Origin of the sequence: Streptomyces sp. NPDC101151 (genome assembly GCF_044768335.1) — a bacterium.
In the GTDB taxonomy this organism is placed as follows: domain Bacteria; phylum Actinomycetota; class Actinomycetes; order Streptomycetales; family Streptomycetaceae; genus Streptomyces.
The window spans coordinates 210,593-268,263 of sequence record NZ_JBIWPP010000009.1 but is presented as its reverse complement, the minus strand read 5'-3'; the positions used below and the strand labels follow the sequence as shown (position 1 = coordinate 268,263).

The window sequence follows — 57,671 nt, the reverse complement described above, 5'->3', positions numbered from 1 at the left end:
CTACGATCCCGTCACCACAAGCCGTCTGCGGTCTTTGGGCGCAGGGCCGGGCACCCGGTGTCTGGAAGTGGGTGCCGGGACCGGGACGGTGGCGCGCTGGCTGCTGGAGGAGGCAGGTGTCGAGGAGGTGGTCGCCCTCGATCGGGACACCGCCGACCTGGACGACCTTGCCGAACCGCGGCTGCAGGTGGTCACCGCCGATCTCACGGACGAGAGCCTGCGGCCCGGCAGCTTCGACCTGATCCATGCCAGGGTCGTCCTCATGCACCTGCCCGAGCGCCGCCGGCTCGTCTCCCGGCTCGCGAACTGGCTGAATCCCGGGGGTTGGCTGGTGCTGGGGGACGCCGTGGAGGTGCCGGACGCCCTGGACACCTCGTCTGCCTACCGGCGGGTCATGGACGCCATGTGGCTGGCGCTGAGGCCGACGATCGGCACCGACACATCCTCCGTGCCGGCGTACCCGCACTTCCTGAGAGAGGAAGGCCTGCGGAACGTGGCCGCGGAGCTGGTCTGCCCGCCGCTGGTCGCAGGCAGCCCCCTGGCCCGTTTCTGGTCCGAGACCTGGAGCCGGATGCGCCCCGCGCTGGAGGCGACCGGCCAGGTGGACGCCGTGGTCATCGACGAAGCGCTCGCCTACCTGGCCTCGCCCCGACTCGCCGAGCTCGGCCCAGGCATGGTGATGACCTGGGGGCAGCGGCGCTGAGGCGCTGCCGGCCCGCCTCCGACACGCTCGTCACGCCGGCCCGTTGCGGTCGTTGTCGCACGTGTGTCGATCCTGCTCACTTCAGGCTGGGGGCACGCGTCAGTGCGGTGTCGGCCGCGTCCAGGATGTTGCGGAAGGTGCCGGCGATGACGGGCCGCACGAGGAGCCTGGTGAGGGAGGCGGCGAACAAGGGAATGCGGACCTCGGCGCGGGTCGTCCAGCACACCCGGGTTCCGCCGTCCACCTCGGTGAACGTCATCCGGCCGAGTTCGTGCCTGGACGGCGGCAGGCTGCGCTCGACGACGTACTCGGTGCAGTGCGGCGCCTCGTAGTGGGTGACGCGCTCCCGGAACCAGCCGATCAGCCACAGGTGACGGCGCACTGCGCCGACGCCGTAGGGCGCGGCCAGGCCCCGCCGGGTCAGGCTGCAGCGCAGCACCAGGGGCGAACTGGTGTAGTTGGTGGTCGTGGTGAGCCACGCGAACACGTCCTCGATCGGGGCGTCGATGACCCGTTCAACAGTCACGGTTTCCACCGTCACGGTCCCTTTCTGTCGAGCTGAAGCACCGTGTCGGCGCTGCGGAGCTTGTCGGGGTTGCGAACCCCGTAGAGGCCGGTGATCCGTCCCTGGTGGATCTCGAACGCGAGCAGCCAGTCGAGTTCAGCGCCGATGAGGAAGCGTGCTGCGGGCATGCCGTTGTAGGTGGCGTGCTCGACGGGGGCGCTCGTTGCGCCGGTGCGTGCCACGCCGAGGGCGAAGCGGGCGACATCCTCGCGACCGGTGATCGGGCGGCGGGCAGCGACGGCTTTCCCGCCGCCGTCGGAGATCGACACCACATCGGGTGCCAGGAGGTCCATCAGGGCCTGGATGTCACCGGTCGCCGCAGCGAGCAGGAATCGCTGGATGATCTCGCGCGCCGCATCGGATCCGGGCTCGAAACGGCGGCGCCGTGCGTGCACATGACGGCGCGCGCGGTGTGCTGTCTGACGGACGGCCACCTCTGTCCTGCCGATCGCGGCGGCGATCTCGCCATGGGCGTAGCCGAACACCTCGTGCAGGACGAACACGGCACGCTCGGTCGGATTCAGTGTCTCCAGGACGAGCAGCATGGCCATCGACACCGACTCGGCCAGCGTCGCGTCGTCGCTCACCTCGGGTGCGGTGCGGATCGGCTCGGGCAGCCAGGCGCCGATGTATTCCTCGCGCCGCGCCCTGACCGCACGCAGGTGGTTGAGACCCTGCCGGGTCACCAGACGTACCAGGTAGGGGCGCGGATGCTCGATGGTGGCGGGATCGATCCGGCTCCAGCGCAGGTAGCTCTCCTGCAGCACGTCCTCGGCGTCCGTGGCGCTGCCCAGCATCTCGTAGGCGATGGTGAACAGCAGTGGTCGGTGCTCGGTGAAGGCGTCCTCAGCCACGGCCTGTCTCCCCCACGGTGGTGCACGGTAAGCCCGGCCTCACGGTCGGCTCCCTTCGTCGGCTGCCCATGGAGACACCTCGCATCGGGCATGTGTGACATCCCGCGGCTGTGATCCGCTTCACAGCGCAGATTCGGCAAGTCCTTCGATCGGCGCCCGGCTCAGTGCGCGGCGGGCACGTCGGCGTGGTCGGGTTCGGGCCCACCGCGCGCGATCCGTCCCAGATCGGTCATCAGCGAGCCCAGCCACGACACGGCGGCGAAGTAGCGCCGCGGTGCGCCGGGCGGCTCCGTGGCGAAGTCCGGCAGGGCCGGGGCGATCAGCGGCACCGGACCGGTCGGGGTGTCACCCCCGGGATCGAGGGCCGCGGAGACGAGCAGCATCCGCCCGGCCACCCGGTCCCCCAGCCCGCTGACCGACTCGGCTGCCGTCTGCCCCAGGGCGGTGAGCGGCGGCTCCAGCAGTCGCTCGGACCCCCACAGGGTGTGGTGACCGGCCATCAGCGTCGCCTGCCAGTCCACTTCGGGCAGCGGTACCCCGCGCCTTCGCCCGCCGAACGGCGTCGGCTCGCTCAGGAACTGCGCATAGGCGGACTCCGCGAGGATGACCGCGTGCTGCAGTGATCCGTGGACGGGTACCCCGGGCCGTGTGGTCGTGGCCCTGCCTCCCGCCACCGAGGCGCCGGTCGCCACCACGATCTCGGCTGCACGGCGCAGCAGCTCGGCCGTCGCACGGCGCAGCTCCTCGTGGGCGCCGCGGGGCCAGGCCAGCAGGCCGAAGACCGCGCCGATCGCACTCCCGACCAGGACATCCAGCAGCCGGACCTCCGCCAACCGCCACGTCGGCGGCGACAGCTGGGCGAAGACCAGGGCCACCAGCACGGTGAACAGGCCCTGCGCCCAGCCGACGCCCTTGACCGGTCCCACCGTGAAGGCGAGCAGCATCCACGCCGGCAGGACGGCGGCGTACACCGCGGTGTCGGTCCCCACCAGCGCCAGGGCCCCGGCGGTCACCAGGGCGCCGCACAGCGTGCCGGCGAGAGCCCGGCGGATGGTGCTCCAGGTCTCGTCCATGGTGGTCCGGGTGAGGGTGAGCGTCGCCAGCATGGCCCAGAACCCATGGGGCAGCGTGTCCACCCCGGCGACGAGCCGGGCGGCCGTCAGGGCCAGGGCGATGCGCACCGCGTTCTGGAAGAACACCGACCGGCGCTCGGCATGGCCGTGCAGCCGGTGCCACCACAGGCACGGGGCCCAGGTCGTGGCGTACCAGAACCGCCCCGGCGGCACCTCCACCGAGGCCTGCCGGCCCTGTACGGCGAGATCGGCCGCCGCGCCCACGGCCAGCGCAGCGTCGGCGATCTCCAGCACGGCGGCGTGCCGGCGCAGTACGGCGGGCGGGAAGTCCGGCGCGGGAGCCGTCTCGTCGGCCGAGGCCCCGGTGGGTGCGGGGCCCGCGGACGAGGCCGACAGGTGTGCGCGTGCCGTGACCAGCTCCTTGTACGCCGCCACGGGGGACGGCCCCGCTCGCAGGCAGGTCGCGGTCGCCGTGGCCAGTCGCGCCACTGCGTGCAGTACGGCGGTCACGGCAGGTCCCGGCGGGTCGCTCGGCGGGGCGGCCAGTTGCGCGAGCCGGCTGAGGAGGGTGCGGGCGGCCAGACCGGTGTGGGCGAGGGCGCGGTCGCGCAGTGCCGGTCCCGCCGGACGTTCCGCCTCCGGCACGGTCACGGGCCGCAGTGCACGGCCGGCCTCGCGGGCAGCCCGGATGTCCGCATCGGTCAGGGCGTACGGAGGAGCGGCGAGGAGCGACGCGCAGTGCGAGGTCGTGTGTGCGGCGCGGGCGGCACGCTCCCGGTACGACGGCGGCGCGCGCCCGGGAAGGATCAGCGCCTCGGCTGCGACGAACAGGGCCAGCCCGGTCGTCGTCCCGATCAGCCGCTGGCCGAGCGAGCCGGGGTCGTACGGAGGGAAGGACGGCAGAATGTAGAGCAGTTGCAGGCCCGGCGCCGCCCCCGCGAGGCGCGGCCCGCCGACTGCGGAGAAGGCCAGCGCGAAGCCGACGCCGAACATGCCGACGACCGCGCACCAGGTCCGCACCGACAGATAGGTGCCGATCACCACCAGTAGCCAGCACACCGGCAGCAGGCGCAGCACCACCGCGGCTCGCTGCCGCCCGGTCCCGGGGATCTTGGAGAGTCCGCCCAGCGCCACGGTGCCGAAGAGGGCGTAGGTGGCCGCGACGGGGCTGTCGAGGCCGTACCGAAAGAGGTAGAAGCCGGCCGAGGCGACCAGGGTCACGCGTACGGCGCATTGGCCCGAGGCGGCGTAGGCCGTCGGGATCCGACGGGCTGGGACACCACACACTCCTACAGGATCACGCACCACCAGGCGCCCGGCACCTTGCCGCCACGCCCGGCGCCTTCCAGGTGCATGTCCCCACCTGGCGCCTGCCGTCCCGACCCGGGCCCCGATGAGGCTCACGGTGCGTCCGGGTGCCGATGCCGACGACGCTCCGGCAGGTGGCCGGCAGGTGCTGATGCCAATGCCGGGCAGGTCCGTCCGGAGCCTCGCCACCAGGTCGTGTGCCCTCCCCGTCGGCGTCGCGCGCGCCCGGCGACGGAGCGGCCGCGGTGCTCGCCCCAGCATGAGTCTTGACGTCGAAAGCGGTACTGGCGATCCTCTAGGGCGATACTTTGCGCAGGACATGACAATCAAGCCGGAATCCGGCAGGCTCCACGGGCCCCGGACGTCGGTCACCGTCTTCTGCGCGATCCCGCCGACCGAGGGACGTGGCTTGTGAGAATCAGCAGGAACCCGTACCGCCGGCGCAGAGAGGTCGCCGTCGTCTCGTTGCTGCTCCTCGTGCTGGCCATCGTCCAGGGCCCCACGCGGAGTTCGGCGGCGGACGGCAACTGGTGGCTTCCGACGTCACGGCCCGCTCCGGACTCCCAGATCAATGTCACCGGCGAACCGTTCACGGGCACCAACGCCCAGGGCGAGGTGCGGGGATTCGTCGACGCGCACGACCACATGTTCGCCAACGAGGGTTTCGGCGGGCGCCTCATCTGCGGCAAGACGTTCTCCGAGGCCGGGATCGCCGACGCGCTCAAGGACTGCCCCGAGCACTACCCCGACGGCTCGCTGGCCATCTTCGACTTCATCACCAAGGGCGGTGACGGCCGCCACGACCCGGTCGGCTGGCCCACGTTCAAGGACTGGCCCGCCCACGACTCGCTGACCCACCAGCAGAACTACTACGCGTGGGTCGAACGGGCCTGGCGCGGTGGCCAGCGGGTGCTCGTCAACGACCTCGTCACCAACGGTGTGATCTGCTCGGTGTACTTCTTCAAGGACCGCAGCTGCGACGAGATGACATCGATCCGACTGCAGGCGAAGCTGACGTACGACCTCCAGGCCTACATCGACAAGATGTACGGCGGCACCGGCAAGGGCTGGTTCCGGATCGTCACCGACAGTGCACAGGCCCGTGAGGTCATCAAGCAGGGCAAGCTGGCCGTCATCCTGGGGGTGGAGACCTCCGAGCCCTTCGGCTGCAAGCAGATCCTGGACATCGCGCAGTGCGACAAGAAGGACATCGACGCCGGCCTCGACGAGCTGTACGCGCTGGGCGTGCGCAGCATGTTCTTGTGCCACAAGTTCGACAACGCGCTGTGCGGAGTCCGCTTCGACTCGGGCGGCCTCGGCACGGCCATCAACGTCGGGCAGTTCCTGTCGACCGGCACCTTCTGGAAGACGGAGAAGTGCACGGGCCCGCAGCACGACAACCCCATCGGCTCGGCCGCGGCGCCCGGGGCCGAGGCGAAACTCCCGGCCGGCGTGAAGGTCCCCTCGTACGACTCGGACGCGCAGTGCAACACCCGTGGCCTCACGGACCTGGGTGAGTACGCCGTGCACGGCATGATGAAACGCAAGATGATGCTGGAGATCGACCACATGAGCGTCAAGGCCGTCGGCCGCGTGCTCGACATCTTCGAGGCCGACTCCTACCCCGGCGTGATCTCCTCGCACAGCTGGATGGACCTCAACTGGACCGAGCGCGTCTACGGCCTCGGCGGCTTCATCGCCCAGTACATGCACGGCTCGGAGGGATTCACGGCCGAGGCGAACCGCACCAAGGCACTGCGCGACAAGTACGACGTCGGCTACGGCTACGGCACGGACATGAACGGTGTCGGCGGCTGGCCGGGCCCCCGCGGCGCGGACGCCCCCAACAAGGTCACGTACCCCTTCCGCAGCGTCGACGGCGGCTCCGTCATCGACCGGCAGACCACCGGTGAGCGCACCTGGGACCTGAACACCGACGGAGCCGCGCACTACGGCCTCGTCCCGGACTGGATCGAGGACATCCGGCTGGTCGGCGGCCAGGGCGTGGTGAACGACCTCTTCCGGGGCGCCGAGTCCTACCTCGACACCTGGGGAGCGGCCGAGCACCATCAGGCGGGAGTCAACCTCGCCAAGGACGCCCCCGCCACGGCCAGTTCGGCCGAGTGGAACCCGTTCACCAGCTATGCGCCGAACCGCGCGGTGGACGGCACACGGGACACCCGGTGGGCCAGCGACTGGAGCGACGGCCAGTGGCTGCGGATCGACCTGGGCTCGACCCACCTGGTCGGGCGGGTCACGCTCGACTGGGAGCGCGCGTACGGGAAGTCGTACCGCATCGAGCTCTCGACGGACGGCACGGACTGGAAGACCGTCTGGTCGACCACCAGCGGTGACGGAGGCCTCGACACCGCACGGTTCACCGGCACACCCGCCCGCTACCTCCGCGTGACGGGCACGGAACGCGGGACCCAGTGGGGCTACTCCCTGCACGAGGTCGGTGTCCACAGCAGCTGACAGCGGCTCAGCGGGATGCCGGCCGCCGCACCGCGACTCCGGGCACATCTCCATACGAGTAACTCGGTCGGCGTAAGGAGGAAACGATGCGGCGGGTGAATCGGGAGGTACCCGGCGGATCGCGCGTCCACAGCGCGTGATCATGAAATGGTCCCGGGCCGAGCGCGCGACACCGCTCTGTCCGGCTCGTTTCCTCCTCCCTCCGCACCCGTGCAAGGAGTCAGTCGTGCGTGTCTGTCGTCTGCTGAGCAGCACCTTCGCTTCCGGCGCCCTGGCGCTCGCCTTCCTGGGCGCCGGCACCGCCACCGCGACCCCCGCGGCCGCCGATCCGTGCGGCTTCTACGAGACCGGCTCCGACGCGTTCTACAACCACTGCACATCCGACGGTTCCCACGTGGTGATCAAGGTCGAGGTGGCCATGGCGCCCGACTACGAGCGCTGTGTGGGACCGGGCAGGTCGTGGCTGGGCTCCGCCGACAAGATCCAGGGCGCTCACTACGTGGGCCGCACCTGCTGACGAACGAACGCCGCACAGCCCCGACTGCGTGACCGAGTCGGGCCCCCTCCACGGGGGCCCGGTCCATGTACGGGGCGGCTGGGCCGTGCGACGGCTGCGGCCGGCTCCCTCACCAGTCGTGGACGGTCCCGTCCCGCAGTCGATTGACCGGCAGGTACGCCGGCTCGTAAGGGAAGCGACGGGCCGCCTCGATGTCCAGGTCGACGCCCAGCCCCGGGGTGTCCGACGGATGCAGCAGTCCGTCCTCGAAACGGTAGGAGGTACGGAAGACCTCCAGTGTCCGCTCGGAGTGGCGCATGTACTCCTGAATGCCGAAGTTGTGGACGGCCAGGTCCAGATGGAGCGCGGCCGCCATGCCCACCGGGGAGATGTCGGTCGGGCCGTGCATCCCGGACCTGACGCCGTAGACATCCGCGAGGTCGAGCAGCTTCTTCATCGCGGTGACGCCACCTGTGTGGGTCACCGCGGAGCGCACGTAGTCGATCAGCCGCTCGCTCAGCAACGTGGTGTAGTCGTAGACGGAGTTGAAGACCTCGCCGATCGCCAGCGGTGTCGTCGTGTGCTGCCTGATCAGGCGCAGGGCCGCCTGATCCTCCGCCGGCGTGGCGTCCTCCAGCCAGAACAGGTCGTACGGTTCCAGCGCCTTGCCCAGGTGTGCTGCCTGGATCGGCGTCATCCGGTGGTGTCCGTCGTGCAGCAGCGGCACCTCGGGACCGAACTCTGCCCGGACGGCCTCGAAGACGGTGGGAAGGTGCCGTAGGTACGCCCGTGTGTCCCACGTTTCCACTGCCGGCAGGGGCCGCCCGCGCCCCGCGGCGCGGCGCGCGGGTTCGTAGTCGTAGCGGTCTCCGCCGCCCGCGCTGGAGGCAGCCACGCCGTACACCGAGTCCAGGCCGGGGATCCCCGTCTGGATGCGGATGGCACGGTAGCCCAGCGCCATGTGCGCGCGCACGGAGTCGAGCAGTTCGGGCACATCGCGGCCGGAGGCGTGACCGTAGGCCAGGGCGCCGGTACGGGACGCGCCACCGAGGAGCTGGTACAGGGGCATTCCGGCGCACTTCGCTTTGATGTCCCACAGCGCCGTGTCGACGGCCGCGATGGCCGCCATGGTGACGGGACCGCGCCGCCAGTACGCGCCCCGGTAGAGGTACTGCCAGGTGTCTTCGATGCGGGAGGCGTCACCTCCGATGAGCAGGGGCACGACATGACTGTCCAGATAGGCCTGAACGGCCAGTTCACGGCCGTTGAGCGTGGCGTCGCCGAGGCCGACCACGCCGTCCTCGGTGGTGATGCGCAGGGTGACGAAGTTTCGTCCCGGGCTGGTGACGATCACCTCGGCAGACACGATTCGCATGGCGAAGTCCCCCCTCTTTTCGGTCGATTCAGTCGATCGGTGCGACGGCCCATGGCGCCGTGCGGCGGAAGGGTGCCGTCAGCGTGCGTGGACGGGGCGACTCAGCGCAGCCGGCTACGGCGGGCCAGCTCGGTCTGGACCTCGGCGACGATGCGTTCGACCGGCAGGGTCGCGTCGACCGTCATCCCGGCCTCGTCGTCCTCCAGCGGTTCCAGATCCTCGAACTGCGAGGACACCAGGGAGGCGGGCATGAAGTGCGACTCCCTGCTCGTCACGCGGGCGGTGGCCTCGTCCTGGTCGAGTGCCAGATGCACGAAGAACGTGTCGGGGCGGGCCACACGCAGCATCTCGCGGTAGATGCGTCTGAGCGCCGAGCAGGTGATCACCAGCCCTTCCTCCGACCCTGCCACGCGGATACGGCCCGCGATGGCGGCCAGCCACGGACTACGGCTGCGGTCGTCGAGGCGCGTTCCGTTCTCCAAGGACTCCACGTTGCGCCTGGGATGAAAGCGGTCCCCCTCCTCGAAAGGCACCCTGAGCGACTCTGCGAGGTACTGACCCACGGTGGTCTTGCCGCATCCGCTGACCCCCATGACGACAACGGGAGCGCGCCGGGCGTTGACCAAGGCCGCCATGGCGTCCTGAAAGCCGGCGCGATGAGCGGTCGGCAGGCCGTTGGCGTTGAACTGGTCCAGCCCCGCCCGAAGACGGTCACGTACCACGGGATCCTGCAGCCGTCCGCTTCGGATCTCGGCCAGGATGGCCTCCGCGAACGCCTCCGCGGCCGTCGCCAGTCCCTGGTCGACCGCGTAGGCCAGTCCCATGTGCAGCCACATGGCGACCGGTTGCGGCCGGGTGGGATAGCTCCGCACGGTATCGGCACCGACGACGGCCCGCGTCGGCGTGATCGTCGGATCCTGGTGACTGCCCGCCCAGTCGCGGTCGATCCGGTGGTTCAACGCCATGACGACCGGATGGGAAAGGCGCAGGAACAGTTCGTTGCGCGAGCCGGCGAGGAGGGTGCGGTGGAAGGCCGCGTCCACGTCCCGGAAGCGCTGCCGGATCGCCGCCCCTGCCCGGACCCGGGCGAAGTCCGGGTCCTCGCTGAGGGCGAGCAGGGTGCGCGCGTGGCTGGTCAGGTCGTGGCAGATCCCGGCGGACCGGCTGAGTGCGGCCAGTTTGGCCGCACGGGGCTCGATCACCTCCCGCAGTTCGGTCAGTGAGCGCATCTGACTGTCGGGGGCCACCTCCAGGCGCCAGGCGATCACGTCGGGGTCCAGCAGGTCCCACCGCTCCAGCGCCTGAACGGTTGCCCCGATCCGCGGCTGCAGATTGATCAGGCCCTTTTGATGCAGCGCCTGCAGGGCCTCGCGGGCCATGGGCCGGGTGATCCCGAACTCGTGCATGACGGCGTCCACCGTGAGGTGTTGATCGCGGGGCTTGCCGCCTTCCACGATCTGACAGCCCAGTTGTTCCACCACCTGTGCGGTGGAGCCCCGTAACGCGTCCTCGGACCCTTCGGGCAGGTCGACTTTGGGACCAGTCATGACAGCGATGCTAGGTCACAGGGCTCGTCTGGTCACCCATCCGGCAGCGCGCAAAAGGAGTGGAGGCGGCTCTACAGGCGCACTCGGGGGCGCACTCGTCGGATCGACTGCGTCACGCGGCCCATATGCGGCCGATGAGGCATCAGAGCCCTTCTCTGATCTCGCTCAGATGGCTACCGTGGTCACTCATTCGAGAAGTTCCGGTGGTTCCGAGGCACTGGCCAGGGTGAGTTGACGTATGAGGTCACCGGGCCGGTGTGGTGCGCGGCAGCTGCAGAAGGGCTGCCTCTTTCCGTCCTGACACAGCTGCAGGAGAGCCGTATGCCCGAACCGACCTCGCCCACGCCCCCTCCCACGCCGCCGGAGCGGTTGTCGCTGCGCTGGGCTCTGATTCTCTTATCCGCCGTCGTGGTGGGGCTGTTGGCAGGACTGCTGACGTACGCCCAGTCGGGCAACTGGCCGGCATCTCTGCTGGCAGCGCTCGGTGCCGGCGGCGCAGCACTCGTGAGTCTCCCCCCGCTGCTGTGACCTCTGCCCGGGGCATCCGCATCACGACTTCGGCCGGCCGGCCGCTCACCGGAGGGGGCTGCCACCAGGAAGGTGGTGGTGCGCCCGGGGGAAAACCCCCGGAGACCACGGGGGGCAGACCTCGCATACAGAGGGTGGCTGGCAGGCTTCTTCAGGTCGGCCGGTCGTCCCCAGAATTCTCGTCATGACGACTTCCCCCGATGCCCCAGTGGCAACCCGGCCCTCCGCCGACGGTACGGGCACGCCCGGCACCGGCAGCGACTTCGCGAGACTGTCCCGGCGCATCTCCGAGGCGGGCCTGTTGAAGAGGCGACCCGGCTACTACGCGATACGGCTCGGTCTGGTGACCACGCTGTTCGCGGCGGGCTGGGGGGCCTTCTTCGCTCTCGGCGACACCTGGTGGCAACTGGCCGTGGCCGCTTTCCTGGCCGTGGTGTACGGGCAGGTCGCGCTGGTGGCGCACGACCTGGCCCACCGGCAGGTCTTCCGGCGGCGCCGGCACAGCGAGATCGGAGGACGGCTGTTCGGCAACCTCGGTATCGGCATGAGCTACGGCTGGTGGATGAACAAGCACACCCGCCACCATGCCAATCCCAATCACGAAGAACTCGACCCCGATGTCGCCCCGGACATCCTGGTGTGGTCCACCGGACAAGCCCGCGCCAGCAGTGGCGTGGCCCGCCTCATCGGCGGTCATCAGGCGCTGCTGTTCTTTCCGCTGCTGACCTTGGAAGGCTTCAACCTGCACGTCGCAAGCCTGCGGGCGCTGCGCTCGCCGTTCATGCGGAACCGGCTGCTCGAGGGCGGCCTGCTCCTGCTGCACATCGCGGGTCTCCTGTCCGCTCTGTTCCTGGTGCTCTCGCCCGGCAAGGCGGTGGCGTTCCTCGCCGTGAATCAGTGCTTGTTCGGCGTCTACCTGGGCTGCACCTTCGCTCCCAACCACAAGGGCATGCCCACGATCACCGGCGAGCAGCGGCTCGACTTCCTGCGGCGCCAGGTCATGACGTCCCGCAATGTGCGCGGCGGCTGGTTCACCGACGTGATGCTCGGCGGGCTCAACTACCAGATCGAGCACCACCTGTTCCCGAGCATGCCCACTGTCCACCTGCGCCGGGCCCAGGTGATCGTGCGGGAGTACTGCGCGGAGATCGGGGTGCCCTACCACGAGACCGGCCTGATCCAGTCCTACCGCGAGGCACTGACACACATGCACCGGGTGGGAGAGCCGATCAGGCGCCAGCGCAGGTCGACCCGCTCGTGATTGCCGCTGGAGGACGCCGGCCTGCTTGCCGGCGTCCTCCAGCGGACCTCACACCTAGTGCCGCGGCACTAGGATGCCGGTCATGGCGATGTTCGTGCACCTGACGTCGGCGGCGAACGTGCCGCGGATCCGCCGGGCCGGCATCCGTGCCGCCAGTGGCGGCCAGGGCGGTGCGCGCGGGGTGTACTGCTTCCCGGTGCTGCCGTCGTACACCCTCACCCATCAATGGCTGCGCGAGCTGGCCCGGTTCGGCAGCAGGGGCGGTCTGGTGGCCGTCCACGTGCGACTGGACGACGGCCAGGATGTCCTGGTCGGGCGGTACGCGGACCGCAGGCTGGGTGCGCAGGACACCGTTCCCGCCGCGGAAGCGGTGCGGAGGGTCGCGGAACTGGAGGACCCGCGCGGGTGGGAGGTGTTCGTGCCCCGGGCGATCGGGCCGCGCGAAGTGCACCGGATCCGTACCGCGCCCCAGGTCGTGGGATGGCGGTACCAGCCGAACGCCCATGGTGTGCGCCCGTGCACCTGCTTCGGGTGCCAGGTGCGCGGCGGTTACGGGGCGCGTCGCCTGCGTGAGCGGTTGCCGCATCCCCTGGACGGCCCGCCGCCCCCGGTCCGGGTGCTGCTCGCGAGGGTCGCGGCAGCCGGTGACCCCGGTGATCCCGCTGTGCTGCGGGAGGCCCTGCACTGGTTCGGCAAGCGGCGGCGAGGCCCGCTCGCCGAGCTGGCGGGCCTCGCCGCCCATCCCGACCCCGGGGTGCGCGAGGAACTCGTGTGGGCGGTCGCCCGCTGGTCCACCCCCGGGGTCACCGAGCTGCTGGACAGCTTGGCCGCCGACGAGGACCCGGACGTCCGGGAGGCGGTGGAAGCAGTCCGTACGCCGTGATGACGGGTGTCTTTCCGGAGCCGACCGGTCACTCCGTCCCCAAGCACCACCGGCACCTGTCGCCGGGACGATCCGACTGCTCAGGAATTGCCGGAGGTCGGCTCGCCGCAGGACCGGAGCCGCCTCCGGAGCGTCCCCTCGTACCGGGCGGTCACGGGGCGGGCGGCCGGGCGCAGGTGACATCCGTGGCCGGCAGACGCCCGCTCGCGAGGTAGGCATTGACCGTCGTATCCACGCAGGAGCTGCCGAATACGCCGTAGAGCGCATGCTGGTCCGCCCCGCGCAGGGTCACCAGACGGGAGCCGGGCCACATGTCACGTACCGTTTCCGCACCGCGGTAGGTGGTGCGCGGGTCGCCGGTGGAGTTGACGAGGAGAGCCGGCAGATCGTTTCGGATCGTGGTCGGGCCTTCGCGCGGCGGGTCCCAGAACGCGCACGGGCCGATGTTGTTCGAGACGGGGCTGAACAGCGTGTCCCGGGTTCCGGCGCGGCGCAGATCCCGCCAGTAGGTCTCCGGGTCCCGGGGTGCGGTCACGTCGCCGCACAGAATCGACGTCTGAGCGCTGCCGTAGGCGGAGTCGGACCCGGTCAGCAGGAAGTCCAGCGAGCCTGCCAGCCACGGCGTCGGTGTCACCCCCTGGCCCTCGGCGGCGCGCCGCAGGTCGCCCACGGCCTGGGCCAGGTCGGCGTACGCGCCGGGGTTGTCCTGCGAGAGACCGTTGAGGACGACGACGGGCAGCACGTGCTCGTCCACCCGGTGGCCTCCCAGCCGCAGGGGCGTGCGGGCGGCGGCTGCCTGGACCTGGTTCACGCTCGTCAGCACCGCGTTCCGGGTGCGGCCCAGGCCGTATGTGGCGTGGTGCGCGGCGGCCCATGCGGCCCAGTCCCGCAGGGCGTGCCGATTGGCCTCCTCCGTGCCGCGCAACAGCCTCGGACCGTACCGGCCCGGGTCCACCACGCCGTCCAGGACGACCCGGTCGGTGCGACCGGGAAACATCGTGGCGTACACCTCGCCCAGGTAACTGCCGTACGAGTAACCGAGGTAGGAGATCCGGTGCTCGCCGAGGGCGGCGCGGATCACGTCCATGTCGCGCGCGGTGTTCCGGGTGCTGGAGTACGGCAGCAGCCCGCCCGCGTGGGTGCGGCAGCGGTGGGCGAGGTCCGCTGCGAAGGCCGCCGTGTGCTCGAAGCCTGTGCGGCCGGTGCCCGCCCCGCGGAACGCGCTGCCGGTCGGCCAGTGGCAGTCCAGCGTGGTGCTCCGGCCGACGAAACGCGGATCCACACCGACCACGTCGTACCGTGCGCCGACCTCCTTCATCGCCTTGCGCACCCACGGCGGATCACCGATGGTCTGCCCGCCGGGGCCGCCGCTGTTGAGGAGCAGCGCGCCGATGCGGTGGGTGGGGTCGGTGGCCCGGATCCGGGAGATCGCGACGGTGATCGTGCGGCCGTCGGGCCGGGCGTAGTCCAACGGGACGGTGACATCGGCACATCGGGCGCCGGCCTGCTCGAGTTCCTTGCCGGTGGCGTCGTCTGGGCCGAGCAGGCAGCTCTTCCAGGCGAGCGGCTGGTGGTGGTAGCGGGCGAGGGGGTCGGCGGCCGCGCGGGCCGCGGCGGTCGGGTCAGGGGCGGCGCCCAGGGCGAGCGCGCCCGTCAGGCAGAGGGCGGCAGTCCTGGCGCCCCGCGGCGTCGGCCGACGTAAGCGCTCGTTGCGCGGGCGGCCCCCGCCACCGGGAAGGGTGAAGCCGGTCATTCGGGTGTCCTTTCGGAAGGCCTTCCCTCGCAGAGGGCCTTGTCGACGATGTCGAGGAAGTCCAGTTCGGCCTGGAGCGTGCGAGGTACCTCGTTCAGCGCGACGGCCACGCTCCTGCCACCGGGGCTGGCGGCGACCAGTGCCCGATGGCCGCCGGGCACGGTCCCCGCGTGGCCCCACCAGGTGCCGCCGCAGGTCAGAGGCGAGGAGATCAGGCCGAGCCCGTAGCGGGCGCCGGGCCAGAGCCGGTCGGGGTCGGCGGCCACCGTCCGCCGCATCTCGGTGAGTCGGGCCGCAGGCAGCAGGCGGCCGCCGAACAGCGCGACGGCGAACCGGGTCAGGTCGGCCGGCGTGGACACCAGGGCGCCACCGGTACCGCCGAAGGTCATGTTCCAGGCGGTGCCGTCGACACGGCGGCCGTCGTCCGCGGTGAAGTAGCTGCGGGAGTGCGGTCCGCGGATCCGGGGGTCGTCACCGGGCCAGTACGTGTCGTGCAGTCCGAGCGGCGCGATGATGCGGCGGGTGATCTCCGCCTCGGGAGTGCGGCCGGTGACCTCGCGGACGATCAGCCCGGCGACGAGGTAGTTGGTGGTCGCGTAGTGCCAGCGGCTCTGCGGGTGCGGCAACCGCAGGGCGCGGGTGATGAGAGCGCGCGGCTCGAAGTGGCGGTGGCGCAGGCGTTCGGGGTGATCCCATTCGGGTGCGTCGAGGTGATCGGGCAGCCCGCTGGTGTGCTGCAGGAGCTGCCGTACGGTGATCCGGCGGCCGTCGTACCCGTTCACGCGGATCAGGCCGGGCAGATAGCGCTCCACCGGAGCGTCGAGCGACAGACGCCGCTCGGCTGCGAGTTGGAGGACGACGGTCGCCGTGAACATCTTGGTGACACTGCCGGCACGCAGCCGGTCGGTGGTGTTCATCCGACGGCCGATGCGCAGATCGGCGATGCCGTCCGTCACGGTCCAGCGGCCGCAAGGTGCGTCCGTGGCGGCGCCGTTGACCAGGACCGCCGCGCCGGCGATCCGGTCGCGGGCGACCAGCCGGTGCACGGACCGGCTCAACTCGGTGTGGCTGCCGCAGGGGCTGGGCGCATCGTCTGGCGACCGGGCGGCCGCGGGCGGCGCGGCAACCAGTACGACGGCCGCGGCCAAGGCCGCGAGCCCGGTACGTCGGCGGAGTGCAGAACTCGGAGAGGAGATCGCCATGTGACATGACGCTAGGTACTCCCCGCGACACGATCACTCCGGCAGGCGGGCGGTTCTGTGGTGGGGGCAGCACCAGCGGAGAAGGGGAGCACGCCCCCTTGCCACCCGCGTGCCTCGTGCACGGTATCGGGCGCGGGTTCGGGGCCGTGCCAGCCCCAGATGTTGGCGGGACTGGGAGCAGTGCGGAACCCCGGAGTTGGCCCCTGCACCAATGAAGTTGCAGGTGGGACGGCGGGGGCAGGACGACGAGGGCGCAAGGCACGCGTCCCGCGACCGGCCGGCCGATCCACCGGTGAGGGCGTCGGCCCCGTCGGGGGAGAATGCAGGCAAGGTGAGGAGCAGGAATGGCAACAGGACACGAGCACGCACCCGTCGCCCCGGCGGCGGACAGGGCGACGGCCGCACTGGTGACACGCCGCGTCCCGCCTTCGCCCCGCGCCGCCGTGCTGTTCCTGCACGGTGGCAAGGAGGACAGCCGAGCACGGTCGCGGCCCTGGCAGCCGGCCGCCCTACGGATGAAGCCCTTCATCCGGGCCGTCGCCGCGGCGACGCGCGACGACGGCATCCTGCTGGCAGAGGTCCGTTACCGGGTGCAGGGGTGGAACGGCCACGACGCCGATCCCGTGCAGGACGCACAGCGGGCGCTGGCGGAGCTCGGACACCGGTTCGGGCGCATCCCCACCGTCCTGGTGGGCCATTCGATGGGCGGCCGCGCAGCCCTGCGCGCTGCCGCCGCGCCGCAGGTCTGCGCCGTGCTGGCGCTGGCGCCCTGGTGCCCGGACGGTGAGCCGGTGGCCCACCTTCGGGGCAAGAGCGTCATCGTCCTGCACGGAGAGCGCGACCGGGTCACCGATCCGCACGCATCGGTCTCCTTCGCTCAGCGAGCCGGCGCAGCGGGCGCGCGGACCGAGACCCGACTGCTGGCAGGTGGCGACCACGCCATGCTCCGTCACATCGGCGCCTGGCACCGCACCGCCAGCTCGACCGTGGTCGGACTCCTGGCGGCCCGGCCCGGCGCACGGTCGGGCGTACGTCCACCTTCATCCTGATCTCAGGACGGGTGGGCGGAGCGTCCCGGGCCTGCCTCTCGGGTCCTGTGGTGTGCGTGGTGTGCGTGGTGCCGGATGCCTGATCGACATCCGGTGTCGGCGCCTGCCGACAGGGTGCGAAAAGCGGGCCATGACCTCACCCGAGCTCACTGAACCGCCCGCGCCCGGGACCGTGCGCTGAGCGGTGTTCGGGTCGAATGCGCGACGCCGCACGCCGGACGACGTTCTGCACGGCGCTCTGTCACGCACTGATGCAGCCCCAACCCAGCCAGCGACACGGACCGTCGCTACCAGGGCATGGACCATGCCGTCCACCGTCTGGCGCGCGGCCGGCGAGCGCAGTACAGCGACTTCGCCGACTGGGATCAGTACCGGGCTCAGACCCAGTTGCTCGCCCTGCTGGAATCGACCGTCGCGGGCTACTTCGCCCAGTCTCCGTATGACTTCGCCCAGCAGAACGGCGGGTTTCACTGAGCGTGCCGCCTACGGGCACAACGTCTTTCCGAAACCCTCGACCGGCGACACCTTGGGACCTGCAGGCCCGCACGACCACTGGGATTCGAATCGGCCCTGTACGGCCGGGGAACACGGCCCCTGGCGCTCAAGATCTGCCTGTCAACCCACCCTAAGGGGCAGAACAAGTGGGCGCCGATGCATCAGGATCGCGTAGCGGCCGGGCTCCGTGCCTCACGGTCGATCAGCGGCTGTCCGCTGAACTGATGTTGGTGTCCATGCACATAAACGCTCTGAAAGGCTGAGCCATGTCCGCCCCCCGCTGCGTCCTCATCACCGGAACCTCCTCCGGTATCGGCCTCGCCACCGCCATCGCCGCCGCCCGGTCCGGTTGGCGCACGGTCGCCACCCTGCGCGACACCGCCCGCGCCGACGGGCTGCGCAAGGCCGCCGCCGACGTCGGCATCGAGCTCGACATCCGGCAGCTCGACGTGACCGACGAAACCTCCGTCGCCGCCGCCGTCGACGGCGTGATTGCCGACTACGGCCGCCTGGACGCCGTCGTCAACAACGCGGGCGCAGGGCATTTGGGTACGTTGGAGAACGATTCCGTCGCAGACGTTCGACAAGTGATGGAGGTCAACTTCTTCGGCGTGCTGAACGTCTCCAGGGCCGCGCTCCCGCACCTGCGCGCCACCTGCGGCCGCTTGGTCACCGTCACCAGTGTAGGTGGCGTCATCGGCCAGCCCTTCAACGAGGCCTACTGTGCCGCCAAGTTCGCCGTTGAGGGCTATATGGAGAGCCTGGCCCCAGTCGCTCTGACGTTGGGCGTCAGCGTGTCCGTCGTGGAACCTGGCGCCGTGGCCAGCGAGTTCGTGAACAACGTCGGCTTCGACCTCGAAACCGGCATCACTGCCGACCCGTACTCCGACGCACTGCGCCGCTACATCGACCGCACGGTCGAGCAGTTCATGGACGGCAGTGCGCAGTCCCCGGCCGAAGCGGCGGAGGCGGTCATGGAGGCTCTCAGCGCCGACCGGCCCGCATTCCGGATTCAGACCTCCGACTGGGCCCGCGCCTTCATCGGCACCAAGTTGGCCGACGCCGACGGCTCTGCGGTCCAGGGCGTCACCGCTGCCTGGGTCGATTGATCGGCCCTGCGGGCGCTTGCTCCAGGTTTCTCGACGGGAGCCACGATCAGATGGCGCTGAGTACTGGCGAAACGGCATAGCTCCTCGGCTGTCGGACGGCACGGAAGAACGGCCGGCAGCTCGCGGACCGGGCGGGACACCGCGGGACAGCACCCAGGTCTTCGGCGTCATCGACAGCCGGCCCCAGATCGGTCGAAGGCAGGCAAGCCCCGTGACTTGCACATGACCCAAGAGGCGTGATGGCGCCGGCGCTGAGCTCGCCCCCATGACGCCGCTGACCCTCGGCCGTGAACCACAGAGCCGACCGTGCATCCCCGCTGTAGCGGACGGGGGTGCACGGTCTCATGGCCCTGCTCCGTGCGCGCATCGCGAGTTGCCCGAATTGAACGGCGTGTTGGCCGGCTCCCCAACCAGCGGGATGCCCCGTACGTCATGCCACGGTCAACACACTGCCGCCACGTCACTCCCATCCCCTACAGACTTCCGCCTCGCCGCAGCGCCCGACACTCGCTGGGTCACGGACGAGAGCGACCTGTGCGACGGCCGACACGCCGCTCTTCGCCGGCACGCCGATGACCGTGTGATCCCGCCGCCGGCCGACGCTCCCTGCGCGCACGGGCCGCCCTGCACGGAGGTGCGAGGCCGTCCGGAACAAGCCGGCGGACCTATTGACGGCACTCGGCAACTCTCATAAGTTGCGACCGCATTGACGTTTTGAATCGTTTCAATACACTCCACGCGACACCGCCCCCAACCGTGTCCCGTGCTTGAACCGACGATCGTCTGCTCTGCCACCGCCTGCGCCAGGACCGGCTGCTCCCGCCCGCGTCCACCGCTCAGCCGAACCGTCCTGCTTCGCCCAACCTGTGTGAAGGAGAACTCCGTTGGCCAGTCAGACCCCTCCCCCCACCCCCGACTCCCCCACCCCTCACGACCGATCCTCGTTCAGCCGACGCCACTTCCTCAACACGGCATCGGCGCTGGCCGTCGGTACGCTCGCCGCGGGAACCGCCGGCGCGCTCTCCGGCCGCGCGCAGGCGGCCACCGGCACACCTCACGCGGAGCCCGTCGAGCTGTCCCCGGCCCACTGGATCTGGTACCCGGAAGGGAGTCCGGGCACCGACGCCCCTGCCGGATACAGATACTTCCGCACGAGTTTCACCGTCGCCGAAGGCGAGGTGAGCGACGCGCAGCTCGTCGTCACGGGCGACGACACGGTCGATGTGTGGCTCAACGGGAAGCCTCTGGCAGGCTCCCCCCGAGTCGCCCACTCCTGGCGCAACGCCCTGTACGTCGACCTGCGGCCCGCCCTGACGGCGGGTACCAACACCCTCGCACTGGCGACCCGGAACCAGGGCGGCCCGGCAGGCGTGATCGGACGCGTGCGAGTCCAGACCGCGGGCGGCACGACCGGCGTGGTCACCGACAGCGGGTGGTCAGCCGGCAAGGACGCGCCCGAGGGATGGGAACAGCCCGGCTTCGCCGACGGCAGCTGGCCCGCCGCCCGCGACCTCGGCGCCTACGGGACCGCTCCCTGGAACACCGGCGTCGCCGCTCCCGACCTCACTGCCCCGTCTCCGCTGAGCGTGGCCGCCTGCACCGTGGAGCACCACACCCGCCCGCTGGGGATCGACGCCGCTCACCCGCGGTTCGGCTGGACGCTCGACTCGACGGCGCAGCAGCAGCGGCAGGCCGGCTACCAGATCCAGGTCTCGTCCACGGCCGGCGGCACCGGCGACCTGTGGGACAGCGGCCGCATCCCGTCCGACCGGCAGATCGACATCGCCTACGCCGGGCGCCGCCTGGCGAGCCTGACCCGCTTCTTCTGGCGCGTTCGCGTCTGGGACACCCAGGGCCGGGCGGGCGCGTGGAGCGAGCCGCAGTGGTTCGAAACGGGGTTGCTGGCCCCGGCCGACGAGTGGCGCGCCGCGTTCATCGGCCGGCTGCCGGGCCCGGACCTGTCGGGCGCCGCCTGGATCTGGTATCCCGAGGGCGATCCCGCGGCAGGGGTTCCCGCCGCGACCCGCTACTTCCGGCGCACCTTCACACTGACGGGTGCGCCCGCCGGCGCCACCCTGGTCGTCACCGGGGACGACACCGCGGATGTCTGGGTCAACGGAACCCTGGTGAGCGCCTCACCACGAGTGACCGACTCATGGAAGAGCGCAGCCCTGGTCGATGTCACCCCACACCTCACGAGCGGTGGCAACACGATCGCGATCGCGGGCCGCAACACCAGCCAGTCCCCGGCCTCGCTCATCGCCAAGCTGACGGTGACCGGCGGCCCGACCGTCGTCACCGACGCGTCGTGGAAGTCGCACCAGGACGCTCCGTCCGGCTGGCAGGCTCCCGGCTACGACGACGGAGACTGGCCCGCGGCACGCGCAGTCGCCTCGTACGGCACTGGCCCGTGGGGTTCCGACGTGCGAGTCGTCCGGCCCGCGCCCCTCCTGCGCAAAGCCTTCACCGTGGGCAAGCGGGTCGCGTCCGCCCGGCTCCTGACCACCGCGCTGGGGCTCCACAAGAGCCGGCTCAACGGTGCGAAGGTCGGCGACGACGTGCTGGCTCCCGGGTGGACCGACTACACCGAACGCGTGCAGTACAAGGTCTTCGATGTCACCGCACGCATCCGGCAGGGAGCCAACGTGCTCGGCGCCTGGCTGGGCAACGGCTGGTTCTCCGGCAGCCTGGGCTTCGCCGGCAGCCAGCGGTACGGCACCCAGCCGTGGTACGCCGCGCAGCTGCTCATCACCTTCACCGACGGCACCACCCAGCTGGTGACGACGGACGGCAGCTGGAAGGCCGGCACGGGCGCGATCACAGCGGACGATCTGTACAACGGCGAGACCTACGACGCCCGTCTGCACGTCAGCGGCTGGGACGGCGTGGACTTCGACGACAGCAGCTGGGCCGCCGCGGCCGTCCGCGACGAGAGCGCACCTCACTTGGTCGCCCAGGTCGACAACGGTGTGACCGTCCAGCACGAGTTCGCCTCCGTGTCGGCCACCCAGCCGCGATCGGGGGTGTGGATCTTCGACATGGGGCAGAACTTCACCGGCTGGAACCGCATAGCGCTCAGCGGCGACGCGGGCACCACGGTCACCGTCCGGCACGGCGAGGTTCTCCATCGCGACGGCACGCTGTACACCACGAACCTGCGTGCCGCCCAGGCCACCGACCGGTTCACCCTTGCCGGCACCGGAGGCATCGAGACCTACGAGCCCCGGTTCACCGTCCACGGCTACCGCTACGTCGAACTCACCGGCCTGCCGGCCGACTTCAAGCCCGACGACGGCACCGTCACCGGTCGGGCGGTGTGGACCGACGCCGGGCAGCCGGGCACCTTCAGCAGCTCCGACGCACTGATCAACCGGCTCCAGCACAACATCCTGTGGGGCGAACGCAGCAACATGCTCTCGATCCCCACCGACTGCCCCCAGCGGGACGAACGCCTGGGCTGGACCGGCGACATCGCCGCCTTCTGCGCGACGTCGACCTTCAACCTGGACACACACGCCTTCCTCGCCAAGTTCGTCGACGACCTGACAGACGCCCAGCAGGCCAACGGCGCCTTCACCGATGTCGCACCCGCGGTGATCAACGGTTCCGGCACAGCCGGCTGGGGGGACGCGGGCACGATCATCCCGTACACGCTGTGGCAGCGGTTCGGCGACCTCACGGTCGTCGACCAGCACTTTCCGGCCATGGCGAAATGGGTCGACTATCTGCGCAACACCGCCGGGAGCGATCTGATCCGCAATCAGCAGACCTACGGCGACTGGCTCAACGTCAACGACAACACGGCACAGGACCTCATCTGCACGGCCTACTTCGCCAGGTCGGCCCGCCTGGTCTCGCGCATGGCGGCGGCCACGGGCCGTACGGCCGAGGCCACGTCCTACGGGCGGCTCGCCGACCAGGTGGCGGCGGCCTTCGCCGCGCGCTTCGTGACGGGTGACGGCACCGTCCGCGGCAACACCCAGACCGGCTATGTGCTCGCCCTGGCCTTCGAGTTGCTGCCCGCGTCCCTGGTCCGGGCGGCCGCGGACAAGCTGGCCGCCAAGGTCGCCGCAACGAGCGGGCACCTCAGTGTGGGCTTCCTCGGCGTGGAGAACCTGCTGCCCGCGCTGGCGGACCACGGGCACGTCGACACCGCGTACCAGATCCTGCTGCAGCGTGGCTTCCCCGGCTGGGGCTACATGATCGACCACGGTGCCACCACGATCTGGGAGCGCTGGGACGGCATCCGTACCGACGGCTCGTTCAACGACCCGGGCATGAACTCGTTCAACCACTACGGTCTCGGCTCGGTCGGCGACTTCCTCTACCGCCACATCGGCGGGCTCGCTCCCGCGAGTCCCGGCTACGCCTCCCTGCGTATCGCACCGCGACCCGGCGGCGGCCTGACCTCCGCCGCCAGCATGTACGACACCCCGTTCGGCAGCGCGGCGAGCAGCTGGTCGATCTCCGACGGGCAGCTGCAACTCCGAGTCACCGTGCCCGTCAACACCTTCGCGGCCGTCACCGTCCCCACCTCACGGCCGGAGTCGATCGTGGCCCCCGCCCAGGCGGTCCCGGCAGGTCCGGCGGGCTACCACCTGCCGGCCGGGACCTACACCTTCACCGCGGCGAGCTGAGGGGCGAGCTGACAGCGGCCGGGGAGATGCGAGGACGACGTCTCTGTGCCGTCCCCGCATCTCCCACGACGATCCGTGCGCGGCGGCCCCGCCGTCCGGACACCGGCGACGCCTTCGCACGAGCGGCACGTCCGGCGCGCGAGGGCGCGGGACTCAGCCGCTTCGAGCGGATGGCGACGGCCGACGCCGAGCAGCAACTGCTTGACTCAGGGCCACTGATCGAACGCGGCCAGAACAGTCGTGATCCCGTCTTCCCACGTCGGGAAATGCCCCCGGACCTGCGAGAGCGATACCGCCTGCCGGCGGTCGCGGCCGTCCATCGCGTAGACGACGTGGTTGAACCCCGTCTCTGTGGACACGTGCCCCACCCGGGTGAAGCCGCAGTCGCCCGGGTCCGGGTCGGTGCATACGAAGACGAACTTGGTTGCCGCCAGCATGCCGGGCTCCGGGTCGGGTGAGACGAGGAACAGTCCCCTCCGTTGCACCTCGCCCCGCACGCGACGATCGATCCTCGACACATCCACTGCCGCCATTGCACCACCAGGCTCACCGGGACAACCCATTGGGGACCGACCTCAGTCTGGGCAGCACGTGAGACCGATTGCAAGGAGGCAGGGCTCAAGTCTGTTTCGCAGAAGGCAAGTTGGACACTCCCGACCCGCCACACAGCATGAAGCTTTCCCCGGGTACACACTCGCGACTGCTTCGGACCGTGATGACAACCACGTACCTGGGCGCTGCCGGCCGCCCAGGATGCGGGCTGGAACGACGCGGCCCGGCGGTGCCGCTGCTGTACGCGCTGACGGCACCACCGGGCTGCAGTGTTCTCGTGCCGCGCACGAGGTGGGAGCAAGGGCTACTCGGTCACCTTCAGCAGCTTGTTGGGCGTTCCGCTGCTCGGGTTGGTGATCTTGTCACTGGTTGCCCCGCCGGTCAGCGCGGTGGCGACCTGAGCCGGGGTGGCGTCCGGGTGTCCGGCCAGGTAGACGGCTGCGGCTCCGGTGACGTGGGGGGTCGCCATGGAGGTGCCGGAGATCGTCTTGGTCCCCTGGTCGCTGTCGTTCCAGTCGGAGGTGATGTCCGAGCCCGGCGCGTACAGGTCCACCAGCTTGCCGAAGTTGGAGAAGTCCGACTGGGCGTCTTCCTTGGTGCTGGACGCGACCGTGATGGCCTCGGGGACTCGGGCCGGTGAACTCTGCCCTGCGTCCGCCGACTCGTTGCCGGCGGCGACCGCGAACGTGACACCGGAGGCGATGGCCTTGCTGACCGCCTCGTCGAGCGCGGGGTCGGCGCCTCCACCGAGGCTCATGTTGGCCACCGAGGGCCCCTGATGGTTCTTGGTCACCCAGTCGATGCCGGCAACGACCTGCTCGGTGGTTCCGGAGCCGTTGTTGTCGAGCACCCTGACCGCGACGATCTTGGCCTTCTTGGCCACACCGTGGGCCGTTCCGGCGATGGTTCCGGCCACGTGGGTGCCGTGGCCGTTGCCGTCGTCGGCGCTGTTGTCATTGTCGACGGCGTCGAATCCGTAACTGGCTCGGCCGCCGAAGTCCTTGTGGCTGATGCGGACGCCGGTGTCGATGACGTACGCGGTCACCCCCTCGCCGGCCTTGTCCGGATAGGTGTACTTCTTGTCGCCGGCCGTGTCCTTCTGGTCGATGCGGTCCAGGCCCCAGGACGGCGGGTTGTCCTGGGTGGCATCGATGTGGAACTTCTTGTTCTGTACGACCGTGGCGACCGAGGGGTCGGCGGCCAGGCGCTTGGCCTCGGTCTCGCTGAGGCTGTCGGCGGAGAAGCCGTTGACCGCCGAGCCGAAGGTCCGGCTGATCTTGCCGCCGTACTCCGTGGCCAGGTCCTGCTTCTCGTCCTGGGAAGCCTTCTGGTCCATGAGGACGATGTAGCTGCCGGCCACGGCACCTTCGGCGTTGAGGCCGTAGACCTTGCCTTCCGCGGGCTGATCCGCTTGGGCGGCAGGGGAGACGTACAGGGCCGTACCGACGACGGTTGCGGCGGCCGCGATCGCGGTGACGGTCTTGGCCTTGCCCATGCGTTTGTGATGCGCCGTCAAGAGGGGTCTCCTCGTTATGTGGGGGGATTCGCGTTCAAGCGGCAGAGTCCTGCTCGCGCTCTGGAGCGTGCCGACTTGTCGCGGCCAGATCAATCCCCTGGCCCTGGTCATGACGGCCCACCTGGGGGCGATCTCCACAGGACTTACGCACGTTCGGAGCAACCCGAAAGCAAACGTGCAGCCCTTTGCACTGGTTGAATCACCAAGGAATGATCAAGAATTATCCGTGCCGATTCCTTCACCGGCCGTTCACGCGTGCTGGTGTCAGGCGGCACTGGTGCGCATGGGAAGAGGCCGGGGCGATGGACATCGGCCATCGCCCCGGCCTGCTGCATTGCGTGCGGTCCCGCCGTCAGCCGGACCTGGCGTCCCCCTCCGTCGGGCCCCTCTGTCGGGCCACTCGGTCAGGCTCCTCGGTCAGGCCTGTTCAGGCAGCGCGAAGACCGCGCAGGTGGTGGTGGCGTGCGCGTAGAGCTTCCCGTCCCCAGTACCGGTGACCCTCGCCTCGGCGGTCGCGGTGGTGCGGCCCGCATGGATCACGGTGCCCTCGCAACGCAGGGTCGGGGTGTCGGCGAAGACGGGGCGCACCATGTGCACGCCGAGCTGGATCGTGGTGTAGGCGCGCCCCACGGGGAGCGTGGACATCACGGCGCTGCCGAGGGCCGAGTCGAGGAGTGTGGCGAGGAAGCCGCCGTGCACGGTGCCCATGGGGTTGAGCAGGTGCTCGGCGGGCTCGCCCTCGAAGACGGCCCGGCCGTGCTCCGCCCCCACGAGGCGGAATCCGAGCGTGCCGCAGATCGGCGCCTGCGGAAAGCGGCCCTCGACACACATCTGGAGCACCTCCAGACCCGAGCGGCCGACACCGTCGGCGTAGCCGGTGGGCGGCGCCCACGTGTGGGTGCGTGAGCGTACGGCGGGGCCCGTGCCGTGCGAGGCTCCGGTGTCCGTCGCCGGGGCCGGGGGCATCGATGTCATGGTCGGTGGGTCTCCTGTGGTTCGGTGTCTCGTGGGTGCGCTGCGCGGCGTAGGGATCCGCTCAGGGGAGCTTGACCGCGAGCAGGTCGACGGGCCGGATGTCGGGCGCCGAGGCGAGCATGGTCTCCGCGGCCCCCATGAGCGCGGCGGCGATCCGTCCGCGCAGGTGCGCGGTGCGGTCCTCGTCGTTCTCGAAGGTGTCGAAGACGCCGAAGGTGGTGGCGTCCTCACGGAAGGCGAACCACGTCACGGTCCGCTTCTCCTCCTCGGCGAGCTGCAGGGCCCCGGTCAGCAACCGGGCGATCTCGTCTGCGTACTCCGGCTTGGCCTCGATGCGGGCCAGCAGACCGATGTTGTTCATGACAGTGGATTCCTCGTCTCGATTCGGCACCCCGCCATCGGGGCGCCCGGGCGCGATCGCCCGGCACGCGGGTCCGTGCGGTCGCGTCTCCCCTCTCTGGGGACACCACTCACGCTAGGTCGGCGATCCGCCCCTCTCCAGTGTCGGAAACGACACTCCTGATAGCGTTTCCGACATGGATGTGTCGGTACTGGCATACGAAGGCGTATTCGATTCGGGGCTCTCCGCTGCCCTGGACGTCCTGGCGGCGGCCAACGCGATGCGCGGCGAACTCCCCCAGCCGCCACCGGCCTGGAACGTCACGACGATCGGTTTCAGCCGGCAGGTGCGCACCGGTGCCGGGCACCTCGTCCCGGCCGAGCCCGCGAGCGCCGCCGACACCGCGGATCTGCTGATCGTCCCGGCACTCGCCGAACGCCGGCCCGATGCCCTTCTGGACCGCGTCGCGGGCACCGACCTGGCCAGGGTGCGGAAACTGGTGGCCGAGCGGCGCGACCGGGAGGCACCCGTCGCCTCGGCCTGCACGGGCACCTTCCTGCTGGCCGAGTCGGGCGTCCTCGACGGCATCCGGGCGACGACCACGTGGTGGCTGGCGCCCGTCTTCCGCCGCCGCTATCCGGCCGTCGCACTCGACGAGACCAGCATGGTGATCTCATCGCGGGGGGTGACCACGGCGGGGGCCGCCTTCGGGCATGTCGATCTCGCCCTTGCCGTCGTACGGATGGCCAGCCCGGCCCTGGCCGACCTCGTCGCCCGTTACCTCGTCGTCGACGAGCGCCCGTCGCAGTCCGCGTACACCATCCCGAGTGCCCTCGCGCAGAGCGACCCCCTGATCGCAGCGTTCGAACAGTGGGCGCGCCGCCACCTCGACACGCCGAACAGCCTGGCCGAGGCGGCACACGCCCTCGGTGTCAGCGAGCGCACCCTCCAGCGCACCGTCCGCCGGGTCCTGAACACCACCCCGGTGCGGTTCGTCCAGGACCTGCGCGTCGAACAGGCCACGCATCTGCTGCGCACCACGGATCTGTCGCTGGAGACCATCGCCCGCAAAGTCGGTTACGAGCACGCCACCACCCTGCGTGCACTGCTGCGCGATCGCACCGGCGCGACGACGACGGGGCTGCGCACCCGCTGAACAGCACCCGGCGGCATGGCGTGATCACCATCGGCCGGCCGGCAGTGTACGTACCCGCATGGACGACCTCGCCCGCGGGATCGCCTGCGCAAGCTGCCACCGGCAGGCACGCAGCCTCGGCTTCGATGGGAGAAGCCGCTGATGGACTAGGGCTGCATCGCATCGCTGAGGCCCCGGCCCGGTTCCCGCGACCACGTAGTTTCCAGTCTGCTGATCGCTGTTGACGGCCTTCGGGTGGCAGGGGTGTGACGCGGACCTCAGCCGTGGCCGGTCGAGTTGGTCGAGCACGTCGACGAGAGCGCGGTTCGGCTCACGTACGAGGGGCGACTGACCGCTACCGACATCGATCCCTCTGTCTGGCCGGATGCCGCCCTCGCGCTGCTCGACCAGGGTGTCGGCCACCCAGAGAGGGCGCGTCCCCTCGGCGGCGGACGAGCAGTTCGCGCGCCTTCTCCAGGGTCGGCAACCGCAGCCGCTCGACTACCGCCTCTGCCGACGCGAAGTCGATCTCGTCCAGGTCCAGGTGCTCGTAGCCGTCCGCGACCGGGCAACACCTTCCGCCCTCTCCCGGTCACCGTCACTTCACGCCTCCACGAACGTGCTCCGGCTGCCCGACCGCACCTGCTGTGACGGATCATTCCAGTTGGTTGTGACAGTGCTTCCGTGATGGCTACGGCGGACACACTGTCGGCCGTACCTCATTGAGACGATCATTCAGGGAAACGGCGGGCACGCCTCCTCCTCCCCCCGGCACGACCGCGTAACGGTCCTCCGCTACGTCCATCGTGGAGCAGTCAACCCAGCATTCCGTCGGCGGCTGGGGCACACGTCCGCAGAGATCGCGATGCGCCCCCACCCCCATCGTTCGATTGCGCTCACGCGCGGCCCCCCGAGCCATAGCCGTATCTGTCCTGCCACCACCACAATTGAAGCGAGAAGCCACCCTGCAGAGCCGGAGTGCCGATGCTCAACTCCTTAAATGTCGCGGTGTCACTCTTGATCGCCGTAGGTGCGCTGGCGGTGGCAGTGCATCAAGTCCGACGAGCCACACGGATTGCCACGGACACGAACGGGCTCAGCGTTTTCTCGGCCCTCTATCGCGAGTTGCGGTCGGTAGACTTCCGGCGTGACCTGGACCTGGTCATCCGCCATCCGCCCCGGACGGGGCTGGTGGAGGGCTGGGGCGGCGACGGGACTCCAGAGGAGGAACGGCGCATCGACGCCGCCTTCAACGTCTGTGCGACGCTCGAGTGGCTTGGCATCCTGGTCGCGTTCAGGCTCATCGACGAGAAGCTCGTCGTCTCGGCGAATGCCACGATGATCATCCGGGCATGGATCGCGCTACAGCCTTTCATCGAGCGGGAGCGTTCCCGTCGTCGCGACACCGGGATCGCAGGTGTCCCACCAGGTTTCATGCCCTTCTTCGAGCATCTGGCCGCTCGCACCGTCCAACGCAGGTCGGGCGCCCGAGGCCAGCAGCTGATCACGAGCCTGAGGTTGGAAACAATGCCCGATACCCTCCACGTCCTCGACGTGGCCCCGCCACTTCATCCGACCGATCCACTGCCAGCCCCGCGTGGCCACGATACGGATACCGGAGCACCGCGTGGCTGACCTCGCAGCGGTTCTCCGAATCCGCCGCGGTGCGCTGCGTCGCGCATCCATCACACATGGAGTGACGTTGTTGATGCAGCCCGCCGTGGCGGCGCTGAAACGGGTGCAGGATCAGGCGGCCGCCCTGGCCAACGCGGAGATCCGACGGCTGCGCAAAGCGGACCTACGCCACGTCATCCGGGAAGCCGTCCTGGGGTCCCGTCCACGACGGCGGTATCGGGTGGTCGTGGTGGACGGAGTCCCGGCCGGCGCATTGCGACGATACTGACGGGGGCGTCGCAGCAGCATGAAAGGCCTGGCGTGGGCCGACTTCGAACCTGCCGGAGGTGCGAAGCCGGCCGCTGCGCAGGCGGCTCAGCCGATGGCGATGCGGGTCTGCCAGTAGTCCTTGGGGGAAATGGCCTCCGTTCCGGAACCGGTGACGGTGCTCTTGCCGCCTGCGTAAAAGCGGACGGATCCGTCGGCGCGGATGGCCCAGATGTCAGGAACGGTGTCCGCGTTGGCGCTCGGTGTGCCGATCAGGAGCGGGAAGCTGCTGCTGGCCCAGCCCGATGCGGCGTATTCGAGGTCGGCTCCTCCGGAGGAGTTCGCCGCGAGGGCGAGGGAGTTGAGGTCCGCTCCGCCACTGTCGGCGGGGATGCCCTTGCGGAGCAGGAGGCGTCCGGAGACGTCACTGCGGAAGAGCAGATCGGTGGTGCCGTCGCCGCTGATGTCCTGGGCGGTGACGAGGTCACGGTCCTTCCATCCGGAGCCGGCGAGGCGGATGGCCTGGTCGATGGTCGCGCCGTGGTAGCCGGTCAGAGCCCACAGTTCGTCGTCGGCGCCATTCTTGACGGTGGCGAAGAAGTCGGTGCGGCCGTCTCCGGTGGCGTCGCCGGCGCTGATGATCTGGGTGAAGTCCGCAGGGTTGGGTGCTGCTGCGGGCAACAGGATTTCGCGGCGCTGGTCGATGTTGACGGCGCCGTAGCCGTCTCCGGGGTAGACCCAGAGTCTGCCGTCGACCCGTGCGACGAGGTCCTGCAGGCCGTCTCCGCCGTAGATGTCTCCGTTGTGGGTGATCAGGGCGTTCTTGAAGTGGCCGGAGGGCGGACCGGCGAATGGTGGCAGGTCATCGCCGTTGGGGTCCTTCCTGGGGTTGGCGCGGTAGGCGCCGGGCATGGAGTAGTCGAGGTCGCCGGTGGGCTTGGTGAGGTCGGTCTTGTCGGCCTCGGAGGGGTACAGGGCGAGGTTGCCGGCCTCGGTGACGGCAAAGAGGTCAGGCATGCCGTCGCCGGTGAAGTCACCAGCCTTGTCGGCCTGATCTCTTGGAGTCACGTAGAAGAAGTACTTCGTGGGCTCCGAGGGGTTACCGGCACTGTCGACGGTGCGGACGTACAGCACGTTGGGGCCTGCGGCCGGGGGTTTGGCGTCGGTGATCGTGGCGCTGACGGAGGGGTCGGTGCCGGCCTTCCGTGTAACAGTGAAGGGGTAGTTGGGAGAGTTGAAGCCGTATTCATAGCGCGCGGCGTCGGTATTGAGGGCGCGGAAGGTGAAGGAGCCGGGGGTGCCGAACTTCTTGGTGCTCCAGCTGGCATCCTCTGTGTCGTTGCCGAATCCGTTGTCTTTGCCGTCGGCGTCCGGGAAGTCGGTGGAGCTGACCTTGGGCGGTCTGGGAGCGGCGGTGTCGAGGACGAACCGGCACGGTGTCGTGGCCGGGGCGTAGCTCGATGAACTGCCGTCGTCGTCCCAGGCCTGTGCGCGCCAGGAGTAGACGGTGCCGTTGGTCAGGCCGCCGGTCGAGAAGGTAGCGGTGCGCAGTGCGGTGTCGGTGTCGCCGCCCACGGTCTTTTTGCCGGCGGAGCGGAGCAGGTCACCCGTGGTGGTCCACTTCCCCGTGGGCCACAGGTCGAAGTCGATGTAGTCGAGGTTCTTGTCTTTGTCGGTGGCCTTGACGGTGAAGGTCAGGTTCCCTGAGCCCATGCGCACATAGGGCTTGGTGGTGGTGCACCTGGCGTCCGGTCCCAGGTCGAGGGAGCCGGGGACGATGGTGGGTTTGCGGTTGTAGACAATCTCCAGGACGGGCGCGTAGTCGCCGTCGGCCTGGAATTTCTTCCACGCGTACTGGGAGTTCTCGTCGCGTGCGCGCAGTCCGAAGGTGATGGTGTCGTCGCCGTCGTCGGCGGCCTGCTGTACCCCCCGCCGGACATCGAAGGCTTCGTAGTCGTCATGGCAGCTGGAGGCCTTCCAGCCGTGCGCAAAGCTCTTGGTCGCCAGCTTGTTGCCGTCGTGCAGTTTAGGCGCGTTGCTCCAGTTGGTGTGCGAGTCGACCTCTCCGGTCAGGTGCACGCTCATGGAACGGGCGCTGCAGGACCAGGAGTAGGTCTCCAGCATGCTCAGCTTCGCCCGGGTGATCTTGGTGCCCTTGAGGTCCTTGTCGAAGGTGATGTTGAAGAAGGAGCGGGAGGTGCCCCAGGTGTCGGATTCGAAGCCGACGCGTGCTTCGTGGGTGCCGCCCTTGTTGAAGCCCTTTCCATCGTAGAACGTCGCCTTGGGGAAGCGGTTGTAGGCCGTGGTCCAGTGCTGGATGTGTTTCTTGACCGAGGGATCGATGAACACGGGGTACGTGGTTGCCGGGTCGGTCAGAAATTCCTGGTCCGGGGTGAGGGTCCACTTGCCGGCCGCCAGGTCGGCGTCGACCAGCGATCCACGCGAGTCCGGCGAGGGTCCGTCCAGTTGGCGCAGGGTCAGCGTCGCTGCTGACCCTGTCTGCGAGGGATCTGGTGTCGGCTCCGGGGGTGCGGAGGGCAGGGGGGATTCGGGTACCGAGGGCTCGGGACCGTCGCTGGCGGACGGCAGGGTCTCGACGTCGGTGTCGCTCTGTTCGTCGCTCTCCACCGGGTCTTCGTCAGCCGGAGAAGGGCTGTCGCTCGGGGTCGGGCTGATGGAGTCGGTCGCGTCGGGTGTCTCGGGCTCGGTCGGCTGAGTGCTCGCGCCCACGGTGCCGTCGGTGATGGCCGGCGTGCCGCTGCTGTCCCACATCAGCGGCGTGGGGGACATGGCGACCTCGTCGCCGTAGGCGTTGTTGGCGCCGACAATGCCGGTGACCGGGTCGAGCTGGAAAGTGAGGTCGGCGGAGTGCAGCCCGTAGGCCAGCTGCTGCACGTGCGGGTCGGAGGCGGCCTGGCGGTTCTTCAGCACGACCAGCTGGGCGAAGCCGTCGTCGTCGGCGGTGAGGACCAGGTCGCCGCCCGAGAAAATGTCCGGGTACAGCGCGCGGTTGCCGTCGATGATGGGGCTAGGGACGGGGCCGGGCCACGTGAGCTGGATGTCGTGGTCGCCGACGTGCAGGGTGACGAGTGGTGTTCCCGAGTCGGCGGCCGTGCCGTTCAGCAGGGAGACACGGTGCGTGGTCGAGCGATTGGTATGCCGGGCGCCGCTTCTCGAGCCGGCTGAGAAGACGATGCGGGTGTTGGTCGCCTTTGGCTCCCACCCGGCCTGTGTGCGGTGCAGCCTCGCATCGATTTTCTTCCACTGACCGTCCACCTTGGCCCGGATGGGCGATGAGTAGAGCTGCTTCTGCATGAGCCCGTCGGGGCGGGCCCAGGTGGTGGTGGAGGCGGTGCGGGCGGCGGTGACTTCGATGTTCTGGCCTGTCCGCGCTGCTTGTGCAAGGGCGGTGCCCTCGGTGACGGTGACGGTCCGCTGCCGGTGATGGCCGTCGGATGGCGCCGCGTCGCCATCGAGCCGCAGTCCCGCGTAGACGATGCCGGACGTGGCGAGCACGCTTGCGAGCAGCACGGCGCCGGTCCGGCGGCCTGGCCTGCGGCGCCAGTTGAGTGTCATCGACCGAGTTCCCCTTTCCCCCTCGCAGCCGCATCCGAGCGGAGCGCGGCTCGAGCCAGCCGATGATGACCTATGAGCACTCTGTCGTCATCTTGTGAATGTCGTGGTCGTACGGGCTGGCGGAGCATCGCCCGCTTACGGCATGCGGATGGGGTGTGTGAAACGGGAGGGCAGCCCCTATGGAGCAACACGGGGCGAAGGCTGTCGAGTCGGGGCCAATCGGCGCCGCTTTTGAAGATCCAGGTGTCGCTATGCCCGATAGCTCTCAACAGCCTGACAAATCCCACCTCAAGGCCTTTCCAACGCTTGGCCGCTTTCACTGCGTAGCGAGTCATTACGCACCGTGACAATGTTCACATTGGCTCCCCACGCCTGGCATTCACTCACAGCTTGATCACAGAATCTCCGCTGTTTGATACGCCGTCACGCGTGGCCCAACTCCGGTCCCGCTTCAAGTGGTCCGGGGGGACCCCGCCGTGTTTGATCGACTCCTCATGGCCCGCAAGCGTCGCCTCGCCCGGACCGCTGTGCCTGTGACTGCGACGGCACTACTGGTCGGTTTGCTGCCTGCCCAGGCCATGGCACTGCCGCCGGACCCGTTGAAAGCGGAGGTCGGTCGGGAATCGGTGAACCTCGAGGCACTGAAACGAGATGTGCCGGTGCCGGGTCAGGCCGCCCGGCCCAAGGTGGCCAGCCTCCGAGCGGAAATCCCCGACGACCAGCTGTCTGTCGCTACGAACACCGCCTCTCCGCCGTCGGATCTCTCCGGTTCGGTCGACTTCGGTTCCACAGCGACGACGGCCTCCGCACACGCGACGGCCGACCAGATGGCGCTCCGCCCCGTCGGTAATCTCCCGGTGAGCCTGGGCCAAAGCCCGGACCAGCCGGCTCCCACCGGCAAATGGCAGGTCTCCATCCCCGACCGCACAACGGCGGCGAGCGTGGGAATCGACGGCGCCCTCATGGTGGTTCAGGCTCCCGCCACCGGCTCCGTGCCGGTGTCGGTGAAATTGGACTACTCCAAGTTCAACAACCTCTACGGTGCCGACTGGGCATCGCGGCTGCGACTCGTCCAGTTCCCCGACTGCTATCTGACGGCGCCGGACGACGAGGCGTGCCAGCAATACGAGGACCTGGAGACGACAAACGACTCGGCGTTGAAGTCCCTGACCGCGACCGTCGACCCGGCGGCCGACACCGCGACGACCCCAGCCTCCGCCGCCTCCACGCCGTCCGATCGTGCCGGTGTGATCCAGGCGGCCTACCACAGGACCGCCTCGACAACTCCCGTGGCGGCGGGCCCCGCTACCGCAGTCGTCGCCGCCGTCGACTCGGGCGGCGGGGCAGGCGGCACATTCAAGGCGACGCCGCTTGCCCCGGATGGCAAGTGGGAGGCGGGAGGATCATCGGGCGCGTTCACCTGGTCCTACCCGCTGACCGTGCCCAGCCCGCCGTCCGGCCCCGCGCCGGCGATCTCGTTCAACTACAACTCGCAGTCGGTGGACGGGCGTACTGCCGTCTCCTCCGGGCAATCCTCGTGGATCGGCGAGGGCTGGTCCTACGACCCCGGTTACATCGAGCGCCGCTACCGCCCCTGCCAGGACGATCGCAAAGAGCTGAACGCAGGCGCCCCCAACAACACAGCCAAGAAGGACAAGACCAGCGACCTCTGCTGGGTGTCGTACAACGCCGTGATGTCCCTGGCGGGCAAGACCACGGAACTGGTCCGTGACGCCGGCTCCGGCAGCAACCCGGAGCAGGACAGCGAGTTCTACCGGCCCCAGCAGGACGACGGCACCCGCGTCGAGCACCGCGTCGGTGGCAGCAACGACGACAACAACGGCGAGTACTGGGTGGTCACCACCCGCGACGGCACCCAGTACTACTACGGCCTCAACCAGGTCGGCGGTGGCCACGCCGACACCGACTCCGTTTCCACCGTTCCCGTCTTCGGCAACCATCCCGGTGAGCCCTGCCACGGCGATGCCTTCGCGGACTCGCGCTGCGGTTCGGGCAAGCAGCAGGCGTGGCGCTGGGGCCTGGACAAGGTCGTCGACATCAACGGCAACGCGATGATCGTCAACTACAAGCAGGAGACGAACTACTACGCCGTCCGTAAGAAGTTCAAGTCTCCCGAGCAGTACGACCGTGCGCAGCACCCGACAACGATCGACTACGGCATGCGCCCGGACAGCCTCACCAAACCGTCCGCGACTGTGGAGTTCGGCGCCGAGCAGCGCTGCCTGAAGTCGCCGACCGCGTGCGCTGCGGGCAACTTCGACAAGACGAGCGACCCGGGCGCCTACCGGCCCTGGTGGGACACCCCCGGCAACCTCAACTGCAAGTCCACCTCGAAGTTGTGCCCGGCCTTCCCGTCCTTCTGGACGCAGATGCGCCTGGACACAGTAACCACGAAGGCCGGCCGTGCCGGACAGCAGAGCCTGGGCAAGGTGGACGTCTATACGCTCCACCAGTCCTTCCCCGAAGACTGGTACGACAGCTCCCCGGGGCTGTGGCTGAACTCGATCACACGCACCGGTTACGGCCCCGGCGACACCACCGGAACCCTCCAGTCCGCCGACGGCATCAGCTTCGCCCAGTACACCGTCGGCTCCACCTCACCGCTGAAGACCTGGCTCAGGGACCGGCAGCTGCCGAACCTCGTGAGCAGGGGCAACAACGACCAGCGTCCCGGGTTCACCCGCCCCCGTATCGGCACCGTTTCCACCGAGTACGGCGGCGACATCGAGGTCGAGTACACCGGCGGCTGCCGGACCGAGCCCGCAGACGACAGGGGCAAGGCCAACGGCAACTGCTACCCCGTCCGCTGGTCGCCCGACGGCGACGAAAAGACCCCCGCGAAGGCGTGGTTCAACAAGTACGTCGTCGACTCCGTCATCGAGACCGACAAGGTCACCTCGCACGGCAAACCCGTCCTCACCAAGTACGCCTATGAGCAGCCGGCCTGGTCCAAGAGCGATGACGAGTTCACCCGCCCGGCCCTACGCACCTTCAGCGACTGGCGCGGCCACCGGCAGGTATCGGTCACCAAGGGCAGCAAGGCCGTCTCCGAGCAGGGCGACGTCAACCCTCAGTCGTACTCGGTCCACCGCTACTTCCAGGGCACTGGGGGTGAGGTCAAGGACTCCACCCGTACCTCCACGCTGCTGGCCGACGACGCCCCGCAGTACGCCGGCATGACCGCGGAGACCCTCACTTACCGCAACTCCGACCGCCAGCTCCTCAAGCGCACCCTGATCTACCCGTGGTCCAAGCAGACCGCATCCCGGGCCCGGGAGAACGAGGACGGAACCGACGCCGAACCGCTCCTTGCCCACCGCACCGGCATCAAGCGCACCGACGACATCCAAACCACCGATGACGACGGCAGCTGGCGCGCCGTCCGCACTCTCACCACGGTCGACGACACCTACGGCCTGCCCACCCACGTCGAGACGGCCGTCGTCAAACCCGACGGCAGCGGCGAGACTCTGACCGACCAGACGTGCACCGTGACGTCATACGTGCACAACACGACAGCCTGGTTGATCGGCCTACCCAAGGAACAGCGCACCACCAGCACATCGTGCACCGGTTACGCAACCGCCGATCCGGCCAGCCAGCTGAGGTCCGCGCAGCAGACCAGCTACGACAATCTCGCCTACGCGGCAACGCCGACCAAGGGCAGGGCCACGTCGGTAGCCGAAATCGACGGGGCGGGAACCGCCTACTCGGTCGTCACCGAAACGATCTACGACGATCTGGGCCGCGTCCGTAAAGTCACCAAACCCGGCCAGGGCACTCAGGAGATCCAGTACACCCCCGCAGCGGGCGGTCCGGTCACCGAGACCAAGGCGATCAACGCCAAGGGGCAGGCCACCACCACCACGTTCGACCCGGGCCGCGGCCTTCCGCTCACCGTCACCGACCCCAACGGACGCATCACCCGCAGCGCGTACGACGCCCTCGGCCGACTGACAAAGGGCTGGTCGGCCTCTCGGTCGTCCGGCGGCACGTCCCCCGACACCGTGATCGGCTACCTGCCGGCCATCGCCACGAGCAAGGAGATGCGGCCCACCGCCGTCACTGTCCAGACACTCAACGACGACGGCACCTACGCCAGCCAGGTCACCCTCTACGACGGCTTGATGCGCGAGGTCCAAACACAGACCCAGGCTCACGGCCCTGGGCGGATCATCACCGATACCAGCTATAACGACCACGGCCTGGTCGACGAGCGAACCGGCGGCTACCTGGCCAAGGACGAACCGGACACGCAGCTGTTCGCTCCTCGGTCCAAGGCGTCGATCCCCAGCTACGTCAAGCACCGCTACGACGGCATGGAGCGCGAGATCCGCGCCTCCACTTACTACAACGGCGATTACAAATACGCCGCCTACACCAGCTACAGCTACACCAGCACCTGGGTGAACCCTGCGGGCTCGACCGCCCCCACGACCCGCACGTACTACGACGCGCTCGGACGGGTCACCTCCATGAAGCACTACACCCAGGAGAGTTCCGACGCCACGGCCGGCCGCACGACGCGGTACGACTACGACGCGCGAGGCAACCGCAGCACGGTCACCGATCCCGCGGGCAACGTCTGGACCTACACCTACGACGCCCGAGGACGTGTCACCTCCTCCACCGATCCCGACACGGGCACCACGTACACCTGGTACGACGACGCCGACCGCCCCAACCGCACCAAGGACGCCCGCCAGCAGGAGACCTTCACCGAGTACGACCTGCTCGGCCGGGTGAAGGCCGTCCGTCGGGGCTCCGCCGCCTCCTCTCCGGTCACCGCATACAGCTACGACGATGCACCCGGGGGAATAGGGCAGCCCGGGAGCTCCAGTCGGCACACCGACAACGGCGACTACACCACCCGCGTCACCGGCTACGACGCCGACTACCACCCCACCGGCAACGAGACGGTCATCCCCTCCAACTCGATGACCACCGGTCTGGCCGGCACGTACACCTACACCTACACCTACACCCCCACCGGTAAGCAGCAGTCGGTCACGCTGCCAGCCGTAGGCGGCCTCGCGAAGGAAAAGGTCGTCACCCGCTACGCCTCCGACGGCCTGCCCGAATCTACCTCCGGCCTGACCTGGTACACCGCCGACGCCACTTACTCGCCCTATGGCGAAGCACTGCGCACCGTCTCCGGATCCCAGCCCTCCCGCATCTGGACAACCAACTTCGTCGACCCGCACACCGGCCGTCTCGAGCGCACGCTGGCGGACCGCGAAACCGCAAGCCCTCACCGCATCACCGACAGCTACTACGCCTACGACACCTCCGGCATCATCACCTCCAACGCCCGCAAACTCAGCGAGGCAACCGGTGACGCCTGGGACACCCAGTGCTTCACCTACGACGTCATGGGTGAAGTGGTCCACGCCTGGACCTCGAACATCACGCCGACCGGCAGCGGCACGGATTGCAAGGCCTCCAACGGCACCACCTGGGGCTATCGCACCGACTACGCGCCGTCCTCAGGTCCCATCGCAGACGCCCCCGACGACGTCGCCGATCCGGCAACCCCGGACACCTCGCTTGCCTCCACCCTCACAGCCGCCGCCCCGGAGACCGCAACCGTGTCCACCGGCGCCACCGCCTACCGCCAGTCCTTCAGCTTCGACTGGCTCGGCAACCGCACCGCAATGACCGAACACGACCCCGCGGACGCAACCAAGAACGTCGCCTACACCTACCACTACGGCAAGACAGTCACCGGAAACGGCACCACCCCGGCCTACACGAAGCAGCCGCACACGGCCACGAGCATCAGCTCCACTCCGCCGGGCAAGGGCAGTTCCTTTACCTACGACGACACCGGCAACACCCAGGTCCGCGACCTTGCCAACACCACCCAAAACCTCGTCTGGTCCCCGGAGAACAAGCTCGACTCCATTACCGACGACGGCCACAAGACGACCTACGTCTACGACGCCGCCGGCAATCGCCTGCTCGAAAACTCTGCGTCCGGATCGACCCTGTACCTGGGCGAGACGGAACTGACGACGAACGCGACAGGCACGATCACCGAGGCGTCACGCTCCTACTCCCAATCCGGCGCACCCACGGTCGTCCGCACCACCAGCAACGGCGCCACGACCGGCCATCAGCTCAACGCCCTCATCACGGACAACCTCGGCACGGCAAGCACGACAGTCCAACTGTCCGGCACCCAGCCGGTCACCCGCCGCGCCTTCAAACCCTACGGCGAACTCCGCGGGCCCAAGCCGTCGAACTGGCCCAACAAACACAGCTACCTGGGCGTCGGCATCGACGACACGACCACCGGCCTCACCCACATCGGCGCCCGCGAGTACGACCAGAACACCGGACGCTTCCTCTCCGCCGACCCGATCATCGACGTCACAGACCCGCTCCAGATGAACGGGTACGCCTACAGCAACAACAGCCCGGTCTCCAAGTCGGACCCGACCGGTCAGATCCTGAACGCGGACGTCGGCGGCACGGCACCCTGTACCAAACCCGGCGGCTGTGTCCGTGACGGAACCGACAAGCGGCCCACGGTCACCTGGAAGGACGAAGGCGGTGCCCAGTACGACTACGACGGTGACGGATACATATCCGTCTACCCCACCGTCAAGGTAAAAGCCAATTGGAGCAAGGCACCCGCGTACATCAATGCGTTCTACAAAAAGCTCGACTACCTCTGCGACCCCTACGGACGCGACGGCTGCACCGACCAGTCCTTCCCCCTCAACTCCTCGAACGTCAACAACGCGAAAGGCGCCGCTTGCCTGGCGGTCGGGAAGTGCCCCGAAGGGCTCAGTTGGGGCGAAGGCGCGGCCATAGCGGCCGGGGTGGCCCTCGCCGCCGACGGCGGAGAAGGACCGGGACGCATCGGGCTCGGCGGACTACGCCTGCGCCAAAGGCCCGGTGACTGCAACTGCTTCCTCGCAGGCACCAAGGTCCTCTTGGCAGACGAGTCCTCGAAGAACATCGAGGACGTGAAGGTCGGCGACGAAGTACTGGCCACGGACCCCGAAACCGGGGAAACCGGCCCGCGTAAGGTCACCCGCCTAATCGTCAACGACCACGACAAACACTTCAACGAACTCACGATCAAAACGCCGGCTGGCGAGCACAAGCTCACGGCCACACACGAACACCCCTTCTGGGTCCCAGAACTCGGCCAGTGGGTCAGCGCAGGCGACCTCACAGCCAGCATGCACCTGCGGAAGTCGGACGGCTCCACCGCAGAAGTAACAGCGAACCGTCCATATTCGGCACACACACGCACATACAACCTCACCGTCGAAGACCTTCACGCGTACTATGTGCTGGCAGGCGAGACGCCGGTACTCGTTCACAACAGCAACTGCGGCATTCGCCCGCATGACAAAGCCCGTGGCGCTGCCGGTGTCGATGAAATGACGGAGACGTTTGAGAAGTTCTACAACAAGTCTGATATCTATAGCGAGAGCTACGGGAATGGACTTGATTTGTGGACCCCTTACGGCAGGCGTCAAGTGGATATCGCAGTCAGGAACCCGGACGGAAACCTTCACCTTTATGAAGTGAAGGTGAATAAGTCGAACTACACCAGGGGTCAGCGTAGGAAGGACGAATGGCTAGCGAAGACGTACGGGTTTGAAACCTCGGTCGTCCGGCGCGGTACAGTGTGTCCAATCTGCAACCCCTAACCTGAGAGGATGGCCAATGAGTAGCGACTTCGGCTTCTGGAAGCGCGGTGTTGGGGATCCTGAGGAAATCTTCGACAACCTTGCTGAGGGTGACACCAGCGACCTTGTCGTGAGCCCTGACGTATTGCGGTTCCGGGAGGAGTTGCTGACTAGATGGCCAGATGTGGAAGACGTTCTTGAGCCGTCTCGGTTCGATCTGGAAGAGGAACCGGATGACGCGGGCAAATACATCCTCCTGACCCTTTCCGTCCGCCAACTGGATTATCTCCCTGAGATTCTTGACATGGCGAAGAGGAACGGCCTCGTTGGATTTAGCGGAGTGGCGGGCGAGCCGATTTAAGGTTTCCGATTCGCTGCGCATCCAAGCGCAAAGAGGCGGCCCCTGTAGGTGTCACCTACATGGGCCGTTTTGCGGCTTGACGGCAGTAGATGACGGCGGCGGACGAGGGACACTACCTGCCGGCAGACCATGACCGTGCCCGCCGCACGGACCCGCCGCTGCACCCGTACGGGCTCGATGCCCGGACTCGGCGGCGGCCCGGCCGGACGCAGGCCCCGCAGCCTGCGGACTTCCTCGCCGGTCAGCGGGTTGGGCCGCACCCGCAGCAGTTCCCGCGAGGACGGGTCGAAGAACGACAGCGTCTCGTCGTCGATGCGGATGCCCACCTGGCGGCCTCCGAGGATCTCCGCTGCCAGAACCTGGTGCCCGCCCAGGCCCACCAGGCCGCTGTTGTTCACGACCCGGTCCACCTCGAACGCGGCCCCGTCGTCGGCCGGAAGCGGGGCCGGTCCGGCCGCACGTCCGCCCCGGGCGGCCAGCCGTCCCAGATCCGTCACCGACATGTGCGAGCGCACGGTCTTGATCCGCGCCCCCGCGATCAGCAGATGGATCACCGAGGTGTCGGCCCAGAAGGTCACCGTCAGTCCTGAGCGGGCCGGGCCGAGCCATAACTGTTTGCCCGCGACCTGCAGATTCCCACTCACCGGCACCACCCGCTCGAACTCCACCGGCCCACCGGGCCCCACCGGCACCACTGCCGGGACCACCTCAGGCGGACCGGTAGGAACAGCCGACACCTCGGTCGCAACCGGCTCCGCAGGAGCTGTCCGCTGCTGCGGCACCAACGCCAGCACACCGGGCACCCTCAGGCCCAGTACGCCCCGGTCCTGCTCAGCAACCGGGGTGAACCTGTCTCCCGGAGACTGCATGTCCAGCGCCTGATGCGGCCGCGAGGATGTACTCCTCTACCCACGCATCCAACGCCGCCTGAGCCGCTCCGATGCCCTCGAACGCACCGCAGTCGTCGAGGAGTTCGCGCCGCAGCGTCTGATGGAACCGCTCGACCTTGCCGGTCGTGGTCGGCGACGCCGGCTGGGTGAGCCGGTGCGCGATCCCGTTCTCCCGGCAGTTCCGGTCGAACAGCACCTCACCGCCCTGTCCGAACCGGTCGGTGAACTGCTTGCCGTTGTCCGTCAGCACCTCTTCCGGCACTCCGAACGCCTGCAAAGCCCGGGCGAACGCCGCGCAGACCGCCCGCCCGGTCGCCCGCTCGACCACCGACGCGATCACGCAGTACCGGGAATGATCATCCACACCGGTCACGACCTTGACCTCGGACAGCTCCCCGGTCACCGGGTCGACCAGCATCACCCCGCCGACGATGTCCATCTGCCACAACTGCATCGGCCGGTCCCGCTGCCAGCGCTTGTAATCCGACCGCTTCCGACGCCGAACCCCCGGCTCCACCAGCCCATGCCGGACCAAGATCCGATACACCGTCATCCGCGACGCCACCGGCGCCACCGCCCCCGACCGCTCCAGCACATGAGCGATCCGCCGCGGACCCCACCGAGGATGCTGACGCCGCAGTTCACAGACAGCCGCCTCGACCTCGGCAGAAGCCTGATGCGGACACGAGGCCGGCCTGCGCGACCGGTCCGCCAGACCGGCCAGGCCCGAGACGGCATACCGGGACTTCCACCCGCTCACCGTCTGTCTGGACACACCCAGCGACGCGGCAACCTCCGTCACGGTCGCACCCGCCAGCACCGCCATGACAGCCCGGTATCTCTGCTCGACAACCGACAACTCCACCAGCGCCAATCCCGGCCTCCCGCCACACGCCGCAACGACGTGCACAGAAAAGCCGATCACGGCCACTGTCAACCATCAGCTGGGACCGAACTGTCAAGCATCACCCGGGATCGGACAACCGCGACTGGGCAGAGCTGTTCAGAGTTTCTTTACTTGATCAAGGCGGCCCGCTGGCGCGGGCCGCGCGCGCTCCGGCCCTGCGGGGCCGCCGCCCGCTCCTGTCTCCGCCCCGCTTGGCGACGGCCCGCCGGTCCGGGCGCGCAACAGTCAGCACAGCGAACCACTTCCGGGGTTCTGCCCCGGACCCCGGCCCTCTCTCCGAGGGGGCGGAGGGCGAGTGGACTGGTGCGGCTTCGTCGTGGTGCGGGGTCGCGGGAGGGGGTCCCTCGCCGCCAGGTCACCGGAGGCGTACCAGGAACCCCCCGGGGGCCGCCAAGGCCGAGCGCGCGCGTCACGGTGTGAGCCTTGGCGGCCCCCGGGGAATCCTGGCACGGCGAAGCTGCCCGACCGACGAGGGACCCGCTCCCACTCAGGCCCCGATCCTGCCGGAGTTCCGGCCCGCCACGTGGTGGGGCACCCCTGTGGGCGGGTGTCTGCCGGATCGCGCCCGGTTGATGTGGCGGACGGGCGTACCGTGGAGTGGGAGGTGGTGAGTTGATGATTACGGAGCTGGCCGACAATGTCCGCAAGTACCGGCGTCGCGCGGGGATGAGCCAGGAAGACCTGGCCCTCGCCGCAGGCGTATCGCCGGGCACGGTACGCAAGGCCGAGCAGGGCGGCACTCTGCGCATGGAGACCTTGCACACGCTCGCTCGCGCGCTGGGGGTGACCACCGTCGCGTTGATGGCGTCCGATGCCCCGGAGCCTGTCGGGCGAACCGAGGAGCCGAACCGCGTCAACCTGATCCAGCTCCGCGCCGCCCTCACCCCAGCCGTCGGGCTCGTGGACCAGGACGCCGAAGTCGTGGGCGAGGAACCGAACCTGCGCACCTTCCGGCGGACGCTGCAAGACGCACGGGTGCTGTACTTCTCCGACAGCTACAAGAGCATCGCGGCTCAACTGCCGGGTCTGCTGCGTGACGCGGCAAGGGCCGTCGCCCACTACGACAGCGGGGACGAGCACCGGCAGGCCCTGTTGGCCCGCGCCGAGGCGCTGCGTCTGGCCGGCACCTACCTCACCCAGGTGCGGCAGTACGACATTGCGTACGCCGCTGTGCGTGGCGCCATCATGGACGCCCGTCGGGCCGGAGACATGCTTGCGGCGGGCTCCGGTGTCGGCTGCATGTGCTGGCTGCTGGTGAGGCAGGGAAGGTTGGACGAGGCGGAACAGGTCGCCGCCCGGAGCATGGACGCGGTGGAGCCGAAGATCACCGGGGCCGAGCCGGACCACTACGCGGTGTGGGGCGGCCTGGCGATGGAGGCCGCCGCCGCAGCCGCGAGGAACAACCGTCCCGGCGAGGCGAAGGAGTACCGTCAAGCCGCCCGGGTCGCGGCAACCGCTGTCGGGACGGCGCATCGCAACGTCTCCCGGCACTGGTCCGTCTTCGGGCCGGTCACCGTCGCGGTCAAGGCACTCGAAGACTCCCTGGTCATCGGCGACGCCCGCGCGGTGGTGCGCAAGGCAGGCGAGCAGGAGGAGTTGTCGCCCAAGGCGTGGAAGCGCTTGGGCAGGCCCAGCACCAACGACGGGAACCGCTTTACCCTCGATGTGGCGCGCGCCCACACCCGGACCGGCGACCTGTCCGCCGCCATGGACGAGTTGACCCGTGCCAGGGAAGCCGCCCCGCAGTGGCTGCGGCACCAGAACGGGGCCGCCGAGACCATGCAGGAGATCCTGGGCAAGCGCAAGCGCACCCTCACGACGGAGATGCGCGAAATGGCCGACTACCTGGGCGTCGTCGGGTAGCTGCCACGCAGCGTGGCAGTTCGTGAACCAAAAGTCGCGAACTGCCATGGGTTCCGCCTGGGGTGACGATCAGTCAGTGCCTACGGTCAGTGTGTCCACCGTCAGTGAGCCAGGCCGGGGGTGCCCAGTGAGCCAGCCCAGGAGCGATGCCGACCGCATGCGTCGCAGAGAGTTGTACGACGCCGCGCCGGGTTGGGGAGGTCCCCGCTCACTGCCGTGGACCAGCCCGGAGGGGAAGCCCTGCTACCTGAGCAGCGACGGCCGGGGCTACCTCTCCACCCTCGCCGACAGCATCGAGACGGTACAGCTCAGCATGGGCCAGCAACTGTTGGAGTACGCCCGCGACGCCACGGCACCCTACGCGAAAACCCTGTCGGCGACCGAATACCGCTGGCTGGCCTGCCGGTTGGCAGAAGCCCTGAGGGACGCGCTCAGGGGCGCGGATTCACGCGGACAGTGCATCCCGGATCAAGAAGAGGCGACCGAGGATGCCTGACTCTCCGAACGCCGGCGCACCGGTCCGCAATTCCTCTCGGGGGCGCTACCGCTTCCGCGAGTACCACGTGACCACCGTCCCCGACCCCCTGGCACTGCCGGCCATCGAGGCGGTCTGCGTCACCGGCGAAGAGCGCAACTGCGGTGCCACGTCAGGCACACTGCACACCCCGGACGAGGTGACCCGCTGGATCGCCGAACACAGTGCCCAGAGCGGCCACGAACTGTACGAACAGACCGTCCGCGCCCTCGTCCGCGCCGAGCCCGGCGCATGGCAGTAGAGTTCCCGTGCGCCGACACCACGCCGGCGGCAACGGGACCGTGCGGCCCGAGCCCGCTGACGGCAGTAGCGACGGCAACACCCACGGATTTCCCCGTACAACCACGGACGCCAGCGGAACCTGAAACCGCCGTTCACCTGCGAATACGCAGATAGAGACGGGTCGCGTAGCACACGTACTATGTGCTGGCTGGTAAGACTCCCGTACTCGTTCACAACAGCAACGGATGTCGAACGTTTGGGTCCCAGTCGCCCACTGGTCGGTTGAACGTTCCCGACACGCAGGGCGTCTACATCATCAAGATGAACGACGGAAAGGTGTACGTGGGGTCTGCGACGAAGACGAAAACTATTCACCGCAGAGTCCATCGGGCTTTCAGCGACGACAAGCATGCCGCCAAGGGCTCTACGTACACATCTTCTGATGTTCGAGAACTTGACTGGATTGAAGTTCCGGGCGGTGACGAGGCGCTGATATACCAGCACGAGCAAAGCCTGATTGATTACTACGAAGGCATTGGTGGGGGGACACTCTTGAATCGAATAAACGCCCAAGCTCCGTAGGGGCTGTTGAGGTGGCGGTCGGTTCCGCTCAGACCTTTACGTGATCGACCAGAGCCCGCCATTGCAGCCCTTTCCGGTTGGTTGGGGGCAATGGATAGGTACAGGGCGCCGTCCGTGACGTCACTCGGGTGATGTCACGGACGGCGCCCGCAGCCTGGTGGGTGCGGGCTGCGGGCGTCTCTCAGGCCGCAGAACGCACGGTAGGGTTTCGTTATGACCTAAAGACCTTCTCAGTACTGGCGTAGTGAAGTAGCGAAAGAGGCCAGCGCGGTCGCTGAGGGCACGCTGAGTCCTGACTGCGCATCCTTCCCGGGTGTTTACTCCGAAGGTTTCCTAGAGGCTGTTGACGCCGCCCTGGCAACCTTCGAAGTCGAAGCGCGGGAACTGGGAGCAGCATCGGACACGCAGATTCTCGCTGTTGTTGAACGGGCTGTTCTGGCTTTGAACAGGATGAATCAGGAGGCGACGGGTGGCAGCATCGACACCGACGAGCGAGAGCAAATCTGCCTGTTCATCGATGAAGTGCTGACTGAGAGCGGGGTTGATGTTGGTGAGCTGGCCGCCCGCTATGGCCTGAGTCGCTATGCGATCACCGATAGATGGCGTCAGTGGTGAACAGGGCTGCCGCTCGACTCTTCTTCTGCGAATCTGAGGCATCCTCGGCTTGTGCCGAGGATGCCTCAATGGCTTCTGACGGCAGTAGTTGACGGCAACGTCAGCGGACGAGGGCGGCGCAGGGTGGTGGTTCATCGCCATCGCCGTTGGCCGTCCTCTCGGTGTTCGTTCGGGCCGTTGAGTGCGGTGCTCAGGCTGTCGATGGCGTCTCGCTGGAGGCGGAGCCGGACGTGGGCGTAGACGGTAGCGGTGACGTCGATGCAGGCGTGGCCGAGGGGTTCCTCGTCGCCGCCCAGGCGGTCTACATCGTGGGCCTGTCCGACGCGGACGACGTGACGATCTGGGTGACCGAGATCTGGCGGACCAAGGAACACCAATGCTTCATGGGAGTTGCCCGAGGCGAAGGCGGCCATCAGTGATGGCCATGGCGATGCTGACGTGAGAATCACCACGCAGGGCCTGTCGGTCGCGGGTGGGTTCGGGCTCTGACAGCCCGGGTGCCGCACGTGCACTCTCGTGCGCGTTGCCGCCACTGCCTGCGGCAAGGCTTGTGGTGACGAGAGCGACGGAACCCCCCGAGGCGCAGGAAACGACGGGGGCTCCGATGGATCAAGTGCCGCTTCAACCGCCACCAGGACGGTGGCACCAGCCGGCCCGATTGCGCGACCAGCCGCTCAGCGCATCATCACGCGATCAGCCCAGGCAGAAACGATGTCTCACGAGGGCATGCGCGAGTGTTCCGGCCCCTGCAGGCGCACCGCCGCGCTCATGCGCGGAGCGATTCCTCGGCAACCGCCAGTGCCGCCGCCATGATGCTCAACTGGGGATTCACCTGGGGGCAGCTGGGAAGCACCGAGGCATCCGCGACCAGCACGCCGTGGACTCCGCGGAGCCGGCCCCACGGGTCGGCCGGGAAGCGCTCGGGATCCGCGCCCGCGGCGACCGTGCCGGTGGGGTGGTAGGCCGAAAGGTGAAGCTGCCGTGCGCTCGCGCCGGCGAGGACGGCGTCCAGTTCCCTGAGGCTGCGTACGCGGGGCGTGCTCGGGATGCCGGTGAGCACCTCCTCGGCGCCCGCGGCGAACAGCAGCTCGCCCATGGCGCGCACGGCCCGCATCAGACGGCCTGCGTCGCGGCGGTCCAGGTCGTACCGGATCAGCGTGCGGTCGCGGCCGAGGACACGGCCGGAGGGACGGTCGGCGATCATCGCGCCCAGGGTGGCGAGCCGGTCTGCGCCCTCCAGTTCGCGGCGCAGCTCGCCGCCCAGTCCGGGGAGGATGAAGGAACCCATCCCGGGCGGCGTCGCGGTGGCCTCGATGAGTACGCCCTCCGAGTGGTGCTCCTCCACTCCGACGCTCTGCAGCACGCCCTCCCAGGCGGTGACCGGTTCGGCGAAGCGGCCTGCGACGCTCGAGGCCGGGTGGACACTCAGGTTGTGTCCGACTCGGGGGTGCCGGCCGAGGCCGGAGCGGCGCAGGAGCGGCGGGGCCTGCAGCGCGCCGGCCGCGACGACGACGAGGGGTGCGAGGATTTCGAACCCGCCGTCCTCCCGGAGGACGCGCACTCCGGACGCGCGAGGGCCTCCGGGCGCGTCCGTGTCGACGAGGATGCGCTGCACCCGTGCACCGGTGACGATGCGGGCTCCCGCGGCGCAGGCGTCGGGCAGTACGGAGAGCTGCACGCTCTGTTTTGCGCCGGTCGGACAGCCGACCACGCACTGGCAGGAGCCCTGGCAGCCGGGCGCGTTGCGGCGCAGCGGCGCGGCCCGCCAGCCGAGTTCACGGGCACCGGCGAGGGCGATGCGGCCGTTGGTGCCGAGGACGTCGACGGGTTGGGTGGCCACGCGCAGGGTGCGTTCGGCCTCGTCCAGGTGCCGGTCGAAGCCCTCGGCGAGCGTGCATCCGAAGTCCTTGCTCCAGCGCGCCAGGACGTGGCCCGGAGTCCGGTAGCAGGTACCGGAGTTGACGACCGTGGTGCCGCCGACGGCTCTGCCCACGGGCAGCAGCAGCGGCGGGTTGCCGACGGCGACGGTCGCCCCGCCGTCCCGGTACAGCTCGGTGAACCGGTCCAGGGGCGCGCGCCGGCCGAACGACTCGGTGGAGTGGTGCTGTCCTTCTTCGAGTACGACGACGTCGAGCCCCGCTCGGGCCAGGGTCCGTGCGGCCATGGCCCCGCCCGCGCCCGAGCCGATGACCACGGCGTCGGCGGTGGAGCGAGCGGGCCAGGCTTGGGCGGGTGTCAGGTCGAGCGGCGGGTCCTGGCGGACGAGGCCGCGCGGCGCGAGGCCGTCGTGAAGCATGCGCTCTGTTCCGGCCGCCAGCAGGACGGGCACCTTGAGCACGTCCAGGAGCGGCAGGAGGGCGGGGCGTGCGGAGAGTTCGCCCAGGACCGATTCTCGCTCGGTCGGCGTGAGGGCGCCCAGTGTGCGTCCGGTGCGTGCCAGGGCGTAGGCGTCCATGCCGTGCGCCGCTGCCCGCAGGCCGGCGCGGGCGGCGGTCGGCATCGCGGTGAGAACCGCCTCCAGTCTGGCGGGGACCCGCCGGGGCCAGTCGGTGGTGCCGTCATCGGCGATGAGAGCGGCCACCAGGCCGGTGAGACTCATCGTGTGCCCACCTCAGCGTGTGCGGTGCCGTCGAGCGTCCACTCGGCCTCGGTGCGCCAGCCGCCGAACCACCACCGCTCCAGCAGGACGTGGGCGTCGGAGCGCTCGCTGTTGCGGCAGGTCGCCTGGCTGCCGTCGGGGTCGGTGTAGTCCAGGGCGAGGGTGCGGTCCGCGGGCTGGGTGACCTCCACCCGGATCCGGCGCAGGCCGGTGCGGCCGGTGACCGTCCACCTGGGCAGGGCGATGTCGGCGCGGAAGCGTCCCATTCCGGCCCAGCCGGCGGCCGGCCGCTCGGGACGGCGGGGCCAGGTGCGCCCCTGCCGGCGCAGCCGGAGGAAGACCAACGGGGGAAGACTGCGCAGTCCCGGCCGCATGGAGACGGCGGCGACGATCTCCAGGACGTCTCCGCCGCCGAGGTCGGCGTGCAGCCAGGCCCAGCGGCGGGCGTTGCCGTGGCCGTAGATCCGGGCCGAGGCACCGGGGGCAGCGGTGATCGTCAGTGTCGTGCCGTCATGGGTGAAGGTGCCGTCGTAGGAGGCCCGGGCCGCGGGGAGCATCTGGGCGGCGGGCAGCAGGGGCCGGCGCCAGGACCAGCGGGGGAAGGTGAACAGCGGCTCGCCCGCGAAGTGTTCGGCGAGGTCCCAGCGCAGAGTGCCGCCCTCGGCCGATCCGGACAGGCGTCCGGGCCGGGCCTCGACGCCGTCGGCGTGAAACCCGGACTCTTCGGGCGTCCACGGGGCGGGGCCGAAGCGTGCGTGCCGCACGGGGCCGTCCTTGGGGAAGACGGCGGCCCAGCCGTGCGCGTACGGCTCGGATCCGTCGGCCGGCGCGGTCAGTTCGTGGTGCAGCCACAGTCCGCTGCCGGTGTCCGGGTCGGTGACAGTGGTGTACCAGACCTCGGTGCGGCCCGGTTCGCCGCGCCAGCGGGGAGCGAGGAACGCATCGGGGTTCTCCCGCCGCGGGAACCGGAAGCTCGCGAGGAAGGGCAGGAGTTGCGTGCCGAGGGGAAACCGCAGCGTGCCTGTACCGATCCGGGCGCCGTCCTCGTAGAGGGTGTACGGCAGCACGGTCATCGACGCCACGGGCCGGCGAGGCGTGACGGACTTCCAGCCGTCGAGGGTCAGCCAGCGACCGTCGGCGATGAATGTGATGCGGTAGCGGATCCGGCGTCGCGCGAGCGGCGAGATCTCCAACTCGCCCTCGGCGCCGGTGTCGTCGGCCCAGCCCGCGATCCGTATCCGCCCGTCGGCGCGGGCCTCGGTCGTGCCGAGCAACCGCAGCAACCGGTCCGCGGAGACCGTGAGATCGAGGCGGACCCGGCGGGTGCGGTCCTCGTCGTCGAGCCGCAGCGTGCCGAGCATCGTCTCGCGGAAGGCGGTGCCACGCGCGGGCGAGACACCGCTCGTGGTCGTGGCCGTATGTGAGGTCGTGGCCGCGCTCATGCGAGACCCTCCAGCATGATCCGCTCGGTCACCGTCAGATACTGTTCGGCCGCCCGCCGGGCGTCCGCCTCGTCGCCGGCCACCACTGCTTCGACCACCGGCTCCAGCCGTTCGCGGGCCACCTGGGCGTCCGTGAACGGTCCCCTGAGCGCGGCGCGCACCGGCAGGTAGGCGTTGAAGAGGGTGTTGGTCAGCAGGACGTAGACGCGGTTGCCGGTGGCGCGGGCCAGGGCGCGGTGGACCTCGATGTCCGCGAGCTGTACGGCATCGGCGTCCGCCGCCTCCCCCACAGCTGTCAGCAGCGCGCGCAGCTCCGCCCGTTGCGGGTCGGTCGCCCGGCCCGCGGCGCGCTCGGCGATCAACGCTCCGATGCTGCGCCGCACTTCGAAGATCTCACCGATCCAGTCCGGGCTGTGTCGTACGAGCATGGGCAGCAGGTCGGCGCCGCCCAGACGCAGGTAGTCCCGCACGCGGGTGCCGACGCCGTGCCGGGTCTCCAGCAGTCCGGCCTGCATCAGGCGCCCGAACGCATGCTTCAGGGTGGTGCGGGTGACACCGTATCCGTCGGCGAGCGTGCGCTCGGGCGGCAGGTAACTGCCTGCCGGATGGCGCCCGGTGAGGATGTCCTCACGCAGACGGGTTTCCAGGACATCGACGATGCTTTCGCGGGGCAGTGCCTCCACGCCGTCCTCCCAGTGGCTCAGTGGATGATCCACTCAACCAATATGTGACCATGGAGTCAATGGCCGCGACAGGGGGCGACCGTAGGGAGGCATGCTGCGCCGCCGAGAACGTCCTGGATTGCGGCCCCGCCACACCCTCGGTGCGACGGGGCTCGGCAGCGTAGCTGCCGGTCGGATCAGAAGGCCGTGTGGGCGAACCAGCCGTCGAGGGTCGCGGCCTCTCCGGAGACCTCGAAGGCGGGATTCCGGTACGACTGCCGCCCGTAGAGCAGCAGCAGGAGATCCGCTGCCTGTCCGCGTACCACCGCGGTGTTCGGTTCGCCTGGCGCGGTGGCGCCCTCTGCGCGCGGAAGCAGGGTGAAGCCGTCCGAGTGCAGCCTCACCCGCCATTCCCCGCCGGCTCCGCCGCCGGGGCCCGTCTGCTGGAACGCGATGATCTCGCCCGTGCCGCGCAGCTTCCTCACCCCGGGGGCGAAGAGCCCCGCATAGGGCAGGTTGACGAGGAACTCGTCCACCCCGTCCACGGCCAGCACGGGGTCGATGTCCGACTTCCGGCCCACGGCATGCTCGGCGTCCAGCCGGTGCACCAGCGTTTCGAAGAGCATCCGGCGGGCCCAGAACCGCGCGTGCTGGTCCTCGCCCCACGCCCACATCGCCGCCAGAGGATCCGTGTCCCGCAGCACGGCAGCCACTGCGGGCACCCCCGCCGTCACCCAGCCGGCATACTCCCGCACATTGTCCGGCAGCTTCAGTTCCACGTCACGGCTGCGTGGAGGCTCCTGCACCAACTCGCTCAGCAGCGTGCAGAACCAGCGCTGCAGCGACCCGACGTGCCGGGCGAGATCGGCCAGTGTCCACTCGGGACAGGCGGGCACGGCGCTCGCGGGGTCCGCGTCGCGGACCACCTCGGCGAAGCGGAGAGTCTCGCGTTCGATCGCCTCACGGTAGGTGTCGTAAGGCAGAGGATGCCCCGCCCCGTTGGTCGCTGCCATCGGTTGCCGCCAATCTGTCCCGGCACGGATTCGGTCGCGATCAGTGTGGATGCTGGAGTCCACTCAAAGGCAAATCCGCAGACAGCGCCGTTCCGATACATCGGAGGTGTCAAGCCCCCAAAGACAGTTTACCGAAGCGGGCGCGATCTCGACTCCTCTCCAATCAAAGCCACAAAGTGGACAACTCTCCGCCCGTCGAAGTAATTGACAGGTCCACGATGCCTGTTTACGTTCGCCGATACACCCGATGTTTCGACGATCCATCAGGTCTGGAGGACGAGGATGACCTCTCAACCGGAGAACCGTTCGCCGGTGCCCCGCAGAGCCGTACTCGGCACCGCGTTAGGCGGCGCGGCAGCGGCGGCCCTGCCCGGGACGGCCCACGCCGAACAGCCCGCACAGCAGGTGCCGACCACCAGGGGCGGCAGACACCCCTGGAGACTCCGGGACACCATGACCACCGACGGCGCCTGGGACGGGTTTCTGCGCGGCCAGGACCTGTTGTGGAGCCGGCTGCCCGCCCTGTGGTACGAGGGCCCGTTCCTCGGCGACGGACTGCTCGGCAGCATGGTCTATCAGGAGCCGGACACCCACCAGGTCCGCTTCACCATCCAGCACGGCCGCGTCCAGGACCACCGGCCCGAGTTCGGCAGCGGCTGGGGCACCTGCCGCCTGCCGGTCGGCCACCTCACCCTCGAACCGGTCGGCACCATCACCGCCGTCGACTGGCGGCTGAGCCTGTGGAACGCCGAACTCACCGGCACCATCACCACCACCGCCGGCACCCTCACCCTCTCCGCCCTCGTCCATGACGAGGTATTCGCCGCCCGCGTACGGGCCGGCGGCGGCGAACAGGTCACCTGGACGTTCCATCCCGAGGAGGCCGTCAGCCCCCGGCGCATCAGCGAGGCCCCGCCCGCCGGCTACACCGCCAACCCGCCCTGGACCACCCGGACCACCACCGACGGCACCGAGCAGGTGCTCCAGCCCCTCACCGGCGGGGGCCAGACCGCCACCTCGTACCGCCGCACCGGCGACGACCTGCTGCTCAGCGTCGGCCACAGTGCGCCCTCCGACACGGCCGCCGAGACCGCCTCGCTGCGCAACCTCCGGCGCGCGATGTCGTACAGCACGCTGAGACGACGGCACACCCGCTGGTGGCACGCCTTCTACCGCAAGAGCTTCGTCTCCTTCCCCGACCAGCGACTGCAGAGCTTCCACTGGATACAGCTGTACAAGGTCGCTTCCGCCAGCCGCGCCGGCGGTCCCGTCATGGCCACCTCGGGGCCGTGGCTGGAGCCCACGCCCTGGCCGGCGGTCTGGTGGAACCTCAATGTCCAGCTGGAGTACTGGCTCATCCATGGCTTCAACCACCCGGAGCTGGACGCGCTCGCCACCACACTGCGACAGAACCAGGAACAGCTCATCGCCAACGTTCCCGCCCCCTACCGCGCGGACAGCTCCGGCATCGGCCGCAGCTCCGACATGTTCGCCGACCGGGGCGTGGGCGAGCCGGGCACCGGCGCCGAGACCGGCGACCTCACCTGGGCGCTGCACAATGTGTGGCTGTCCTACCGGCACTCCATGGACAAGACCCTGCTGCGCGACACGATCTTCCCGGTGCTGCGCCGGGCGATCAACTACTACCTGCACTTCCTCGCGCCGGGCAGTGACGGCAAACTCCATCTGCCGAGCACGCTCTCCCCCGAGTACCCCGTCGTGCCGCTGCGGGACACCAACTACGACCTCGCCCTCCTCCGGTGGGGCTGCCGGACGCTCATCGAGTCCGCCGAGCTGCTCGGCATCGACGACGAGCTGACCCCGCGCTGGCAGGAGGTGCTGACCAGGCTCACGCCGCACCCGGTCGACGACAACGGCTTCATGATCGGCGCCGACACCCCGTACGCGCAGTCCCACCGGCACTACTCGCACCTGCTGATGGTGTACCCGCTGTACCTCGTCAACTGGGACCAGCCCGGAAACCGCGAGCTGATCTCGAAGTCGGTGGCCCGCTGGCACGCGTTGACCGGCGCCCACCGGGGCTACAGCTACACCGGGGCCGCTTCGATGTACGCGATGACCGGCGACGGCGACACCGCCATCAGCTATCTGCGAAAGTTCTTCGACCCCACGACCCGCTTCCCCTGCCGTGCCAACACGCACTACACCGAGGCCGGCCCGGTCATCGAGACGCCGCTGTCCGCCTCGCAGTCGCTGCACGACATGTTCTGCCAGAGCTGGGGCGGCGTGATCCGCGTCTTCCCGGCCGTCCCCTCCGCCTGGGCGGACGTCACCCTGCACGACTTCCGTGCCCAGGGCGCCTTCCTGGTCAGCGCCGTCCGCAAGGCGGGGGCGACCAGGTTCATCCGGATCAAGAGCCTGGCGGGCGGGCCGCTCAGACTCAGGCACGGCCTCAGCGGGACGCTCACCGTGCTGCTCGACGACGGCACCCCCGCCCGGACCGACGACCTGGGCGACGGCACCCTCGCCATCGACCTGCCCCGCGGCCGCGAGGTGCTCGTCCACTCCGGCTCCCGGCCCGACCTCGTCATCGCGCCGGTCGCCATCAGCGAGCCGGGCCCGGCATGGGGCCTGCCGTAGCGACCGCGCACCGTCCCGCCTCACCCACCATACGCGCGCGCCAAGGGTGTCGGGATCATCGTCTGGATCCACCAGCGGGACCTCGACACACCCGAGGAGCGCGCCCGGTGGCTGCCCACCCTGGAACGCTCGGGCGTCAAGGGCGTCAAGATCGACTTCATGAACTCCGAGGCGCAGTCGATGCTCCAGTGGTACGACACCATCCTCGCGGAGACAGCCGCTCACCACCTCATGGTCGACTTCCACGGCTCCACCGTTCCCAAGGGCATCCAGCGCACCTGACCCCAGGTCATGACCATGGAGGGCGTCGGCGGCGAGGAGAAGCGCACCAACACCGCCGTGCACCTCACCACCCTGCCGTTCACCCGCAATGTCATCGGCTCCATGGACTTCACCCCCGGCGGCTTCCAGCGCGTCGGCATGCGCCCCGACTCCGACGCGGCCGAGCTCGGACTCACCGTCGCCTACGAGTCGGGCCTGCAGATGCTCGCCGGCACCCCCGAGTCCTACGACGCCAGGCCGCTCGCCCGGGACTTCCTCGGCCAAGTCCCCGCCGCCTGGAACGACACCCGGCTGCTCGCCGGCCGGCCGGGCCGGGAAGCCGTCTTCGCCCGCCGCGGCGGCGACCGCTGGTTCCTCGGCGGGATCTACGCCGGCGCCGCCCGCACGGCCGAAGTGCCGCTGTCCATCGGTCCCGGCCGGTGGCTGGTCGAGACGGTCCGGGACAGCGCCGACGGGCTCGTACAGGACCGGCAGGTGCTGCGGGGCGGCGACACGCTCAGCGTCGATGTCGTCGGCAACGGCGGCTTCGCCGGGATCGCCCGCCGCTGGTATCCGGGCATCACGACCTGCTACCGCTGAGCAATCCACCGTCCTCGCCCACAGATCGGCTCCTGCGGCCGCCCTGCAGGCACGTGCCCGCTCTCCACGTCAACTGTCCGCAGTCGGACGCGCCGTCGAGGGAATCTGCCTGCACCGGCGGCCGTCAGGCCCTGTCGTGTGTCAGGCTGCCGCCGTCCGGCCCAGGTCGAGTGCAGGAGGCAGCGAGCCGTGATCCCCGATGAAGACCCCCTCGATTGGGACACCTCCCCCGCGGCCGACGCATACCGAGACCGCGACATCCGGCTGGCCGAGCAGCTGATCTTCCCTGCCCTGCTGCAACGGCTCGGCTCCGGCGCAGGCCCCGACCGCCTGGTGCTGGACATCGGGTGCGGCACCGGCGCGGTCGCGGCGCGGCTCGCCGGGGCCGGCGAGTGGGCGGTCCAGGCACTCGACCCCTCCGCGGACATGCTGGACATCGCTCGGGCCGACCGCCCACACCCGCGTATCTCCTACCGGCTGTTCGACGGCCGCACTCTGTCGTGGCTAGCCGACAACAGCGTCCATGCCGCCGTGTGCTGCCTGGTGTACTGCACCGACCCCGACAACGACCGGCTGGCCGCTCTCACCGCCGAGATCCACCGCGTCCTGCGCCCCGGCGCCCCATACCTCCTCGCCGACCTCAACCCGGCAGCGACCGGCCTGGCCTTCTCCACTCTGCGCCATGGCGAACCCGGAGCCGTGTACGCCGACGGAGACACCGTGGCCACGCTGCTGCGCCTGCGTGACGGCAGCGCGATGACAAGTGTCACCCACTACCGCTCCCTGGATCGGTACCGGTCCTTCCTGACCGAGGCCGGCTTCCCCTCCCCCACCGTGGACCTGCCCACGCTCCCTGCCGACGGCACCGCGGACGCCGACCCGGCGGAGACCCGCACCGCGCCATACATGATCTTGACGACGCGCGCCTGACCGGCGGGGCCTGTTGCGCCACGGACAGGCGCCGGCGTCGGCGCGTCACGTCACGTTCGCCTCGCGTCCAACCGGATACAGCACTGTGGCGGCATGAAGCGACACCCGGCATGGTCGGCCCGACCAGTGGATTCTGTGGACAGGCTCATGGCCTTGCTGGCCGATTGCCAGGACAGCTGGGACACTCCGGACAAGTCCGGTGATCCGGTGGACATCCTGGATCACGGCCTCCAGGTGGCCGCGATCCTCGCCGAGCAGCACCCGGGCGACGAGGAGCTCCAAGTGGCCGGCCTCGTCCACGACATCGGCCACCATCTGGCACCCGGCGACGAGGCCGGACACGGCGAGCACGCCGCCGCGTCCGTCGCCGGCCTGCTCGGGCCGCGGACCGCACGCCTCGTCGCTCTCCACATCCCGGCCAAGCGGTATCTCGCGGCGGCCGATCCGCAGCTCGCCCTCTCCCCCGAGAGCGCCCGAACCCTCGGCTGCCAGGGCGGAGCAATGACGGCGGAGGAGTCCGCCGACTTCGAGGCCGACCCCGACTTCATGGCGGCGGTGGCACTGCGACGCGCCGATGACGCGGGCAAGGTCGTCGGACTGCGCGTGCCCGGTCTCGCCCACTGGCGCCCG

Annotated in this window: 42 protein-coding genes and 2 pseudogenes (2 of these 44 running past the window's edge); 24 read left to right on the top strand and 20 right to left on the bottom strand. The window is 69.3% G+C overall.

What is annotated here, in order from left to right:
* Window positions 1–703 carry the 3' portion of a class I SAM-dependent methyltransferase gene (locus tag ACIRU3_RS19885; RefSeq protein ID WP_404057839.1) on the top strand. 116 nt of this gene lie to the left of the window's left edge, so 703 of the gene's 819 nt are visible here — the last part of the coding sequence; its start codon lies beyond the left edge, outside the window; it ends in the stop codon at window positions 701–703.
* Between the two features lie 76 nt (window positions 704–779).
* On the opposite strand, the gene ACIRU3_RS19880 is transcribed toward ACIRU3_RS19885, so the two are convergent.
* The 3 genes from ACIRU3_RS19880 to ACIRU3_RS19870 all read right to left on the bottom strand — a co-directional run bounded on the left by ACIRU3_RS19880 (window position 780) and on the right by ACIRU3_RS19870 (window position 4,416).
* The gene (locus ACIRU3_RS19880) at window positions 780–1,238 is read right to left on the bottom strand and encodes an SRPBCC family protein (RefSeq protein WP_404057926.1); all 459 of its coding nucleotides are present in this window, start codon (window positions 1,236–1,238) and stop codon (window positions 780–782) included.
* 2 nt (window positions 1,239–1,240) lie between these two features.
* On the bottom strand, window positions 1,241–2,122 hold the full coding sequence (locus ACIRU3_RS19875; protein ID WP_404057837.1) for an RNA polymerase sigma-70 factor: 882 nt from the start codon (window positions 2,120–2,122) through the stop codon (window positions 1,241–1,243).
* A 161-nt stretch (window positions 2,123–2,283) separates the two neighbouring features.
* Entirely contained in the window at window positions 2,284–4,416 is a 2,133-nt protein-coding gene (locus tag ACIRU3_RS19870) for an FUSC family protein (protein WP_404057835.1), read from the bottom strand.
* A 504-nt stretch (window positions 4,417–4,920) separates the two neighbouring features.
* On the opposite strand from ACIRU3_RS19870, the gene ACIRU3_RS19865 reads away from it, so the two are divergent.
* Together ACIRU3_RS19865 and ACIRU3_RS19860 are read left to right on the top strand one after the other, a co-directional pair.
* The gene (locus ACIRU3_RS19865; protein WP_404057924.1) at window positions 4,921–6,978 is read left to right on the top strand and encodes a discoidin domain-containing protein; all 2,058 of its coding nucleotides are present in this window, start codon (window positions 4,921–4,923) and stop codon (window positions 6,976–6,978) included.
* Window positions 6,979–7,204: 226 nt separating this feature from the next.
* Window positions 7,205–7,495, top strand: coding sequence for a DUF6355 family natural product biosynthesis protein (locus ACIRU3_RS19860; protein WP_404057833.1), 291 nt, complete (start codon window positions 7,205–7,207; stop codon window positions 7,493–7,495).
* 109 nt (window positions 7,496–7,604) lie between these two features.
* Here the strand turns inward: ACIRU3_RS19860 and manD are convergent, their stop codons facing one another.
* Window positions 7,605–8,849, bottom strand: a complete 1,245-nt coding sequence (gene manD / locus ACIRU3_RS19855; protein ID WP_404057831.1) for a D-mannonate dehydratase ManD — start codon at window positions 8,847–8,849, stop codon at window positions 7,605–7,607.
* Between the two features lie 101 nt (window positions 8,850–8,950).
* A complete protein-coding gene (locus ACIRU3_RS19850) occupies window positions 8,951–10,396 on the bottom strand; it encodes a gluconokinase, GntK/IdnK-type (protein ID WP_404057829.1) in 1,446 nt (481 codons plus the stop codon).
* 321 nt (window positions 10,397–10,717) lie between these two features.
* Here ACIRU3_RS19850 and ACIRU3_RS19845 point away from each other — a divergent pair, with 321 nt between their 5' ends.
* The 3 genes from ACIRU3_RS19845 (at window position 10,718) to ACIRU3_RS19835 (ending at window position 13,068) form a co-directional block, all read left to right on the top strand.
* Window positions 10,718–10,924, top strand: a complete 207-nt coding sequence (locus ACIRU3_RS19845) for a hypothetical protein (protein WP_404057827.1) — start codon at window positions 10,718–10,720, stop codon at window positions 10,922–10,924.
* Between the two features lie 184 nt (window positions 10,925–11,108).
* A complete protein-coding gene (locus ACIRU3_RS19840) occupies window positions 11,109–12,185 on the top strand; it encodes a fatty acid desaturase family protein (RefSeq protein ID WP_404057825.1) in 1,077 nt (358 codons plus the stop codon).
* An 82-nt stretch (window positions 12,186–12,267) separates the two neighbouring features.
* Window positions 12,268–13,068, top strand: a complete 801-nt coding sequence (locus ACIRU3_RS19835; protein WP_404057823.1) for a HEAT repeat domain-containing protein — start codon at window positions 12,268–12,270, stop codon at window positions 13,066–13,068.
* A 151-nt stretch (window positions 13,069–13,219) separates the two neighbouring features.
* On the opposite strand, the gene ACIRU3_RS19830 is transcribed toward ACIRU3_RS19835, so the two are convergent.
* The gene (locus tag ACIRU3_RS19830) at window positions 13,220–14,821 is read right to left on the bottom strand and encodes an alpha/beta fold hydrolase (protein WP_404057821.1); all 1,602 of its coding nucleotides are present in this window, start codon (window positions 14,819–14,821) and stop codon (window positions 13,220–13,222) included.
* Window positions 14,818–16,023 carry a serine hydrolase domain-containing protein gene (locus tag ACIRU3_RS19825; protein ID WP_404057819.1) on the bottom strand — a complete coding sequence of 402 codons (1,206 nt, stop codon included), beginning with the start codon at window positions 16,021–16,023 and terminating at the stop codon, window positions 14,818–14,820. Before ACIRU3_RS19825 ends, ACIRU3_RS19830 begins: the two co-directional genes overlap by 4 nt.
* Before the next feature lie 344 nt (window positions 16,024–16,367).
* On the opposite strand from ACIRU3_RS19825, the gene ACIRU3_RS19820 reads away from it, so the two are divergent.
* From ACIRU3_RS19820 to ACIRU3_RS19805, 4 genes are all read left to right on the top strand, one after another.
* Entirely contained in the window at window positions 16,368–17,072 is a 705-nt protein-coding gene (locus ACIRU3_RS19820) for an alpha/beta hydrolase (RefSeq protein WP_404057817.1), read from the top strand.
* A gap of 297 nt (window positions 17,073–17,369) precedes the next feature.
* Window positions 17,370–17,546 (top strand): glycoside hydrolase domain-containing protein, encoded by a 177-nt coding sequence (locus tag ACIRU3_RS19815; protein WP_404057815.1) that lies wholly within the window; start codon window positions 17,370–17,372, stop codon window positions 17,544–17,546.
* A 287-nt stretch (window positions 17,547–17,833) separates the two neighbouring features.
* Entirely contained in the window at window positions 17,834–18,676 is an 843-nt protein-coding gene (locus tag ACIRU3_RS19810; protein ID WP_404057813.1) for an SDR family oxidoreductase, read from the top strand.
* A gap of 884 nt (window positions 18,677–19,560) precedes the next feature.
* A complete protein-coding gene (locus ACIRU3_RS19805; protein ID WP_404057811.1) occupies window positions 19,561–23,313 on the top strand; it encodes a family 78 glycoside hydrolase catalytic domain in 3,753 nt (1,250 codons plus the stop codon).
* Between the two features lie 206 nt (window positions 23,314–23,519).
* Here ACIRU3_RS19805 and ACIRU3_RS19800 read toward each other — a convergent pair whose 3' ends face one another.
* The 4 genes from ACIRU3_RS19800 to ACIRU3_RS19785 all read right to left on the bottom strand — a co-directional run bounded on the left by ACIRU3_RS19800 (window position 23,520) and on the right by ACIRU3_RS19785 (window position 26,717).
* The gene (locus ACIRU3_RS19800) at window positions 23,520–23,846 is read right to left on the bottom strand and encodes a hypothetical protein (protein WP_404057809.1); all 327 of its coding nucleotides are present in this window, start codon (window positions 23,844–23,846) and stop codon (window positions 23,520–23,522) included.
* Between the two features lie 323 nt (window positions 23,847–24,169).
* Window positions 24,170–25,360: a S8 family peptidase gene (locus ACIRU3_RS19795; protein WP_404057922.1), complete on the bottom strand. Its 1,191-nt coding sequence runs from the start codon at window positions 25,358–25,360 to the stop codon at window positions 24,170–24,172.
* 438 nt (window positions 25,361–25,798) lie between these two features.
* Window positions 25,799–26,356: a PaaI family thioesterase gene (locus ACIRU3_RS19790; protein ID WP_404057807.1), complete on the bottom strand. Its 558-nt coding sequence runs from the start codon at window positions 26,354–26,356 to the stop codon at window positions 25,799–25,801.
* Window positions 26,357–26,417: 61 nt separating this feature from the next.
* Complete coding sequence (locus ACIRU3_RS19785; protein WP_404057805.1) at window positions 26,418–26,717, bottom strand: putative quinol monooxygenase; 300 nt, start codon at window positions 26,715–26,717, stop codon at window positions 26,418–26,420.
* Window positions 26,718–26,892: 175 nt separating this feature from the next.
* Between ACIRU3_RS19785 and ACIRU3_RS19780 the strand changes: the two genes are divergently transcribed.
* Window positions 26,893–27,852, top strand: a complete 960-nt coding sequence (locus ACIRU3_RS19780; RefSeq protein ID WP_404057803.1) for a GlxA family transcriptional regulator — start codon at window positions 26,893–26,895, stop codon at window positions 27,850–27,852.
* Between the two features lie 334 nt (window positions 27,853–28,186).
* Here the strand turns inward: ACIRU3_RS19780 and ACIRU3_RS19775 are convergent, their stop codons facing one another.
* Entirely contained in the window at window positions 28,187–28,360 is a 174-nt protein-coding gene (locus tag ACIRU3_RS19775; RefSeq protein ID WP_404057920.1) for a hypothetical protein, read from the bottom strand.
* 455 nt (window positions 28,361–28,815) lie between these two features.
* Here ACIRU3_RS19775 and ACIRU3_RS19770 point away from each other — a divergent pair, with 455 nt between their 5' ends.
* Both ACIRU3_RS19770 and ACIRU3_RS19765 read left to right on the top strand, forming a co-directional pair.
* Window positions 28,816–29,466, top strand: a complete 651-nt coding sequence (locus ACIRU3_RS19770; RefSeq protein WP_404057801.1) for a hypothetical protein — start codon at window positions 28,816–28,818, stop codon at window positions 29,464–29,466.
* Window positions 29,459–29,734: a hypothetical protein gene (locus ACIRU3_RS19765; protein ID WP_404057799.1), complete on the top strand. Its 276-nt coding sequence runs from the start codon at window positions 29,459–29,461 to the stop codon at window positions 29,732–29,734. The genes ACIRU3_RS19770 and ACIRU3_RS19765 overlap by 8 nt, the downstream gene beginning before the upstream one ends.
* An 86-nt stretch (window positions 29,735–29,820) precedes the next feature.
* Here ACIRU3_RS19765 and ACIRU3_RS19760 read toward each other — a convergent pair whose 3' ends face one another.
* The gene (locus ACIRU3_RS19760) at window positions 29,821–33,288 is read right to left on the bottom strand and encodes a DNRLRE domain-containing protein (RefSeq protein ID WP_404057797.1); all 3,468 of its coding nucleotides are present in this window, start codon (window positions 33,286–33,288) and stop codon (window positions 29,821–29,823) included.
* Window positions 33,289–33,782: 494 nt separating this feature from the next.
* Here ACIRU3_RS19760 and ACIRU3_RS19755 point away from each other — a divergent pair, with 494 nt between their 5' ends.
* Window positions 33,783–40,979, top strand: coding sequence for a polymorphic toxin-type HINT domain-containing protein (locus ACIRU3_RS19755; RefSeq protein ID WP_404057918.1), 7,197 nt, complete (start codon window positions 33,783–33,785; stop codon window positions 40,977–40,979).
* A gap of 16 nt (window positions 40,980–40,995) precedes the next feature.
* Window positions 40,996–41,319 carry a hypothetical protein gene (locus ACIRU3_RS19750; protein ID WP_404057795.1) on the top strand — a complete coding sequence of 108 codons (324 nt, stop codon included), beginning with the start codon at window positions 40,996–40,998 and terminating at the stop codon, window positions 41,317–41,319.
* On the opposite strand, the gene ACIRU3_RS19745 is transcribed toward ACIRU3_RS19750, so the two are convergent.
* Window positions 41,316–41,963 carry a hypothetical protein gene (locus ACIRU3_RS19745; protein ID WP_404057936.1) on the bottom strand — a complete coding sequence of 216 codons (648 nt, stop codon included), beginning with the start codon at window positions 41,961–41,963 and terminating at the stop codon, window positions 41,316–41,318. The genes ACIRU3_RS19750 and ACIRU3_RS19745 overlap by 4 nt on opposite strands.
* Before the next feature lie 195 nt (window positions 41,964–42,158).
* Window positions 42,159–43,035 (bottom strand): annotated as a pseudogene (locus ACIRU3_RS19740) (IS481 family transposase); the annotation flags it as partial.
* 696 nt (window positions 43,036–43,731) lie between these two features.
* Here ACIRU3_RS19740 and ACIRU3_RS19735 point away from each other — a divergent pair.
* From ACIRU3_RS19735 to ACIRU3_RS19720, 4 genes are all read left to right on the top strand, one after another.
* Complete coding sequence (locus ACIRU3_RS19735) at window positions 43,732–44,979, top strand: helix-turn-helix domain-containing protein (RefSeq protein ID WP_404057793.1); 1,248 nt, start codon at window positions 43,732–43,734, stop codon at window positions 44,977–44,979.
* A 157-nt stretch (window positions 44,980–45,136) separates the two neighbouring features.
* Window positions 45,137–45,475 (top strand): hypothetical protein, encoded by a 339-nt coding sequence (locus ACIRU3_RS19730; protein ID WP_404057791.1) that lies wholly within the window; start codon window positions 45,137–45,139, stop codon window positions 45,473–45,475.
* On the top strand, window positions 45,468–45,755 hold the full coding sequence (locus ACIRU3_RS19725; RefSeq protein ID WP_404057789.1) for a hypothetical protein: 288 nt from the start codon (window positions 45,468–45,470) through the stop codon (window positions 45,753–45,755). Before ACIRU3_RS19730 ends, ACIRU3_RS19725 begins: the two co-directional genes overlap by 8 nt.
* Window positions 45,756–46,018: 263 nt before the next feature.
* Window positions 46,019–46,318 (top strand): GIY-YIG nuclease family protein, encoded by a 300-nt coding sequence (locus tag ACIRU3_RS19720; RefSeq protein WP_404057787.1) that lies wholly within the window; start codon window positions 46,019–46,021, stop codon window positions 46,316–46,318.
* Window positions 46,319–46,651: 333 nt separating this feature from the next.
* On the opposite strand, the gene ACIRU3_RS19715 is transcribed toward ACIRU3_RS19720, so the two are convergent.
* Complete coding sequence (locus tag ACIRU3_RS19715) at window positions 46,652–46,975, bottom strand: hypothetical protein (RefSeq protein ID WP_404057785.1); 324 nt, start codon at window positions 46,973–46,975, stop codon at window positions 46,652–46,654.
* 104 nt (window positions 46,976–47,079) lie between these two features.
* On the opposite strand from ACIRU3_RS19715, the gene ACIRU3_RS19710 reads away from it, so the two are divergent.
* Complete coding sequence (locus ACIRU3_RS19710) at window positions 47,080–47,352, top strand: hypothetical protein (protein ID WP_404057783.1); 273 nt, start codon at window positions 47,080–47,082, stop codon at window positions 47,350–47,352.
* Window positions 47,353–47,699: 347 nt separating this feature from the next.
* Here the strand turns inward: ACIRU3_RS19710 and ACIRU3_RS19705 are convergent, their stop codons facing one another.
* From ACIRU3_RS19705 to ACIRU3_RS19690, 4 genes are all read right to left on the bottom strand, one after another.
* Window positions 47,700–49,532 carry a GMC family oxidoreductase N-terminal domain-containing protein gene (locus tag ACIRU3_RS19705; RefSeq protein WP_404057781.1) on the bottom strand — a complete coding sequence of 611 codons (1,833 nt, stop codon included), beginning with the start codon at window positions 49,530–49,532 and terminating at the stop codon, window positions 47,700–47,702.
* Window positions 49,529–50,974 (bottom strand): hypothetical protein, encoded by a 1,446-nt coding sequence (locus ACIRU3_RS19700; RefSeq protein ID WP_404057779.1) that lies wholly within the window; start codon window positions 50,972–50,974, stop codon window positions 49,529–49,531. The genes ACIRU3_RS19705 and ACIRU3_RS19700 overlap by 4 nt, the downstream gene beginning before the upstream one ends.
* Window positions 50,971–51,657 (bottom strand): FadR/GntR family transcriptional regulator, encoded by a 687-nt coding sequence (locus tag ACIRU3_RS19695; protein WP_404057916.1) that lies wholly within the window; start codon window positions 51,655–51,657, stop codon window positions 50,971–50,973. The genes ACIRU3_RS19700 and ACIRU3_RS19695 overlap by 4 nt, the downstream gene beginning before the upstream one ends.
* A gap of 176 nt (window positions 51,658–51,833) precedes the next feature.
* Window positions 51,834–52,649, bottom strand: a complete 816-nt coding sequence (locus ACIRU3_RS19690) for a maleylpyruvate isomerase family mycothiol-dependent enzyme (protein ID WP_404057777.1) — start codon at window positions 52,647–52,649, stop codon at window positions 51,834–51,836.
* A 282-nt stretch (window positions 52,650–52,931) separates the two neighbouring features.
* Here ACIRU3_RS19690 and ACIRU3_RS19685 point away from each other — a divergent pair, with 282 nt between their 5' ends.
* The 4 genes and pseudogenes from ACIRU3_RS19685 to ACIRU3_RS19670 form a co-directional block, all read left to right on the top strand.
* Complete coding sequence (locus tag ACIRU3_RS19685) at window positions 52,932–55,250, top strand: glycosyl hydrolase family 95 catalytic domain-containing protein (RefSeq protein ID WP_404057775.1); 2,319 nt, start codon at window positions 52,932–52,934, stop codon at window positions 55,248–55,250.
* Window positions 55,251–55,274: 24 nt separating this feature from the next.
* Window positions 55,275–56,111, top strand: a pseudogene (locus tag ACIRU3_RS19680) (glycoside hydrolase family 97 catalytic domain-containing protein); the annotation flags it as partial.
* A 189-nt stretch (window positions 56,112–56,300) separates the two neighbouring features.
* Window positions 56,301–57,041, top strand: a complete 741-nt coding sequence (locus ACIRU3_RS19675) for a class I SAM-dependent methyltransferase (RefSeq protein WP_404057773.1) — start codon at window positions 56,301–56,303, stop codon at window positions 57,039–57,041.
* Window positions 57,042–57,188: 147 nt separating this feature from the next.
* A protein-coding gene (locus tag ACIRU3_RS19670; protein WP_404057771.1) for an HD domain-containing protein crosses the window boundary here: on the top strand, window positions 57,189–57,671 show its 5' portion. The gene runs 51 nt beyond the window's last position; only the first 483 of its 534 coding nucleotides appear in the window; the start codon lies at window positions 57,189–57,191; the stop codon falls past the right edge of the window.

Bases quoted from the DNA above. Each gene is read 5' to 3' on its own strand.
- ACIRU3_RS19850 (WP_404057829.1), bottom strand. From the start codon at position 10,396: ATGACTGGTCCCAAAGTCGACCTGCCCGAAGGGTCCGAGGACGCGTTA.
- ACIRU3_RS19795 (WP_404057922.1), bottom strand. From the start codon at position 25,360: ATGGGCAAGGCCAAGACCGTCACCGCGATCGCGGCCGCCGCAACCGTC.
- ACIRU3_RS19780 (WP_404057803.1), top strand. From the start codon at position 26,893: ATGGATGTGTCGGTACTGGCATACGAAGGCGTATTCGATTCGGGGCTC.
- ACIRU3_RS19730 (WP_404057791.1), top strand. From the start codon at position 45,137: ATGCGTCGCAGAGAGTTGTACGACGCCGCGCCGGGTTGGGGAGGTCCC.
- ACIRU3_RS19830 (WP_404057821.1), bottom strand. From the start codon at position 14,821: ATGACCGGCTTCACCCTTCCCGGTGGCGGGGGCCGCCCGCGCAACGAG.
- ACIRU3_RS19755 (WP_404057918.1), top strand. From the start codon at position 33,783: ATGGCCCGCAAGCGTCGCCTCGCCCGGACCGCTGTGCCTGTGACTGCG.
- ACIRU3_RS19810 (WP_404057813.1), top strand. From the start codon at position 17,834: ATGTCCGCCCCCCGCTGCGTCCTCATCACCGGAACCTCCTCCGGTATC.
- ACIRU3_RS19760 (WP_404057797.1), bottom strand. From the start codon at position 33,288: ATGACACTCAACTGGCGCCGCAGGCCAGGCCGCCGGACCGGCGCCGTG.
- ACIRU3_RS19715 (WP_404057785.1), bottom strand. From the start codon at position 46,975: ATGCCTCAGATTCGCAGAAGAAGAGTCGAGCGGCAGCCCTGTTCACCA.
- ACIRU3_RS19750 (WP_404057795.1), top strand. From the start codon at position 40,996: ATGAGTAGCGACTTCGGCTTCTGGAAGCGCGGTGTTGGGGATCCTGAG.
- ACIRU3_RS19820 (WP_404057817.1), top strand. From the start codon at position 16,368: ATGGCAACAGGACACGAGCACGCACCCGTCGCCCCGGCGGCGGACAGG.
- ACIRU3_RS19700 (WP_404057779.1), bottom strand. From the start codon at position 50,974: ATGAGCGCGGCCACGACCTCACATACGGCCACGACCACGAGCGGTGTC.
- ACIRU3_RS19725 (WP_404057789.1), top strand. From the start codon at position 45,468: ATGCCTGACTCTCCGAACGCCGGCGCACCGGTCCGCAATTCCTCTCGG.
- ACIRU3_RS19815 (WP_404057815.1), top strand. From the start codon at position 17,370: ATGGACCATGCCGTCCACCGTCTGGCGCGCGGCCGGCGAGCGCAGTAC.
- ACIRU3_RS19835 (WP_404057823.1), top strand. From the start codon at position 12,268: ATGGCGATGTTCGTGCACCTGACGTCGGCGGCGAACGTGCCGCGGATC.
- ACIRU3_RS19790 (WP_404057807.1), bottom strand. From the start codon at position 26,356: ATGACATCGATGCCCCCGGCCCCGGCGACGGACACCGGAGCCTCGCAC.
- ACIRU3_RS19685 (WP_404057775.1), top strand. From the start codon at position 52,932: ATGACCTCTCAACCGGAGAACCGTTCGCCGGTGCCCCGCAGAGCCGTA.
- ACIRU3_RS19735 (WP_404057793.1), top strand. From the start codon at position 43,732: ATGATTACGGAGCTGGCCGACAATGTCCGCAAGTACCGGCGTCGCGCG.
- ACIRU3_RS19705 (WP_404057781.1), bottom strand. From the start codon at position 49,532: ATGAGTCTCACCGGCCTGGTGGCCGCTCTCATCGCCGATGACGGCACC.
- ACIRU3_RS19785 (WP_404057805.1), bottom strand. From the start codon at position 26,717: ATGAACAACATCGGTCTGCTGGCCCGCATCGAGGCCAAGCCGGAGTAC.
- ACIRU3_RS19845 (WP_404057827.1), top strand. From the start codon at position 10,718: ATGCCCGAACCGACCTCGCCCACGCCCCCTCCCACGCCGCCGGAGCGG.
- ACIRU3_RS19770 (WP_404057801.1), top strand. From the start codon at position 28,816: ATGCTCAACTCCTTAAATGTCGCGGTGTCACTCTTGATCGCCGTAGGT.
- ACIRU3_RS19840 (WP_404057825.1), top strand. From the start codon at position 11,109: ATGACGACTTCCCCCGATGCCCCAGTGGCAACCCGGCCCTCCGCCGAC.
- manD (WP_404057831.1), bottom strand. From the start codon at position 8,849: ATGCGAATCGTGTCTGCCGAGGTGATCGTCACCAGCCCGGGACGAAAC.
- ACIRU3_RS19690 (WP_404057777.1), bottom strand. From the start codon at position 52,649: ATGGCAGCGACCAACGGGGCGGGGCATCCTCTGCCTTACGACACCTAC.
- ACIRU3_RS19825 (WP_404057819.1), bottom strand. From the start codon at position 16,023: ATGGCGATCTCCTCTCCGAGTTCTGCACTCCGCCGACGTACCGGGCTC.
- ACIRU3_RS19800 (WP_404057809.1), bottom strand. From the start codon at position 23,846: ATGGCGGCAGTGGATGTGTCGAGGATCGATCGTCGCGTGCGGGGCGAG.